This window comes from Duncaniella muris (assembly GCF_003024805.1).
In the GTDB taxonomy this organism is placed as follows: Bacteria; Bacteroidota; Bacteroidia; order Bacteroidales; family Muribaculaceae; genus Duncaniella; species Duncaniella muris.
Genome location: NZ_PUEC01000015.1, coordinates 1 through 57,671, shown reverse-complemented (window position 1 = coordinate 57,671; position 57,671 = coordinate 1). Strand labels below are relative to the sequence as shown.

The window sequence follows — 57,671 nt, the reverse complement described above, 5'->3', positions numbered from 1 at the left end:
TGGGGCAGCGCGCATTATCTGCTCAAGACATACCGCAGGAGCGGGCGGAGTTTCAGCCGCATAGTGATTGTGGGATGCCGTCCGACTGCCGAGAGGCTTCTGACGGAGATGCGCCTCGATCCGGGTTTCGGCTATCTATGCCAGGGATTTTTCGATATATACTGTCCGCCAGATTTCCGCTATAAGAATCTGTATGCGGGAAATTTAGCTGATCTGGAGGAGTTTGTGATCCGTGAGGCTACTGATGAGATTTTCTATACGCTTTCGGGCGAGAACAGTGAGGCGGTGCAGCTGGTTTCGGGTCTGTGCGAGAAGCTGATGATCAAGTTTCATTATGTGCCGCAGATCTCGCCTTATCTGACCCGCCGTTTCCGCCTTGACGCCATAGGGCAGATGCCTGTGCTTGAGGTGCGCCACAATCCGCTTGAGCGCGGGGTGAACCGGGTGATGAAGCGGACTTTCGATATTGTTTTCTCCGGGCTTTTCCTGCTGTTCTCGCCTTTGATTTTCATTCCGGTGGCCGTTGCGGTGAAGCTGAGTTCGCCGGGTCCTGTGTTTTTCAAGCAGGTGCGCACGGGCTACCGAGGGCGTGATTTTCTGTGCTGGAAGTTCCGCACGATGCATGTCAATAATGACGCGGATACGGTGCAGGCTACCAGAAATGATCCGCGTAAGACGCGCCTTGGGGAGTTTCTGAGGCGCACGAGCATTGATGAGCTTCCGCAGTTTATCAATGTGTTCAAGGGTGATATGTCGATTGTCGGTCCGCGTCCGCATATGCTGAAGCATACGGAGGATTACCGCCGTCTGATAGATCAGTATATGGTGCGTCATCTGATCAAGCCTGGGATCACCGGCTGGGCGCAGGTGCGCGGTTTCCGCGGTCAGACCGAGGAGCTGTGGCAGATGGAGAAGAGGGTGGAGAATGATATCTGGTATATAGAGCACTGGACTTTTATGCTTGACATGAAGATAATTGTGCGCACTGTGATCAATGCTCTGCGCGGCGAGGACGGTGCGTTCTGACAAGACTGATACACACATATACATACAGAAGGATTTTACAGAGTTCCAATGGATAACAGAGAGGAGATCAGGGAGAGGGCCGAGGCTCTGCTGAGAAGATTTTACGGTTACAGCAGTTTCCGTCCGCTGCAGCTTGACATTATCAGTTCGGCTGTGGAGGGGCGCGACAGTGTGGTGCTTATGCCTACGGGCGGCGGTAAGTCGATCTGCTATCAGATTCCGGCTCTGATGTCGGAGGGTGGTATCACGATTGTTGTGTCGCCGCTGATCGCGCTGATGAAGGATCAGGTGACGGCTCTGAGATCAAACGGGATTCCGGCTGCGGCTGTCAATTCGATGCAGACCGATGAGGAGAACCGCCACATTCTGGAGCAGCTTTTCAGCGGGCGCATCAAGATCGTCTATATTTCGCCTGAGCGTCTGCTGATGGAGATCGACCGCTGGTCGAGGGATCTGCCTGTGAGTCTGATCGCTATCGATGAGGCTCACTGCATTTCGCAGTGGGGCCATGATTTCCGTCCGGACTATACGCGGCTGTCGCGGATCAAGGAGCTTTTTCCGCATGTGCCTGTGATGGCGCTGACTGCGACTGCTGACCGCCTGACGCGCGACGATATCGCCACGCAGCTTGCGCTGAGGAATCCGCAGCTGTTCTTAGGGTCGTTTGACAGGCCGAATATTTCGCTGCGCGTGAGGAACAATCCGGGGAAGAAGGAGCGGATTCGCTATATCTCGACTCTCATAGAGCGTTACCGCCATGACGCGGGTATTGTCTATTGCATCAGCCGTAAGGCGGCGGAGTCGATGAACGATGATCTGCGGGCTCTGGGCTACCGTTCGGTGGTCTATCATGCGGGTCTGCCTGTGGCGGAGCGCAATCTGGCTCAGGAGAAGTTTATCAACGGCGATGTGCAGGTGGTGTGTGCCACGGTGGCTTTCGGTATGGGTATCGACAAGAGTAATATCCGCTGGGTGGTTCACAACAATATGCCGCGCAACATTGAGAGCTATTATCAGGAGATCGGGCGTGCGGGCCGCGACGGGGTGAAGGCTGAGGCTGTGATGTTTTATTCCTATTCGGACATAATCACGCTGCAGTCGTTCGTCGACGAGAGCGGGCAGCAGAGCATCAATGCGGAGAAGCTTAAGCGGATGCGTGAGTTTGCGGAGGCTTCGCTGTGCCGGCGCAGGATTCTGCTGAGCTATTTCAACGAGACGATGGATCATGACTGCGGCAATTGCGATGTGTGTCTGAATCCGCCGGAGCGGATGGACGGGACTGTTATTGCCCAGAAGGCTATGAGCGCTATTATCCGGACGGAGGGGCAGGCGGGTTTTTCGATGCTTATCGATATTCTCCGCGGGGCTGCGCGCCAGGATCTGATGCTGCGCGGTTTTCATTTGATAAAGACTTACGGTGCGGGGCGCGATCTGTCATATGCGGAGTGGAACTGTTATCTTTCGCAGCTGATTCAGTTAGGACTGGTGGATATTGCCTATAATGAGAGTAATCATCTGAAGGTGACGCAATATGGCGCTGAGGTGCTGCGGGAGCGGCGTGAGGTGACTCTTGCGCGGTATAAGGAGCCTGAACGGCTCAAGGGCGGCCGCAGGCGTGTGGCTGTGGAGGAGGAGTTTACGGAGCTGAAGCCTGCGGAGCGTCTGCTTGCTCAGCTGAAGGAGGTTAGGCAGAAGCTGGCGCGGAAGGAGCAGGTGCCGCCTTATATTGTGCTGTCAGACAAGGTGCTGCTTGAGCTGGTGCGTGTGGAGCCTACGGATATGGAGGCTTTCTCGAAGGTGGAGGGTGTAGGCGAGAAGAAAACAATCCGCTATTGGAAGCCGTTTGTTACTGCGATAAGGAAGTTCAAGGGTGTTGCGGAGCCGCTTGGCACTGGGCTTTCGCATGAGGAGACTCTGCTGCTGCTGAATGCGGGCTATGATGTGGGTGAGATCGCGGCGACGAAGGGGATCAAGGAGCGGACGGTCTATGGCCATATCGCGGGTCTGATCCGTGACGGGAAGCTGTCGGATTTTTCGTCAGTGATCACCCGCGAGCAGTATCTGCGTGTGATGGCTGTGGCTAAGGAGAATCCGGAGGAGATGTATACGATTCTTGCTGACGAGATGCCTCCTGGGCTTCCGGGTGTGGCTCTGGCGATCAGCGATTATCTGCTGAGGCAGAAGGATAAGTGATTTATAAATATATAATATATACGATTATGGATTGTAAGAGTAATGATGATTCAATGAAGTGGGAGGTGCTTGAGAGTGAGTATCTCCACCGCCGGCCGTGGCTTACGGTGAGACGCGATAAGGTGCGTCTGCCTGACGGGACTGTGCATCCGGAGTATTATGTGCTTGAGTATCCTACGTGGGTTAATGTGATTGCGCTGACTCCTGAGGGTAAGTTTGTGATGGTGAAGCAGTATCGCCACGGTCTTGGGATTGTGGCTACGGAGCTTTGCGCGGGTGTGGCTGAGGAGGGTGAGGTGCCTCTGGAGGCTGCGCGGCGTGAGCTTCTGGAGGAGACGGGTTTCGGTGGCGGTGAGTGGGAGCTGTTGTCGGTGCTTTGTGCGAATCCGGGGAGCCAGAATAATCTGAGCTATAGTTTTGTGGCCCGTGGTGTGGTGCGGGTTGCGGAGCAGCATCTGGATGAGACGGAGGATGTGAGGGTTGAGATTCTCGATGAGGAGCAGGTGTGGGATATGCTTGTTAATGATGATCTTAAGCAGGCGCTTATGGCGGCGCCGCTCTGGAGGTTTTTTGCGCTTAAGGGGCGGGGATGATATAGGGGCCATGCGGGTTGGTAAATCGGTGTCCTTTGTCGGACACCATTTTTAGGGAAATTTTTTACCCCCGACACCTTTGCGCTGCGCGCTTCGGTGTCGGGGGCTATGAGTAAACCGATGTCCTGACGGACATCACGGGCGGGGTGCGCGCGGGGGATGTTTTGCGGACATCTGCGGTGTGGGGTTTCGGCGGGGTGCCGGTGTGTGGCGGGGTCAGGTTTCGGGGTATTGGTCTTCGTCGTCGTATTTCTGGAAGAGGAAGTCGTTGTAGGGGAAGCGGGTGAGGTGTATTTCTTTTGCGCGCTGGTAGAGCATGTTTTTGAGTTCGTCGATGTTGGCTCCGGTGCGTGCTGAGATGAAGACGCAGTCGTGGGGCAGACGTGACATCCACATGCGTTTGAGCTCGTCGAGTGAGATGTTTTCGCGTGTCTGCGGTGTGAGGTCGTTTTCGTCTTTGGGTGTGTAGGTGAATGCGTCGATTTTGTTGAATACCATTATCATGGGTTTGTCGGCTCCGTTGCAGACTTCGCGGAGTGTTTTGTCGACAACTTCGATCTGTTCTTCGAAGTTTGGGTGTGAGATGTCTACTACGTGGACGAGGAGGTCGGCTTCGCGGACTTCGTCGAGGGTTGATTTGAATGAGTCGACCAGGTGTGTGGGGAGTTTGCGGATGAATCCTACGGTGTCTGTGAGGAGGAAGGGGAGGTTGTCGATGATTACTTTGCGTACGGTTGTGTCAAGTGTGGCGAAGAGTTTGTTTTCGGCAAATACGTCGCTTTTGCTGAGGAGGTTCATGAGGGTTGATTTGCCGGCGTTGGTGTAGCCTACGAGTGCTACGCGTGTTAGTTTTCCTCGGTTTTTGCGCTGTACGGCTTTCTGTTTGTCGATGTTGCGGAGTTCTTCTTTGAGGAGTGAGATTTTGGTGAGGATGATGCGTCGGTCGGTTTCGATCTGTGTTTCGCCGGGTCCGCGCATACCGATGCCGCCTCGCTGGCGTTCGAGGTGGGTCCACATTCGGGTGAGGCGTGGGAGGAGGTATTGGTATTGTGCGAGTTCTACCTGGGTTTTGGCGTTGGCTGTGCGGGCGCGTTTTGCGAAGATGTCGAGGATGAGGCTTGTGCGGTCGAGGATTTTTACTTTGAGTTCGCGCTCGATGTTGAGGACTTGTTTTGATGAGAGGTCGTCGTCGAAGATGGCCATGCTGATGTCGTTGTCTTCGATGAATGCGCGGATTTCTTCGAGTTTGCCTTTTCCTACGAATGTCCGTGGGTTGGGGTATGGGAGGCGCTGCATGAATGTGTGGACTGTCTCGGCTCCTGCGGTGTCGGCGAGGAAGGCGAGTTCGTCGAGGTATTCGCGCGATTTTGCTTCGTTCTGCTGTTCGGTGATGAGGCCTACCAGCACTGCGCGTTCGTTGATCTGCTCATTGAGTATGTTGTCGATCATGAGATTCGGGGTGTTATGTGTCTTTGTGGAACTGATGATTCCACAAAGATAACAATTTTGCTCTGAAAAAGGGTAATGGCGCGGGCTGGAATAATGTGGCGGCGGGGTGCGGGTGGTGTCTGTGGGGCCGGTTCAGGCGGTGACGTTGCGTTTTTTGATGAGTCTGGAGAGATAGATGTTCGAGAGTCCCCAGAGGAGTATGTCGAGGATGATGATGATGTTTATGTTGACGCTGAGGAGGCTTGACAGCGTTACGTTAATGACGGTGAACATGAGCGATACGCTTACGATGGTTATCATTGCTGCACGGGGTTTCATTCCGGCGGCAAGGATTTTGTGGTGGATGTGGTTTTTGTCGGGGAGGAAAGGGCTGTGGTGCTGGCGGATGCGCAGCATATAGACGCGGATTACGTCGAAGCAGGGTACGATCAGGGGTGAGAAGGCGAGGATGGGTGTGCTGATGGATATTTTGGCTGAGTCGGGGTGGATGAAGAGGATGGTGCCGAGGACGGCGAGGATCAGTCCGATGGTGAGCGATCCGGTGTCGCCCATGAATATTTTTTTGTGTTTGTTTGCGTCGCCGAATACGTTGTAATAGTAGAAGGGTACGAGGACTCCGAGTGTGGCGAAGCTGATGACTGAGAGTGCGTAGTCGCCGAGGAGGTAGAATGAGAATCCGTAGATGACGCATGCTATTGAGCTGAGGCCTGATGCGAGGCCGTCGATGCCGTCGATGAGGTTGATGGCGTTGATTAGGAAGACGATTACGATGAGGGTGAAGGGGTAGCCGAACCAGGGTGATACGCTTTCGATTCCGAGGACTCCGGCGAGGTCTGAGAACCAGACTCCGCTGCTTATCAGGAAGGCTGCGCAGATGATCTGGACTACGAATTTTGCGCGGTATTTGATGCCGATGAGGTCGTCGGCCATTCCGACGAGGTAGAGGAGTTCGAGTGCGATGAAGGTTGAGATGAAGGGGAGTACTGAGTCGGCGAAGGCTTGGGAGATGTTGTCAAATCCGAGCTGGATGTTTGTGACAAGGGCTACTGCGATGGAGGTGAAGATTACGGGCACAAAGGCGATGCCGCCGAGGCGGGGGACGAGTCCTTTGTGGATCTTGCGTTCGTTGACTTCGTCAAAGAGATTGCGGCGGAAGGCAATCAGGAGTATCTGCGGTATAAGAAAACCTGCAAGGAGTACGCACAAAATGAATATGCACAACAAGTTAATTGGCCAATATCCCATAATTCCGGAGCTTGATAAAGAGTATTAAAAGATAAAAGAATGTAGACGATTGAAAAAAGTGAATTTATTTCTATGAATCAGCAATATTTATGACGGGCAACGAGTCTGGTTTCTGGAGGAAATAGAGATGTATGCCTATTCAAACGCAAATTTACATTATTTTTATTTATTTACAAAATAAATGTTCGGTTGTCTGTCGGGCCGGGAGGGGTAGTTTGCTGATATGTGGTGTGTTGGTGGCTGTGATTATGTCCGGGCTGCGAGTGACGGGGCTGAAAATTTGTGGTTTTTTGTGTTTTTGTGTATTTTTGTGGCGACCAACACACACACATCTGCTTATGACCAGCTTTTTTGGAAAATTGAAAGGGCTGCTGCTTTCTTATCCCGACAAAGAGTATATTGACTGGCAGATGTCGGGTCTGAAGCAGTCAGTCAAAGAAAATCATATTGCGCCTCTTCTGATTCAGAATCTTCTTTACCGTTCTGATCCTGGGGTTACTTCGGAGCGTTGCTGCGGAGAGGAGCTTGTCGTGTCGCTTTCGACTTTCGGGCAGCGTATCCACGGTGTGGCTCTTACGGTGGAGTCTATTATGGAGCAGACGGTGAGGCCTAACCGTATTGTGCTCTATCTTGGGCATGAGTTCGAGGGGCCGGGCCGGATTCCGGGTTCGCTGAGGTTGCTTGAGCGGAGGGGGCTTGAAATCAGGTTTGTGCGTGATATCGGGCCTTATACGAAGCTGCTGCCTGCGTTGCGTGATTTTCCGGGGGCTACGGTGATTACGGTGGATGATGATATTCTGTATGATTTCGATTTTGTTTCGACTCTTGTGAACGGGCATCTTGTTTGTCCGGGTGCGGTTGTGGCTCCGCGTTGCCGTGTGATGGAGGTTGCTGCTGATGGTGGTCTGAGGTTGCCGTTTGTGGACTGGGGGCTGGCTGAGAATGGGTGTGAGCCTTCGATGTGGCTTCAGCCTGAGGGTGTGAGGGGTGTGCTTTATCCGCCTGAGTCGCTTGACGGGCGGGTGTTTGATGAGGAGGTTTTTATGGCGCTTTGCCCTACTACGGATGATTTCTGGTTTAAGGCTATGAGTCTGCTGCGGGGTACTCCGGTGACGAAGTGTTATGGCGGTGGCAATAGGGCGAGTCTTGTGAATTCGCGGTCTGATGTGAGCCGTACGCTTCATGAGGTCAATAGCGGGTCTGACGGTTATGACTGTCAGTGGAGGGCGCTTTTCAAGTATTTTGATCTTGGGCGGTTTCTTGGGTGATTGTCGGTCTGTCTTTCCGGTGTGTGCGGGGTCTTTCTGTGTGTGGGCCTTGCGTGATGGTAAATCGGTGTCCTCGCCAGACACCATTTTTAGGGAAATGTTTTATCCCCCCGACACCTTTGCGCTGCGCGCTTTGGTGTCGGGGCTATGAGTAAACCGATGTCCTGGCGGACATCAGCCGTGCGGGATGTTGGCGGACATCACTGGGGCGGGTGTGTGCGGGGGCCTTTCAGTATGAATGCCGTGCGGGGCGGGGTTAGTTTTCTTCGGTCCATTTGGGGAGGGTGAAGATGAATTCGAGGCCTCCGGTGGAGCGGTTGTGGACTGAGATTGTGCCTCCGAGGGAGATTATGGTGCTTTTGACGATGGGGAGGCCGAGACCTGTTCCGCCCATTTTGCGGGAGCGTCCGGTGTCGACCCGGTAGAAGCGTTCGAAGAGGTGGGGGATGTGTTCGGAGCTGACTCCGTTGCCGTTGTCGTAGAAGGAGAATACGTAGAAGCGTTTGTTTTCGGATATCATGCGGAGTCCTATCTCTGTGCCTCCGGAGTGGAGTGCGGCGTTGCGTATGAGTCCGCATATCATGCCTTGGATGAGGTTGTAGTTTCCGGAGACGTTGCATTCGAAGGGTATGTCGAAGGAGAATTCGAGGTTTCCGGAGAGGTTGTTGGCCGGGAGGTCGCTTTCGATCTGGTAGACGAGGTCGTGCATGTCGATTTTTTCGACGGCTATCATGTCGGCTCCGTTTTCGAGGCGTGTCATTGTTGAAACGTCGTTGAGCAGGTCGGTGAGGCGCTCGACGTTCATGAGCATTCTGTCGAGGAAGCGGTTGCGGGTTGCGGTGTCCATTTCGGGATCGGCTATGATTGATTCGAGGTAGCCTCGGATGATGCCGACCGGGGTTTTGATTTCGTGGTTGATGTTGTTGGTGAGCTGGCGTGTGATTTTGACTTTTTCCTCTATGGCGTTGATGGCTATCTTGCGTTCTTTTTTGATGAGTTCCATTGCTTTGAGGCGTTCGCGGTAGAGCTTGATGATTTCGCGTGAGATTTCGCCGAGTTCGTTGCGGGGAAATTTGTCTTCGCCTGAGAAGCGTCCGCCGGTCGTGGCGCGGTAGGCGAAGTCTTTGAGCAGGACTACGTTGCGCGAGAGGATGCTGGTGAAGTAGTAGGTTACGAGGAGGGTGGTCAGTAGGCAGCCGATTATGACGAGCCATACTGTGGTGTCGACGTCGATTGCGTCATGGACGTTGTCGCTGTATGGCATGGCTGTGCGGACGGTTACGCGCCCGTCTGAGCTTTTTGTCTTTGAGAAGAGATAGCAGTTTCCGTCTTCGTCGCTTCCGACGGTGCGTCCGGCTATGATTTTGCGTTCGCTTCCTTCGGTTGGGCTGTTGTCGAGCCCGTAGCCCCTGAGAGTCAGGCCGTCGTTGTCGATGGGGATGGGTGTTCCGAGAGAGTATTGGAGCTGCCCGTCGAAGTAGACGCTGACTCTGACGCCTTCAAAGACTGATCCTTTGAAGAATTTCTGGATGAAGTTGAGGAAGGTGCGGAGGTTTACGTCTTCATCGTAGGCGTTGAGGATGCGGTTGTCGATCATTTCCAGTTCGGAGCCGAATATCTGTGCGCGGTAGTCGGCCTCGCGTTTGTATTGGTAGTATATTATGAGGCCGAATACTATGCAGAGTATGGTTGCGAGCGGCAGAAATAGTCGCCATTGATAACTGAGCTGGTGTTTCATAACAACTGTGAGGCCGGGGGGTGGGTATTGTTGTGAAACGCTCTTTAGTCTTTTTCTTTAAAGCCGTAGCCGAATCCGAGTCTGGTTTCGATGTTGTTGCCGTAGCGGCCGATTTTTTTTCTAAGACGTGTGATGTTTGTGTCGATGGTTCGGTTTGTGACTACGACGTCGTCGGCCCAGACGTGGCGTATGATTTCTTCGCGTGAGTAGATGCGGTTGCGGTGGGTGAGGAAGAAGGCGAGGATCTCAAGTTCGGTTTTTGTAAGGGCTATTTTTTCGCCGTCGAGGCTGCAGATTTTGTCGTTGGGGTCGATGCGCAGGCCCTGGTAGGCGATCTGCGGTTCGAGCGCGCTGTCGCCGGCTATGGTGGCGGCTGCGGCTTCGCGTGCGCGGCGTGCTATCTGGGTGCGGCGGAGGACGGCGTTGACTCTAGCTGTCATTTCGCTGATCTTGAAGGGCTTGGTGATGTAGTCGTCGGCTCCGATGTTGAGGCCCATGACGGTGTCGTCTTCTCCGTTGAGGGCTGAGCAGAAGATGATTGGGGTTTCTTCTGTTGCCGATGAGTTGCGCAGGCGTTTGGCGAAGTCGAATCCGCTCAGCCGCTCCATCATGATGTCGACAATGAAGAGATCGTAGGGCGTGAGGTCCATTTCGAGCGCTTCTTCGGCGCTGAATGCCATGTCGACATGATAGCCTCCTTTCTCAAGGTTATATTTCAGGATTTCGCAGATTGATTCTTCGTCGTCGATTACTAAAAGGCGTGTACTCATTGTCTATGGTCAGGGTCTATGGCGGTTAGTGTAATATATGTATGCGGATGCGGGGCTTGAGGAGGGGGTGGGCCCGCTTTTCAAGATGCTAAGGTACGACATTTTCGGGGAGTGTGGTGTTAATAAGTGTTAAATACAGAGGGTGTGTGAACTTTCCTCCAGCACGGCGGTTATAAAGACATAGTTACTATATTTGCACTGTGTTTTCATGGTATTAGATTTAAGGTTAAAGAGCAAAGAGGCTGTCGTGATGACAGCCTTTTGTTTTTTTGGGGGTGTTACGGTGCCGAGGATGAAAGACATTCAGACAAATTTGCTGCTTAACAAAATCTAAATAGGGTTAAATGCGGAAACTATCGGCGGGGCGGGGGCGTTTTGATTCTGTCAGAAGACGGAGTTTTACTATAGATAATAATAATTAAACACACACCTGACTATGGAATTTCTTAAACATGACCATCCGGAAGAACGTGCGAAATGTCGCCGTCGCCACATCGTCCATTGTATTATTCATGCGACTCTGCAGGTTGCCACTCTTGCTGTGGCTGCCGCAGCTCTCTGTGAGATCGAGAAGTTGCGTGAATCGGTCGGCCATCTGAAGCGTGCCAGGTAGGCCGGGCCGAGAAGATGAAAAAAGCAGCTCCGATACCTGACCTGGTACCGGAGCTGCTTTTTAGTGACTCCTACAGGATTCAAACCTGTAACCTTCTGATCCGTAGTCAGATGCTCTATTCAGTTGAGCTAAGGAGCCGTTTTGTGAGTGCAAAATTAGGCCTTTTATTTTAAACCACCAAATTTTTTCCGAAAAAATATTGAAAAAGTTTTCAACACAGTTATTAACATAGTTGTCAACAAGTTTTGAACACAGCTGTGAATAATGTTGAAAACCTGAGGGGGAGGATATAAAGCAATCGGGCTATCCGTCTGATATGCCGTTGGTTGTCGGCGTGGTGGCGGATGGCCCGATGTTAATAACTGATGTTGATAAGTCAGTGGGGCGGGTGTTATTTGCCCATGAGTTCCTTGACTTTGTCGGCGCCGGCCTGGGCGGCGTCGGCGGTTTTTTCTTTGGCGCTTTCAACTGCGGAGGCTGCTTTTTCCTTGGTCTGTTCGGCTGCGTCGCTGATGGCTTCTTTAGCTGAGCTGACTTTGTCGCTTACGGCTTTTGAGGTGGAGTCGGCGAGTTCTTTGGCTGATTCTTTGGTTGCTTCGAATGTGGAATCTGCTTTGGCCTTGAGGTCAAGAGCTGTGAGGCCCAGCACTGCTGATGGATCTTTGGCCTTTACAGCTGGGGTCACATCGCTGAGGAAGGTTTCGGCGGCTGAGTCTTTGCCGTCTTTGATGAGTTTGTCGGCATAGTCTTTGGCCTGCTGGACGTAGATCTTGAGGCTGTCAGGATCGGTGCAGTTCTCGATTTTTGCCTTCAGGGCTTCACCCTTGTCCTGGGCTTTCTTTTCGGCACTGCAGCTGACCATCATGACTGTGGCTACGAGTGCGGCTGATAGAAATAGCTTTTTCATAATCTGGTAAAGTATGAGTTTTACCTTGTTATAAAACCTGAGAGGGGTAAAATGTTCATCGGTCGGATCAGAGCGGGGCTACGGCGATGCGTTTGGTCATTGTGGATGACTGTCCGCCGGTGGTGACGGTGGTCTTGTAGAGGTAGATGCCGCGGGTTACTTTCGATCCGGCGCGGTCGGTGAGGTTCCAGGTGACGGGGGCTGAGGCATACATGTCGGCTCGGCCTGTGGTCTGGGAGTCCCAGAGGAGTTTGCCGTTGAGGTCGTAGACCTCGATGCGGACTGTGAGTGTGGCGTCTGGGCGGTTGTGGGTCACGTAGAAGTTTGCCTGGGTGAGGGCTGGGTTGGCGTCGGAGTAGATGTCGAAGATCCTGGGGGCAAGGTCGGGGTTTACAAAGAAGTCGATCGAGGCTGAGGCTGAGTTTCCGGCTGTGTCCCAGATGCGGAGGGTGGCGGTGTGGTTTCCGGCGCTGAGTTCGGGGAGGCGGTAGAAGATGGAGCCTGTGGGAGAGCCGTCGATGTCAGGGGTGTAGCCGTTTGAAATGTCAGTGAGGTTCAGGTCGTTGTCGATGCGTAGGCTCATCTGATGGCCTATGCCGAGGTTTGACATGTTGAGGGCTACGTCGTCTCTGACGCGGGCTATCAGTACGGGGTTGGCGCCTACGACGTCAGACGGGCGGAAGCTTTCGTGGTCGAGGTAGAGCGATTCGATTACGGGGGGCACGTTGTCGGTCTCGGCGTCGTAGTCAAATCCGTAGACGTAGAGGTTGCGGCTCACTCCGGTGGCTTCGGTGCCGTCATCGGCGGCGGCAAAGAGGGTCATGGTGGCGGGGCGGTAGTTTTCGGCTACTTCGGAGGGCATGGGTATGGTTATCTCGAAGAGTCCGTCGGTGACTGAGGTGCGGCCTGAGAAGAGGCGTTCGCCTTTTTCGTCGAATGTGACTGACTCGCCGTCATTGCCGCGTCCTTCGGTGGTCTGGCTGTGTTCGGCATCGAAGAGTGTCAGTGATAGCCAGCCGTTGAAGCTGTCGATGCGTTTGCCGGAGGGGTCGCAGATCTCACCTTTGACCACGGGGCGGCCGAGGGCTTTGAGCTCAGGTCGGGATTCGTCGCTGACCTCCGTGCCGTCGACCGAGAGGAGGCGCACGGTGTTGACGGGGGTGGCGAGCCTCAGGGCCGGGTCGCCGAAGAAGACGTAGCGGCGGATGTTTTCATCGACTGTCATGTTTTTGGCCTGGCGTACCACTTCTCCCATAGGTATGAAGCGCCCGTCGGAGTCGCGGGTGAGGGCTACTTTGCCGAAGTTGTCGGAGAGTACGCCGTTGCGGGCTATGTAGACGGGGCGCACGGCGCAGAGGCCGCCGATGATGCCGCCGTTGTCAGTGAGCAGCAGTGATTCCATGCCGCAGGTGGCCGATCCGTCAAATTGGGCGAAGGTGCAGGTGGCGGCGTAGAAGAAGGGTGGCTGGCGGAGGTAGAGGCTGTTGAGGTTGGCGGTGGTGAATATGCCGTCGCCTGAGAGGGAGTTGATTGATCCGTGGCCTATGTATGACCATAGTATCACGCCGTCGTCGAGCAGCGAGAAGATGCGGTCAGAGGCTTCTTTGGAGGTGCCGTCGGTGAGCCGGTAGGCGTCGATGAATACTTTGTTGAATGTGAAGCCGCTGCCTGATTCGGTGGATAGCATCCGGGCTTCCATTGTTTTGGTCTGGGTCATGTGGTCGCCGCCGTTGCCGTCGTCGGCAAACATCATGATGCGGTTGCGCCATTCGCTTTGGGCGGGTGACGTGACGTATTTTTCAAGCCGCCGCACAAATATTTCGGCCGATTGGGCAGATCGGGCGGGTATGCGGCCCACGGCTATGCTGTTTGTGGCGTTGACAAGGCTTAGACCTGAGTTGTCTTCGAGGAAGGTGAGAATGTCGTCGGAGCAGAAAGAGTTGCTTTCGTTGACGCAGTGTTCCGACTGCCAGATGGGGAGGGTGAGAGCCGGGCTTGATGACATGGCTGGCGTGAGGCGGCGGTGGTCATGGGTGGCGCCGCCCATGAGCAGGACGTATCTGAGAGTAGTGGCGGAGGGAGTGGCTTTTCCGCGGTCGTAGAACATTTTGAGCATGCGGCGCATGGCGTTGACGTCGGCGCAGCCTGAACCGAACTCGTTGAAGACCTGTTCGTCAGTGACTATGAGTACTTTCATGTTGTCAGGAGCGGCGGTGTGGATGGCGGCTATGCGGTTGCTTTGGCCGAGGAGCTGGGGCGGAGTGATGATGACCATGTCAGGCGTCTCGGCGGCATGGATATCCTGGTTGTCGAGATGGCGGACGAGGCGCGGCTGGGGCAAAGAGGAGGTGGAGGTCCAGGCGCAGTAGGTGCGCAGGCCGTTGTAGTCGTTGGTCCAGCCGGAGGTTTTGCCGTCGGCTGTAGCGCGCATGGCTATGGGGCGGCGAGGGTCTGTGACGTCCCAGATGCGTGTCTCGGCCGAGGTGCCTTCGAGGCGGAGCGAGCGGCTGTCAGAGGTGAACACGAGATGGCCTGAGGCTGGGAGGGCCAGGCGGCGGGTGTAGGTGAGGTTGATTTTGTCGAGGTTGGCTATGCGCAGGGCGCCGCTGATGCTGATGCCGATGCCTAAGGAAAGGGAGGTGCCGTTGATGGTGAAGCGTTTGCGCACGCGGCATGTGTCGCCCCAGTTGTCGTTGCTTACGCCTGAGACCTTGTCGCCGGCGGCTTTCGGGAGGGTCTGGCCGTTGGCGGTGAAGGTAAGGTTGATGGGGGTGCTGACAGATTTTCCGTAGAACTCGCATTGCATCCAGATGTCGGTGTTCTCTACTCGGCCCGGAAGCTGGAAGCTGAAGGTGCGCGATGGGGTGAAGCGGAAGTCTTCGCCTAAGAGCTGGTGGCCGCTTTCGGCGGGTGTTGTGCGGTCGAGTTCGTGGTAGAGGCGTTCGGTGAAGGTTGTGGCGGCGTCAGGCTGCGGGGCTGAGCCTTCGGTGGGGATTGAGGGGTCGTCCTGCGGGCGTGAGTCGCTCAGGAAGTAGTAGCCGAGGGTGGAGTAGGGGTTGAGGGAGTGGGTGAAGATGTCGTCGCGCTCGCGGGTCCATGTGACGGGGCCTTCGGCGTAGAACACTATGCCGGCTGAGGTGAGTTCGCTGCGCACGAGCGGGAGGTCATCAATGTAGTTGTCGATGCTGAGGAGGTCGGGGATGCGTTGGCCGCCGTAGCCGTAGACGCGCACGTTTTCAGGGTTGGTGAAGCCTAAGGTGCGCAGTGTTGATGTGGTTATGAGGTGCGGACCAGAGGTCTCGACGCTCATCTTGACCCAGCGGCCCGACGAGAGGACGGACGATGTCGTGTAGGTGTCGGTGCTGAATCCGAGAATCCGGGCCGGAAAGGCACAGAGGAATGTGATGGCGGTAAGTATGCTGAGTAACCGGAGTTTCATCTGCGGGGTTATCTGATTGGTCTATGGGATATCTTTATATAAACGTGGCTGTTAGCCTATTATTGTGTGTCGGCTGCTGCCGATGTCATGCATCCGGAGGCAAACACAGCCCAGTCGGTGCGCGAGCCTTTGAAGGCGTTGATGTCGACCGGGGCGTTGATTCCGTTGATCCAGCCGTTGTGTGTTCCCTGCCAGAGGTGCCATTTCATGTCTTTTGGTTCGTCGACGAGCGAGCAGATCCATAGCGGGTAGCCTTCGAGACGGCCTTTGATGAAGCGGGCGAAGCCGTTTTTGTTGGTGTAGATCATCACGCGGTAGCCGTGGCTTTCAAGATGATCTATCATCTCGGATAGGCGGTTGAGCACCATCGCTGTTGGCTGGCTGTTTGGGTTTGCCCACTCTTCGAGGTCGATGACGAGGGGGAGGTCGAGCTGGCGTCCGCGCACGGAGTTGAGGAAATTGAGCCCTTGCATGTAGCCCGGAGTGTCGAAGCGGAAGAAGTGATATGCGCCTGTTTTCAGCCCTGCTTCGCGGGCAAGCCTGATGTTGTCAATGAATTTCTTGTCTTTGAAAGTGCCTCCTTCGGTGGCTTTTATGATTGCGAAGTCTATGCCTTCGGCTGCCACCTTGCGGAAGTCGATGTCGCCGTTGTGGGCGCTGATGTCGATCCCGATGACCTCGAAGCGGTCACGGTCGGGATAGATTTTGGTCGATCTCCTGCCGTAGCCGCAGCCTGTCAGCAGGACTGCGCCAAGGAGCAGCAAGGCGACGAGCGGCGAAAGTAATACTGATTTCTTCATGGCGGCGGATTTGTCAGCAGATACAAATATAGCGCTTTTTTCGTGAAAATACCGAAAACAATCTCTAAATTTGCACTTTCAGAAAGCCGGAGGGTGAAAATCGGCTCTCCTGTCACACCCTCTTATATAGTTTTAACCGGACCATGAAATTGACCAAGAGATCATTTGTAGTTTTTGCAGTAGCGGCAGCCGGATGCCTTATGAGCCGGGCCGCAGTATATAATATAGTGGATTACGGTGCTGTGAGTGACACCACCCGTCTGAGCACTCAGGCCATCCAGCGAGCCATAGACAGTTGCACGGAGGCCGGTGGCGGAACGGTGCTTGTGCCGGCCGGATCGTTTAAGACCGGAAGCATTTTTCTGCGTGACAATGTGACGCTCAATCTTGAAAACGGCGCCACGCTCTATGGCAGTACCGACATAAAGGATTACACACCGGTGACCACCGGCTATGTCTCGCTTCGCACCGTCACTCCAACAATCCAGCTGATCTATGCCGACGGGGTGTCACACGTGGCTGTCACCGGCCAGGGCACCATCGACGGCCGCGGAAGCGCTTTCCCGAAACTGTCGTGGAACGACGAGGGAATCACACGCCCCCATCTGCTGCGTTTCATCTGCTGCTCTGATGTGAGCGTTGAGGGGGTGACACTCAGAAACTCAGGCTGCTGGATGCAGCACTATCTGGCCTGCGACAGGGTGAGGATCGACGGCATCACGGTGTTCAACCGCAACAATTACAACAATGACGCTCTTGACCTCGACGGTTGCCACAATGTGACCGTCAGCAACATGATAGCCGACTCAGACGATGACGGGATCACTCTCAAAAGCACCTCGCCGCGCCTCTGTGAAGACATCACGATCAGCAACTGTGTGATTTCAAGCCACTGCAATGCCATAAAACTCGGCACCGAGACCAATGGCGGTTTCCGCAATATCATAGTCCGGGGCATCACGGTGAAACCGTCGGCCGACCAGTCATCGCAGTTCTTCGGCTTTCCCGGAGGTCACGGCCATTCGGCCATCTCGCTTGAGATTGTAGACGGCGGCACGATGAGCAATGTGGATATAGCCGACATAACCATCCGCGGCACCGAGTCGCCGATCTTCATACGTCTGGCCGACCGCCGCCGTCCCTATTCCAAGGATGTGCCTGTTGAAAATGTAGGTTCGATCAGCGGAGTGCGTCTCCACGACATTCTGATCGACGAGGCCGGTCCCGGCGGAAGCTCGATTACCGGAGTGGAGGGCCATCCGGTCAGAGACATTGAGCTGCGCAACATCACCATACGCCACAAGGGAGGCCAGAAGGCTGTAGCGGCTCCGTCTGACGAGAAAATAGCGGAATATCCGGAGTCGACCATGTGGGGCATCCTTCCGGCCCAGGGCTTCTGGCTCAACCACACGCGCGGAGTGATCTTTGACAACGTACGCATCGAAGCCATCACCCCCGATGCCCGCCCGCTCTTCGTCGCCACAGACTCCGAAGGCTTCGTCACCAAGGAGTGAAAGCCGGGGTGATTACCTTCGGTTACGTCTATGGCGTACCTTCGCAGGACTATCTCCATTCGGTTTCCGTAAACTTCATCCATTATCCGGATCTCGGCTGGATTGTCAGCAGTCTTGAAAAATAAGATGACGTTAAGAGGGTGTCTCTGACGTTCTCTGAACGCGATAAAACAACCGCTCCATCCGCAGTGCCGAAGGTGCACAGCGCGGATGGAGCGGTTGTTTTATCGGGAGGGTAGTGAAACACCACTCGCCATCTATGCTATAAACTGTGACTTATTTGAGCTTGTAGACTTCGGTTCCGGCCAGAAGGAAGCAGCCGGTACCGTAGTCGTCGAAGTCGGGCTTGGAGTCATAGGCCACGGGCTGACCGTCTTTTGGCTCTTTGCCGGTGCCCTGCACATAGCCGAGGTAGCCGTTGGGGTGAACGGCTTCATTGACCATCGCATTCCAGGCTTTGGTGATGACGGGGAGATATTTGGCGCGGTCGAGGATGCCGTTGTTGACACCCCATGCCATGCCGTAGACAAAGAGAGCGGTTCCGGTCAGCTCCTTGCCGCCGAAGTTGCTTTCGTCATGGAGGCTCACGTTCCAGAATCCGTCTTTGCGCTGACATTTCACGGCTGCCTCACACATGGCCTTGAGGTCGGCGATGTAGGCTGCACGGTGGGGATCGTCGGCAGGAATCTCGTCAAGCACACGCACGAGAGCGGCCACAACCCAGCCGTTGCCACGTGACCAGTAGCAGTTCTTGCCGTTGGGTTCCTTGTAGGGGGGCACGAAGTCTTTGTCGCGCCACCAGAGACCTTCTTTTTCGTTGAAAAGACCGCCGGCGAGAGTGTTGCGGCTCCAGCAGTACATGTCCCAGGCTTTTTCGTTGTAGCGCTGGTCGCCGGTCAGTTTGCTCATCTTGGCCAGTACGGGCATACCCATCTGGATAGCGTCGATCCAGGTCCAGTCGTCTACCTGGGGAGTGTTGACGAGCATGTTCATGCAGGCTTTGGTCTTGGTGAGCATACGGGGTTCGGGGGTCAGATTATAGAGGTCGATGTAGGTCTGTGCGGCGCAGTAGTTGTCGGCGTTGCGGGTGGTGGTGTCGTCGCGGCGCATGCCCCAGTCGAAACCGTCGGCCCAATTGTAGGCGTAGTCGTAGTAACGGTTGTCGGGGTAGATCGAATGGAGAGCCATCAGGCCTTCGAAGTAGACGGCGCGGGTCCAGATGTTGGCCTCGTAGACTTTCTTGCGCGAGTAGTAGGGGATTCCGAGCAACGGATCGGGATGTTTTTTGAGATAGTGGTCGTTGACCTTTATGAGGGTCTTGAGGGTCTGTTCGCGGGGAGGAAGCTGTTCGGCCGCCATGCAGGGGAGTCCGAGCAGGATTGCAAGTGCGATGATGATGGATTTCTTCATGGAATTGCAGTGATTGGATTGTTATTGTTTAATTGTTGATTTTTACGGGTATGAGACTCACTGTGGAGTTGAGTCCGGCGGGGACTTCCTCCCAGTCGCCGAACGAGAATGTCTTGGCATTGGTCACCGAGGCGATGTTGGCATCTTTGAAGATGCGCCACTTGATGCCGCGGCGCTCAAAGTCGGCTATGCGGTTGGCCTGGTTGTTGGTCACGCGGACTTCGAGGCGGTTCAGCCCAGGCTTGAGCAGACGGCCCACGCTGAGGGTGAAGGGGGCTGACCAGACTTTGCCTGCGTCCTGGCCGTTGACGGTGACTTCGGCGCTGTGGCGCACGTCGCCGAGGTCGAGTATCCAGTCAGAGGCTTCAGCCGGATTGTCGAGGCTGAACTCTACGCTGTAGACAGCGGTACCGAAGTTTACTTTGGCTTCCTCTGGGGGCAGATCGGTCCATGCGGTGAGGGTGTCAGTGGCGAAGGTGCCGCTGATGGCCGGCTGGCTGTTTTCAAAGACTATGCTCCAGCCGCGGTCGATATTGACTGGCTTGCCGGCAGGCTCGATGTAGCCCCAGGGAGCCATTTCGGGCTTCACGGCGAAGGTTTTCAGCATTATCGACTGACCGGGACGTAGCTGCAGGCGCAGGCTTGTGGTGCCGGGCTCAGACTCATAGGTTTGAGCCAGTCCTGACTCTCCGGTGAGCGGATCAAAGATGCCTACGGCGGCAGCGGAAGTGGCCAGGGTGACTTTTCCGTCGATGGCGTCGCCTTTGAGGTTGGCGAGGAAGTAGTTGAAACCTCCTGCCTCGTTGCGGCGGCGTATCATGGAGATGTTACGGTCGGAGCGGAGGGTTTCGGGGCGCAGTCCGGAGAGTTTCAGTCCGGAGGCTATGTCAGGAGCGGTGATTATGCGGCCCTTGCCTTCGGAGTGGACGCATGGCACGGAGCCTATTTCAGGAGCGGCCTGCAGAAGGGTCCGGAGTGAGTCGAGGCGCTGGTCGTAGCGGCTGAGACCGGGCACATCAGCGGGCAGAGAGCCGGTGACAATGACCGTGGCTCCTTCCTGAGCGAGTGACAGCAGCTTTTTCAGTGTGGCCGGGTGCATGAAGCGCACGGCGGGCACTATGATAGCGCCGTAGGTGGCATCGCCTGTGCCTTTCAGACGTCCGTCTGTGCTGACGGTGAGAGTCTCGGTCAGGGCGTCGGAAATGTAGTCGGGGTCGTAACCGGCGGCCATGATTTCGGTGACGTGCTGCTTGATGTCTGGCATGCGCTGCTGCATCTTGTGGATGTCAAACATCAGATATGGATTGCCTCCCTGACGGTGCCAGACATCTTCAAGCGGGAAGTAGAGAAGCACGTCATTGTCGGGAGTTCCGGCTGAAAGGAAAGCCTGGCAGCGGGCTATGTAGGCGAACAGTGCGTCGGCATCGCGCCAGATGCTGTTGGTCGGCGACATGTTGATCGAGGCGTAAAACATCCATCCGGGGAAGGCAGCGCCTTTGGGCGAATAGGGGGCGCCGTGGAAATAGACGTGGTTCACGCCTGAACAGAACATCTGGTCAAGTTCGGGCTTGCAGCGGGCCAGAGTGGTGCGGAAATGTTCGGTGAGCCAGGTGAGAGTCTCGGCCGAAGTGAGTTTCTTGCCGGTGACATGGGCTGCCGAGGATGCGAATTTCAGCACGGCGGGGTCGGAATCGCTCGGACGCGAGGGGCCGTCCTGCACCAGACCGGGTATAGAGAAGTCGGTCTGTCCGAAGGATTCGCATTCAGGGATGTCGACCGCGGCGTAGAGGTCGATGATATTGGCCGGTGATCCATGACTCTGGTTGCGCACCCGTGCGCCGTGGCGGTGGGAGCGGGCCATCCACACGTCGGTGAAGTTCTCGCGGAGCATTCGGGCGAGGGTGGCGCGGTAGTCGCGCACCACTCGGCTGCGGAGGCTGTCGTGGTTCTCCTGGTCGAGGAATTCGGGCAGGTAGAGTTCGAGCTTGTAGCCGTGGTCGCGTTCGAATTCCTCGAAGATGTTGTCGGCCCAGTCGGAGCCGTAGACTTCATAGGAGTCGTTGAAGAAGCTGTCGGGGTATGGAATGCCTGATGAGGCAAACGCGCGGTCGAAGCGGTCGAGATAGCTGTTGACCGCGATGCTGTCATAGTGGTTCACCACCAGGCCTTCGCCTCCGGGGGCGGCGCGTTTCACTTTCTGGAAGGTGCGTCCGCTGAAAATGGCATAGACTTTCCAGTCGCTTTTGGCCTTGGGGGCTTTCCAGTCGAGCAGGGAGTCACGGCGCAGGCGCGAGGTGATGTCGATTCGGCGGTCGCCGTTGACTGCTATGATGCGCTGGAGGGTGGCCACTCCCTGCTGCTTTCGGTCAGAGGGGCGGACGGTTATTTTGAGCTTCTTGCCTGGGCTTACGGTCCAGCTTTCGGCCACACGCTTGCGCGCGCTTTGGGCGGCGGTGACTTCCGGGCCTCCGAAGGGCCAGCCGGTGCCGTTGTTCATGTCGATCTGCAGGCCGAGGCGCTTGCCTTCGGCTATGGTATGGCCGAGCATGTTCATCCACTTCGGCGACAGATAGGATATATCATTGGCTTCGTTGCCCTTGACTCCGTAGATTGGGGTGATCTCGACTCCTCCAAGGCCCTGGCGGGCAAACTCTTCGAGGTTGTAGGTGAGACCTTCGGGGTCAACGGCGCTTCCGAGCCACCACCAGCGCACAAAGGGGCGGTTTTCGGTGGTGACCGGATACCAGTCGGTCACTTCTGTTGCGCTAAGGCATCCGGTGCCTGCGCCGAGCAGAAGGCCGAGTGTAAGGAGGGTTTTATTTTTCAGATTCATGTGCGGTCTGTTTAGAGAATCAGGGGCGCTGGAGGGTTATGCCCATAAGGCCTATGACTACGTCGCCTGAGAGGGTTTCGATTTCCAGTGATTCGAGTTTGCGTTTCGGATCTGCGGGGATGTCAAGCACCACGGCGGCTCCGCCGGGAATTGTGCCTACGATGTCGCCGTCGGCTCCGGTGCTTTCAAGCTCCTGGCGTTTGCCAACCTCGCGGGCGAGATCGCGGGCCACGTGGCCGGTCTGCAGATGCATGCGGTAGAGCGGTTTGGTTCCGGGAGCGAGGGCGAAAGCGTGGTTGTCGTTATAGAAATCCTGTTCGATCGGGGCCCAGTTGTGAGGATTGACCAAAGGGGTGACGCTTTCGCTGCCGTCTTTGTAGCGGATGCGGATTTTTCCGTTCTCGATGCCTGACTGCATGTGGTTTGTCGAGCCGGCCATAACGAGATAGAGATGTGAGGCTTTGCCGCTGAGTTTCACGGAGGCGCGGTCGGGATAGTTGTCCCATAGAGAGGTGTAGATCACGTTTGAGCCTTTGGCCGGTAGGGCGAAGGGGATGCCGAGTTCGGTGACGAGGCGTCCTTTCTCCCGGTCCAGGCGGCTGCGGAGTCCGGAGTCATCGATCTCGGCGGTGAGTTTCGGGTGACACCATTCGCCGATGCCCTGCGCGGGGATCTGGAGGGTGGTCACCTGCGGACGCGGCGAGAGGTAGCGGTTGCGGAAGATGTCGGTGACAGAGGCGTTGTAGGCCTTGCGCAGATCTACGGTCTCGCAGCGGGTGGGGTTGATATCGTCGAATCCGGGTGCGGCTACGGCGGTGAATGGCCTGTGGGCTGAGATTTCGGCGGTCCACCATTTCAGCACGCCGTCAGCCATCTCGGTGAATTTCACCGGGCCTTCCTCGCGCACGCGGCCGGTAGGGATGGCGGTCAGCTCGCCGGCGGTCTCGATGACCACTTCAAGCTGCGGTTCATTGCCGGCGTTGATGCGCAGACGCGGGGTGCCTATCGAGCTGTCGACATTTTCCCAGGCTACGGTGCGGCCGTTGACTTTGACTGAGCGCACGCCGTGGACCGGCACTGTGAGCAGCACCTGAGGCGCGAGGCGGTAGCGGTTGTCGATGGTGTAGACCAGGCGGTCGCCGTCGCGGCGGAAGCTGTAGGCTATGTCTGGGAGATTTATTGAGGCTGAGTTCCAGTCGGAGGGGAAACCGGGAATGATCTCTACACGGGGAGTGGCGGCTGTCATGTCAGGGCGGATGCCGAAGAGGCCTTCGGTGAGGGCGCGGCTCCAGACTCCGATGGGGTCGGCGAAGTCGCGGTAAGACTCGCCGCGCACGGCGTCATAGTGGCTGATCTGGCCGAAGTTGAGGGGCGATGCGCCGAGATACATGTTGTCCATCACCACGGCTTTCATCAGCCGGCAGGCTTCCTCGCTGCGTCCGGCCTGCCAGTAGGCGAGGGCGGTGTGCATCACTTCGGCGATGGCCACGTTGTTGATGCTCCAGGAGTAGGGTTTCCAGTTGGTGGTGGAGATGGTGTAGATGTTGTCGACTCCGCTGTCTGAGAGCACGGGGATGTGGGGGATTACGCTGTCGACATAGCAGGTGGCTGCGTAGGCCTGGAAGGGGTCGGCGATCTCGGAGTCGATGGCATGGTAGATGGTCCAGACTGCTGCCGAGGGGTGGAGACGCTGTTTGCCTCCGGCATCCTTGAATTCGGCCCAGTGGCCGCGTTCGGGCATCCAGAGGGTGGCGTCGATGGCTTTGCCGATGGCTTCGGCTTCATCGAGATAGGGGGTCGGGTCTTCGCCGATGATCTGTGACACGCGGGCGGCCATGAGGTTGGCGAAGCGGTTGTAGGCCGAGGAGTGGGTGACGGCGCCGCCACTGTAGTAGAGAGCGTCACTGGCCCAGATGCAGCAGTAGGCGTCATAGAGGTGGTCGCCGTCAGGGTCGAAGTTGAGTTTTTCCCAGGCGAGATGGCGTTTGATCACCGGGAAGAAGCGGCGCATGGCTGCGGTGTCGCCTGTGTGGCGGAAGTGGCGCATGAGGGCATCGATGTAGACGAGATTCATGTCGTAGTGCGACATTTCGCCTTTCTTTCCCGGTCGGCGGCAGATGTAGCCGTTGCTGTACATGGGTGTTCCCCAGCGTTTTTCAGCCCGCGCGAGGTTGAGGGTGCTGTCCTGGCAGGGATGCTGGAGTGTGGCGGGGATGTCGGTAACCTGATTGTCGGCATAGGTGGCGAAATGGGTGAGGGCGCGGTCGTGGCGGCCTATGGCGTTGCCTACGTAGGCACCGCGCCATCCGAGGTGGGGCGTGCGCCATCCAATCGAGCCGTGGAGCCATGCCTGTCCGCTCCAGATGCCGTCAGCGGCCACTGACATGGCGCTGCCTATGGGGTTGAGCCAGGGATCTGGGGTTGAGATGGAGACTGCCGATGCCAGAGCGGCTCTTTCGCTCTCGGCCTGCTTCATCATGGCGGGGATGGAGAAGCCGGCGGGGATCACGGGCGAGGGGATCAGGGTTATGTATTTGCTTTCGCCGGGGGCGAGGACTATCTCGCCTTCGTAGACCGGGAGTTCGCTGATGTGTGAGCCGGCGGCAGGTATGAGCAGCGAGAGTTGTGCGCGCTGTTTGTTGCCGTATTCCACTCTGACGGTGTCGCCGTTAACGGTGAAGATGTTGCCCTTGCAGTATTCGGGCTTGAGGTCGAAGCATGTGGGGTCGTCGACACCGAGGTCACCCTCGCGGAAGAATTTCTTGTCGGCCACGCCTCCGAAGCGCACGGGCACTGTGACGGCCGAAGCCGTTGTATTGGTCAGGCGCCAGAGAGCCATGTCGGTGCTGCGCATAACCTGCGCCTCAACCTCGATGCCGCCCTGGGAGTAGTCCATGCGGCCGGGGGTGTAGCGCGCGGTGCATGAGCCCTGTGGGAGTGTCAGACGGAGGTTGCCGCCCATGCGGGGCAGGTAGATGCCGAATTTTGGCATGTCGCTGCACTCCATGCGGAAACCTGAGTGTGCGCCGTAGAGGGCTCGGTTGAATTTGGTCTGTCCGTCGGTGCAGACAGCCGAGATTCCATCGGGGCGGTAGTGGGTCTTGCGGATCTGTGTATTAGATGCCGCGCCTGCCCTGAGAGGGGCAAGCGTGGCTGTGAGGGCCATGCACAGCATGGCGGCTTTTGTGAACTTCATTTACAAAAGTGATGGTTTTGAAGGGTGCCGTCAGAGAGGCACCCTCCGATTGTGGATTCAAGATAATTCCTTATTGGGCGGGGCGGGGCGCTTTCACGCGCTTGATCCGGCTTAGGGGAGGGGCTTGATGCCTTCCCAGCGCACGTCCCAGGTGCCGTCTTTCGGGAAGCCGGGATTTTCGGTCTCGCAGCCGTCCCAGCCGGCACACATGAGGGCCACTGCGGTGAGCAGGCCGCCGTTGCCGGGCAGATAGCAGCGCAGACGGTTGTCCTGATAGTTGTGGCCGTTGGGGAGATAGGTGTTGGTGCGCTTGTCCATGAGCAGGGCGTTGACAGCCTTTTCGGGATGGCCGAGGCGCACGGCGTTCATTGCTGTGGTGGGGTAGTCCCAGCCCCAGGTCTTGTCCCAGTTCCAGTTGTCATATACCCAGTCAAAGGTGTTGTCCATGATGTCGGCTTTCACCAGGGGTGAGTTGGGGAGGATGCCTACGGCGGCGAGCACGGCCATGTGGTCGGAGGTCAGACGGATATCGCTGTAGGTCTCAGGAGCTGTCTCGGCGGCGAGATAGAGGCTGTCTTTTGCGGCGAGGGGCGAGAGCGATGCTATGATTTCGTCCCATTTCTCTACGCGAGGTTCACCCTTGCGCTCGCGCCACTGCTGGGCGGTGTTGAGGGCGAAGTGCCAGTAGGCCAGTTCGAAGGGGGGATTGACGGTTTCGGCTGCGCGGAGGGTTTCCTGTGCGGGGATGATGCCGCGGAGTATGTAGCGGCCGGTCGAATCCTGTTCGGCGAAGTCGGCCATGAATTCGGCTGTGCCCTGGATGAGGGGATAGTAGCGGTTGACCATCGCGCTGTCGGGGTTGGCGCGGTAGAGGAGTTCGGCCAGATAGATCAGGTGGGGCTGCTGCCAGATGAGGAAAGATCCCACCTTCGAGGGGGCTTCCATGCCTGAGGGATCGGTCATCTTCATCCAGCGGAGACCTTTGAAGCCTTGGCGCTCGGCTATCTCGCGGGCTACTCCCTGGGAGCTTTCATACCAGGGGAGGGTACGGTTGAGCAGGTCTTCGTGGCCGTAGAGGGCAAACTGTGCCTGGTGCCACCAGATCATTTCCATGTGGAATTTTCCGAACCATGAGTTGTAGGTGAGGCCGGTTTCCTGGGGAGGGGTGGAGCCTGCACACTGGATGGCGAGGAGGTATTGCGAGAGCACCACGCGGCGTTCGAGTTCCTTGGCGCGCGGGTCGGTGCAGTGGCTGAAGTCAACCACTCCGCCCTTGGTCCAGAAGTCTTTCCAGTAGGTCGAGGATGCATCGCGGGTCTGGGCTACGGTTGGGGCTGCGTCCTGCGGCACGTCGGGGAGGAAGGTGGCGGTAACGGTCCACTCGTTGTCGGCCGGGGTGAGCGTGAGCTGGTTGCGGCCGTCCTGACGGAGTGAAGCGTTGCCGCTCCAGGCGAGGTCTATATAATAGGTGGTGGAGTCGAGGCTGTGGCGCAGGAGGGCGCTGTTGGCGTCGGCGCGGACAATGTCTGTGGTGTGGAGCGAGTCGGCGGTCCAGTTGCAGGCATCGTCACAGTGTCCGCCGGTCGGATAGGGGAGGCGGATTGCCAGGGGCAGATGCTTTTCGTCTTTGATCGAGGCGGCGAGCATGTCTTTTTCGGGGTGGACGTAGGTGCGGACAGCCACGGGAGAGCCATCGACCTTGAAGTCAGAACGGATTTCGCCGGTCCACATGTCGAGGGTCTGGTCGATGTCGGTGATCCGGTCGGGCTGAAGTCCGGCAAAGCCTATTGCTCCGAGGTGGAGGCGGTGGGGGTTGACGCGATACCAGTTTGCGGCATCGTGGGGGCGTCCGGCTTCCTTGAACTGCACTGCGTAGGGTTCTTTGCGGCCGCGTCCGAAGTCATAGTCCTTAAGGGCTTCTTCGGGACGGAGGTTGTCAGGGTTGGCGAAACTGTGCCATCCCCACTGTGCCTGAGTGCCGAGGGGCACACCCTTACTGTAGAGTTCGGGGAATGTCTGGAGGCCGGTGACGTCGACGGTCACGGCGAATTCTCCGTTGCCCACAGAGAGCGAGGCGAGGGTGTCGATGGCGGTGATGTGGGGGTTGTTTCTTTCCACTAAAGCCTGACGGTCAATGGCTGAGGCAGATCCGCAGGAGTAAAGAGCCGAAAGCGGCAACGTGAGAGCCGCTGCATAGAATAAGTTTTTGAAAGTCATCGGTTCCGATACTGTTATGGTAAATTTTAAGGTATTTGGCACAAAGTTACGAATTTACCCGCAGACTGCAAAATTTGGCTTCAGGGTGGGTTTGGGAGATTTGGGAGTTTTGGAAGGTTTGGGGACTTTGGGAGATTTGGGGTTGGCCTGATTAGCCTGATTAGAAGGCCTCAGGGTTCTCAAGAGAAAAAAGTCAGCCCCGCCATAACCGGTCGGTCGGGGCGGGGCTTGGGTCAGGTATGGTTGCTGTTTGTCTGTATTGTTGTCAGATTAGCGGACCATTTTTTGTCCGGTTGCCGAGATTGTCTCAGCGGGCAAGCTGATTATAATTCAATTCGGCGAAATTTCTTCGCTGAATCTGGACTTATCTTAAAGGGGATATTTGCAGCTTTGCGCTTAATAGTTCTTGCTGCGGCTTTTGCTGCATCTGTAGAGGCTGCATCTTCGGCGCTGTAAATGCGGAGGAGAGATGGATTAATCATAATCTCAAGGTTGCCTTGTGCGGTATCATCGCTCAGCTCTGAGTTAGAAGAAAAACATCCGATGCCATAGCCGATAAGATTTAATCTGTTGGTGGATACGCTTGCGAACTGGCCGATCAAGCCTTCTGTTCCATCGCTTGAAACTGTAGAAACAAAGGCTGCGTTCATTTTCTGGTCGCGTGTGTAATACAAGGCAATATCATCACTTCCCATTGTTACCGGCGAGAGGAAGCAATAGTAGTTCTGGAACATGCCGATAGAAGTTGATCCACTTGAAATTGTGACTGACAGAGTTTCGTCATTGTATTCAACCGGGATGGTCAAAACCGGTTGTCCAGTAAAATAAATGTCAGTGACGGTCAAGGTATAATTTTTTCCGTTGCGTGAGAGTTTGGCCGGGAGTATAGTAAGCTCCATTTCGTTAAAATAATCGTAGAAAGTGAGGTGGAAATCACCTGCTATCTCTTTGTCAAATTCGGCCTGCACTATAACTAATGATCCTGCTTCACCGGCTATTTCATAGTTGAGTGTCGCGTTACGGATGCGACCTGTGGTATTGGCTTCTGTAGCGATTGAAACTGTGTTATTGGCAAAATCAGCCTGAACCCAGTCTGCTTCAGTCGTAAATTTGACAGGGATATCAGCTTTAAACTCATAAGTTTTGGTGCTTTGCGAGTCATTGACGCGAAGAGTCTGTATTTTGAAGAGCGGAAATTTCAGTTCTTCCTGTTCAACCGGAATGGAGTATTCCAAATCACCGCATTTTACAGTTATGGTTGCGCTGCGGGGGATCAAAGTCATATTGGCTTCAATTGCGATGGTGATTTTGTTATCAGCAATCGAAGTGTTAATCCAGTCAGCATCATCAGATACCTCGATGGGTACTGTCGCATCTGCGTTATAAGACTGGGTCCAAGCATCAGAGTTGATGCTGATCGGCTCGATTTTATCATATTTGAAAATGATGCCTGACTGGATAATCGAGATGTTGTCAGTAGCGTTGCCGCATTTGACTGTGATTGATCCGCTTCGGCCTGAGAAGGCGTTGTTCTGGTCAACGGCGATGTCAATGCGGTTGCCATCAACAGAGGCTGTGATCCATTCATTGTTGGCGGTTACTGTCACCGGGCCTTTGGCCTCGAAGGTGATCGAGCCGGTAGAAGCCGAGGCGGGGAAAGATGTCTCATGGCCTGTGATCGAGATGGCCGATTCGGTTGTGATGTCCGGCGCTTCATAATCGCTGCACGCGGTGAAACCCGCGGCAGCAATTATAGCGAACAATACTGATTTATATATCTTTTTCATAAGTGTTCAGTTGTTTTAGAGCTTTACCAAAGAATTGAGATATGGTAGCTGAGTACTGCCATTTATCATCCAGTTAGGGTCAGAGAGTTGACCTGTTGAAGAGCCGGAAAGATCTGTAGTCCATAAAATGAATGAGTCAGTTGCTAATGATCCATTATTAGGTGTAATGGTGAATGTCCCAGGTCTGTCAGGATCCTTAATAACGAATACACCATAAGATGAATCCCATGCAAGGCTACCTCCTCCTCCAAGGCTCCAGGCTGCAAGCCAGACAGCTTCGTTGCCATTGATGCCCAAAAGCTGAGCATTGATTTCAAGACAGCCATTGGCTTTGTTGTAAGAAGCTGCGACTGTGTATCTATCGTTGAAGCCGGTCAAAGTATATTCACCTATCATCTTGTCTCCATCAATCTTAACATTGATACTTCTCAGTCCAGAATAATATCTGAAAGAGAAATTACCGATATAATCATCAAAGAAAGCATAGGTTTCAGGCAGAACACCGGTTAGAGAAATCTGATTGCCGTTAGAATCTTCTCCGGTAAATGTGCCGGATTTATTAGAATCGTCATATGCATAATTCAATTCTGAGATTGTTGCTCCTTCTATTGTTATGGGGTTTTTAAACCGAATTCCGGTAGAAGTTGACAGATAGTACTCACCTGAGGATTGACTATTGTCTTCACCCCAGAAAAATTCCATGTAGTGAGTATTAATGTCATTCTTGCAAGTAAGAGCAATAGCGCCTACAGCACCATTAGCCGATGGGACAACATTGGTGTCATATATTTTACCTGCGGCATGAATAAAGGCATCAGGGGCTTCGTTGAGACGGTGGAGATACATGGTGTTGCCGGTGCGGTTTCCACGGAGTGTGATGCGATCTTCGGTCACGTCCATGATCATGAACTCGAAATCACCGTCTTTAGCTTCATATTCACCGCTTGAAGGAGTGGCGAAGAAGTGCATGAGGGTGTTGTAGGAGTCGAACGAGAGTACAGGGCCGTTGTTGGTATTGAGCTTGTAGAAGCTGGTTTCCTCCATGTCTGGTGAGAGTTCGCAACGGACAGATACTTTTTTGTCATCGAACTTCAGAGCATAGATGATTCCGCCGTATGAAAGGTTGCGGTCAGGATAGTAGTCGAAGATCCATCCGTTGTCAGAGCTTGTGAGTACGGCCTTGGTGTTTTCAAGGACAGCCTGCATACGTTCTGACGATGATTCGTCAAAGAAATCTTCCTGATCTTTCAGACAGGACTGGAAGGCCAGTGTCGAGAATGCAAGCAGAGTTGCTATGAATAATTTATTGAGTCGCATAGTTTGATTCATTTAGAAGATGGATTATTTTACAGTGAGATCCTGCAGGTCAACGAGACCTGAAACAACTTCATTCTGACGGCGCTGCACTACTTCGCGGAGCTCATCGAGATCGATACCGAAGTTAGATAGCATGTAATCACGCACGATGTCGAGTTTCTGCTGGATGAGGCCTGATCCGGTTGCTCCGGCCTGGGTCATCCAATTGTCCCAGGTAGCGCTGTCGTTTGTGATGTAGACAGACATTACTTCTGCAAAGTCTTCAATGTAAGAGTGCTGCGAGTAATCGGAGATGAATCCGCGCGGGAGCCAGTTGGGGGTCTCATTCCACATGTCGGCTACATAACCGGTAGGGGTTATTGTCTGGAAATCAGAGGGAATAGTCCTTGTCTGGTTGAGGATGTGGGTGAACTCGTGGTGGATTGTCTTGATGTAGTAGTAATTCAGGGTAGCTGCGCTCTGCATATAGGTCGGCAGATAGTTGAGACCGGTAAGGAAGATTTTCAGACCTCCTTCGGCAGTGCCGAGAATGATGGTACCGTTGTTCTGGTATTCCCATTCGCCTACGGTGTAGAACATCTTTGGGAAGTACTGGCGGGTGAAGTCAACGCCGGCTACTTCGTTGTAGGTTTCAACGCAGAGATGCTTGACAAGGTGGGCCATTGTGTTGGCATCTTCGTAGCGAGCCGGTACGAGGTAGTAGTTGAAGTCACCTTCGATATCTTCGTAACGGTATTTGAAGTCGATGTTGTATGGCTTCCGGTAGTTGGCTTCAATCCAGAGGTCGAGATCATTTTTTTCGGTCACTCCGGGTTCGATCACCGAGTAGCTTGTATCGGGATCGTCAGAGGAGCAGGCCGTGAAGCCTAAAGTTACGGCGGAAAGCAGTAAAAGGCTTAATATTCTGGTTTTCATCATTGTGATCTTTTAGAAATGATTAGTTTGTTTTTGGGGGAACTGTTACTGAAAGACCGCTTAGCGGGGATTGGCTTCGAGGCCTGCATCGCGTACTTCAAGCGGAAGCTGGAATGCACGGCGCTTGTCGTCTTTGGCAAGGAAGTCGGTCTGAACCGAAGGAAGACCACTGGCATTGAGAGTGCGTCGGGGAATCTCTATTCCGTAGCGCTTGATGTCGAACCAGCGGAAACCGAAGTGGAGGGTTTCGATGCGGCGGAATGCGAGCATGCACTGGAGCATGGCTTCCTGGGTCGATCCTTCGGCATCGATGGCGAATGCCGGATTCAGGTGCTTCTTGATTGTTCCCTCAATAGGATTGTCGGCTGAATAGCTATAGGATGCGGAGTTATAGAGATTGGTTATGTTCTCAGGAGTGAGGGTTGGGCAACCTGTGGTTATGTTCTGGGCCCAGAGTGTAAGGTCGGCTGCGGCTTCTGTGTAGCGGTTGAGCATGATGTAGGCCTCGGCGCGATTAAGAAGGGTCTCGTCAATGGTCAATACGGGCACCACAGTGTGGTAGAAGCCGTTTCCGGCAACAATGTCGGTGTATTCGAACAGACAGGGCACCTTTCGGAGGAGGGCTTTGTCGATGTTGGTGCCGCGATACATCCCGTAGACACGCTTCATTGAGCCGAAAGGATGACGGGCACGGAAGGTCTCGGTTTCGGCTATGTGGGAATTGTGATTGTAGCGTGATCCGGAGTATGCGCGGTTGAATACTACACCGAGTGTTGAATAGGCGGTTGTGAACATCAGGTTGCACGAGTTGGTGATTTTGATGTATTCCACAGCCTGAGGCTCGTTAAGGATGTTGTTGCCGTCAACGGGGAGAGCTGCCTGGGTGTCATAGTCGCGCAGAAGTGATCTGGGCGATGAGCCTACGCATTTTGTGGCCCAATCGGCTGCATCCTGCCATTTCTCCACAGCAAGATAGAATTTAGTTGCGAAAGCATAGGCTGCTTTCTGGTTGAAGTGATATTTGGGGACGTCAAGGTGAGAGTCGGTCACATATTTGAGCCCTTCTGTGAGGTCAGCTTCGATCTTTTCATAGAAGTCGGCGAGATTGCCTCGTTCATATTCCGGACGGAGTTCGGTTTCAGGATGTTCCATGTATGGGAGACCGAGTTCCTGGGCTGCGTTCTGAGTCCAGGGCATGCAGAAGAGCTGCGCGAGCATGAAGTGGTTGTAGGCACGGCAGAGAAGAGCTTCCGAATAGAGACCCTGAAGAGAAGTGGTCTCTGGACCTCCAAGGCGTTTGATGCCCTCAAGAGCTTCATTGGCTGATGCGATGCAATTGTATGAGTCTTCCCAGTAACGAGACAGAGATTCATTGAAGTTTTCGACTTCATCTTTCCAGGCAAAGGCGTCGTCCCAGTAACGTTCTGTATAGGGGTTGTTGGGGCCGGCATCGTCGCAGTTGTCTGATGACATTTCGCAGACAAGACTGAATTCATGAGTGGGATAGGCCGACACGAGGAGGCTCTTGATCTTGTCTTCGCTGTTGATGGTGGCGCGGTTGTCGGGCATGGTGTCGAGGTAGTCGTCGCATGATGACAGGGCTACGGTCGGCAGAGCAAGCGCGAATGCGTATTTTATATATTTGTTCATTTTACTGATTCTTTAGAGTGGATTAGAAACCGAGGTTGACTGTCAGAGTGAACTGCTTGGGGGTCGGGGCAGCCACACCGCCGGTGTTGAAGAACTCAGGGTCCTGACCGTTGAGTTTTTTATCGGCGTAGATAAGGAAGAGGTTGGTTGCCTGGAGCTTCAACATGGCGTTGGAGAGACGCAGCGCGTTTGTCACCTTGGCGGGCACCTGATAGGCCAGCGAGATTTCCTTCATGCGGATGAAGTCGCCCTTGGCGATACGTGCATCCGAGTAGTTGTAGGCGTTGTAGGCGTAGTCCAGGTGAGAATCATTCTTGTTCTGGCGCATTGAGGCGATCACAGGGATGTTGGTGCGGTTTTCGTCGCCGGGCACTGTCCAGCGGTTGTTGAATTCCTTCGGAGTGGCGGTCAGGTCGGTGTATTCGTCAGAGAAGACGGGATCGAGACGGATGACGTTGCCGAAAGAATAGGTGATGTAGACGTTGAGGGTGAAATCCTTGTAACGGAAGATGTTGCCGAACGAACCGAGATCAGTGGGGTCGATGCTGCCGGAATACTTCAGGAATTTGAGCTTTTCGGGGTCTGAGGTCTGGAAGTAGATGCCGGTGGTCGAGATGTTGCCGTCCTGGTCAAGGAAAGTGGGGAGACCTTCTTCGTTAAGTCCCATGAAGGGAATTGAGAAGAGCGAGCGCACGGGGTAGCCTTCCTGGGCGAAACCGCTGCCCGAAACGAGCTGCATCACATTCTTTGTGGTCTTGAGGTCAGTGACCTTGTTTTTGTTGTAAGAATAGATGAAGTTGGTGGTCCAGGAGAAGTCCTTGGTCACGATGTTCTTGGTGGTGAGTGAGAGCTCGACACCGTGAGAGCGCATAGAGGCAACGTTGCCGAACTTCTGGATCTCACCGCCGATGCCCTGGGTGTTGGTGACACCGATGAGGTCGAAGTTGTTGCGGCGATACCAGTCGAATTCTACATTGATGCGGTTGTCGATGAAACCGGTTGAGAGACCGAGGTTGAGCTCGTGTTTCTTTTCATATGTGAGTTCGCTGTTGGCGAGAGATGATACGTAGAGTGAGCTTTCGTTTGCACCTGTAGAGGGGCGCCAGGGATTCTTGGATTTGATTATGGCGTAGGCGTTGCTGACAGAGGGACGGTCGCCGGTCAGAGAGTAAGAAGCCTTGAGAGTGAGGTGGCTCCATGTGGGGTTGAAGTTGTGGAACCATTCTTCTTCATGGGCGTTCCATGATCCTGACACGTTCCAGGTGGGGAGCCAGCGGGAAGAGCGGCTCTTGCCGAGTGAGTTGGTGCCTTCGTAGCGGAGGGTGCCGTTGAGGTTGTATTTTCCCTTATAAGAATAGGTGGCGTTGCCGAAGAAGGCTACCGAGCGTTCGCTGGTGTTGGTCAGGGTGTAGTAGTCGGTGTTTTCTTCCTGGCCGCGTTTGAATACCTGATAGGCATAGTTGGGGATTTCACCCATGCTGTACTGCATGCCCCAGCCGCGGAACCAGGTAGAGTGGCGGTCAACGGAGTTGGTCTCCATACCGGCGTAGAGGTTGACGATGTGGTCTTCAGCGAATACGTCGTTGTAGCGGGCTGCGGCGCGCATGTCCCACTTGAACATGCTGCGGTCAGCGCGTTCGTAGATACCGCCGTTGGGGAGGATTGAAACGGGGAATGCGTAGGGATCGTCAGGATTTGTGTAAAGAAGCGGGTTTCTATCGCGGATAGCGGCAGTAGGCATCCAGCGGTATGCCAGGGCCTGGTTGGAGTCATCGAGGATGAAGTGTTCCTGCGAGGTAGAGGTGTTCTGCATGCCGCCGAGGAGCGAGAGCTCTACTTTACGGATGGGCTTGTAGGTGAGCACACCGGTAAGGCGGAAGTCACTAACACCGAGCTTCATGTAGTTGTTCTTGAGCTCGTGGAGAATGTTGAATGGAGCGTATGAACGGGTGTAGAATTCGTTGACATCGAGTGTGCGCGAGGTGTTCATCGAGTATGAGTAGGGGTTGATGTCGAAGTCGCGCTTCACTTCGCCAGACACGGCATCGATCTCGCTGCCGAGTGTGCCGGGAGCTTTCTGCTTACGGTAAGAGGCGTTGGAGATGAGGTTGAAAGAAACCTTGTCAGAGATATTGAAGTTGGAGTTGAGGTTGGCAGTGTAGCGCTGTACGTCGCTCTGCTTGTACCATCCCGGATCATACATTACTGATGCCGACACATAGTGCTGGGCCTTCTCAGTACCTGAAGAGAGGCTGATGGAGTGGGTTGACATCACAGAGTTTGAGAAGAGCTGGTCAAACCAGTCGGTGTTGCGGTATTCGGCAGCGCGGAGATAGTTTGCCTTGGCCTCGTCGGTGTTTTCAAGACCGAAGCGGCCGGTGGCGGGATCGTACTGGTTGATGAGCTGATACATCTTGCCGTAGACACCGCTTGACGATGCGTTGGCGATTTCAGCATAGTTGAGGTAGCCTTTCTGGGCGAGTTCCTGGTAGACGCTCATCTGGTCCTGCGAGTTCATGATGTTGAAGTCGCGGTAGTTGGGCTTGAGGCGCATGGTGAATTCGCCGGTGTAGTTGATGGAGTTGCGACCGGCTTTACCTTTCTTGGTAGTCACAACGATCACGCCAGCCATAGCGCGCGCACCGTAGATAGAGGTTGCGGAGCCGTCCTTGAGGATGTCGAAGCTTTCAATGTCGTCGGCGTTGAGGCCTGCGATAGCTGAAGAGATGAGGGTTTCGGCGTTACCTGAGGAGAGGTCGTCGGCAGAAACATTCATCACGTCTTCCATGATCACACCGTCGACCACCCAGAGGGGCTTGGAGCTACCGTAGATAGATGTGGCACCGCGGACGCGGATCTTGGGGGCGGTACCGAAAGTACCGGATACGTTCTGGACAGAGACACCTGCAGCGCGGCCTTCGAGGCTTCGGCTGATGTCGGCCATACCGCTGATGCGTGCATCCTGGGCGTCAATCTTAGTGGCCGCACCGGTGAAGAGGCGTTTGTCCATCTTCTGCATACCGGTCACCACTACTTCCTGGAGCTGCTCGGCGTCAGATTCGAGAGAGATTTTCATTTCGGTGCCTTTGACAATGGGCACCTGCTTTGTTTTCATGCCGATGTAGCTCACCACGAGCGTTTTTGCACCGGCCGGGAGCTTCCCGATTGTGAACTTTCCGTCGATGTCGGTCGAGGTTCCAACTTTGGTGCCCTTGACCATGACGCTTGCGCCCACAACGGGCTCATCGTCATCCGCAGAGATGACAATGCCCGTAACCCCCCCTATACCAGAGGTTTGCGCGTTTGTCAGCCCGAATCCAACAAGGATCATGACTAACAGCATTAATAGACTTTTCCTCATAATAAGACAGATATAAATGATAATGATAGATTATATGGGGTAGTGATAGATTGTGCAGGATTTGCAGATGTTCGCGATTAGAACACTTTTTAACTAATCGCCTTGATTTGGCTTTGGAGTTGCAAAAATATGAAATTGAAATTTAATAAACAAATTTTATGTCAATTTTTGTTTAAAATGGGTTTGTAAATGGAAAAAGTAAGAAAAAATGGCTCAAAAACATCGAAAAAGTGACCGGTAAAATGACAAACTGTTAAAATATGGAGATGGAATTAGCCTAAATATAGTTAAAATTAGCCCTCGTTGACAGCCCGCAGGACCCCTGCGAACCCGTCTGTGCACCCATCTGTGAGCCCATGCAGCCCCATTCCCGCATCTGCTCCTCCCTCCAATTTGATAAACCGACACCGAAAGTCCAGCCCGATCAGAAGCGCGCGGTTTAGTTTTGACTAAACTTTTAATGACTATTTTTTGTTTTTCAGACGAAAACAGATTATATTTGCAGGTGAAAACAATTGAGCAGCCATGTGTTGATAAAAATATAATAAATTAATGTGTGGCGGCAATATAACCGGACCACAGTCCGGGAATCTATCAATTAAAAAAAATAATTATGACGAATTAATGGACGAATATCATCTGTGTCCTTTGGATGACATAGGCAACCCGAAGTATGAATTTTATTTTCTGTATAAGAACGGCCGCTGTTTCTGTAAGGAATTCATAGATTCGCTACAGCAAAAGAGCGATATTGACGAACTTGCGGAACTTCTTGCCATAATGGGCAAGGTCGATAACAACAATCTGCCGCAGAGCAAATACAGGCATATCACCGGCGGAAAGCGCGACAGGAAGGATGTCTATGAGTTCAAGACCAAACATCTGAGGCTTTATGCCATAAAGAAGGAGCCTGACAATTATCTGGTGGTTGCCGGGTATAAGAAGGGACAGGATAAGGACATAGCAAAAGTGTTCAGGCATTTTAATTATATTCCTGACAGGATTGCAATCAAGGATGAAAGTGATGAAGTTGAAGCCGGAAAAGATTCCGGTAGTGATGATGTTAAGTAATCATTGATTAAAATGAAATTACTGAATAAGAATAAATATGAGTCATCGGCTTACTGGACACAGCTTGTGCAGCTGATGATATTTGATAATATTAAGCGTTATCTTGATGAAAACCATCTGACTCGGACCGAGTTTGCCGCCCGCCTCGGGGTCTCGAAAGGCTATGTGTCGCAGATTCTCAACGGAGATTTCGACCATAAGCTGTCGAAACTTGTGGAGCTTGCGCTCGCATGCGATATGGTGCCGCGGATCGAGCTTATGCCGAAGGCCTATGCCGAGCAGGTGGTAGAGAATACTTATCTGCAGCCGAAAGACTGGACGCAGAGCAGCGTTTATTTCAGGACAATACCTTTTGTAAAGCCCGAAGCCAAGGCCCCGGCTTCGGCTCAAAGTGTGAAAGTGCTGCCCGTGGTCGGCAAATCGTCAGTCAGAATCGGAAGCTGCGACTGGGGTGTTGCCGAAAATCGAAAATCAACAAATAAGATTGCGTGATGGTACGTTTTAATATGTCAAGGATTGCCGTCAGCCAGTTTGCAATCCTTTCGGAGAGCCTGCCGCAGGGCGAAATGAATATGTTGACTGAAATTTCGTTTCAGTATTCTTCGGAGAGCCGGCAGATAGCATGTGAGGCCGGTTTCAGGTTTACGCATGAGGACAATACGATTCTTGTACTCAAAGTGCTGTGTGAGTTCCGGATCCATGAATCGGATTGGGTCGGTTTTGTCAGGAAAGACGGAGTCGGGATACCGAAATCGGTGCTTGAAATTCTTGCAGTGCACACGGTCGGAACCTCGCGCGGGATTCTGTTCTGCAAGACGGAGGGTACGGCGTTCAATAGTCTGATGATCCCGCCTCTGAATGTGGCCCGTATGATGGAAGATGAGGCCGCGGTGGTTAAAAGCAAGTGACAGGCTGCTTGAATTTTCCTGAAAATAGGCTAACTTTGCGGTGTGTTTTACTGCGGAACCAGAAAATCAATCAAATCATACCTAAATTATCATGAAACTTATTTCATCACTGTTTATCGCATTAGCTCTTCCGGTGCTTGCCTGGGCGCAGGCTCCGTCTGACACTATCACAGTGTTTATGATCGGTGACTCGACAATGGCCAACAAGCCTCTCGACAAGGAAAACCAGGAACGCGGCTGGGGCCAGATGCTGCCTATCTATCTCGAAGGTGCCATCAAGGTCGACAACCACGCCGTCAACGGCCGCAGCTCGAAGAGCTTCATCGACGAAGGCCGCTGGGACAAGGTGCGCGAGAAGATCCGCCCCGGTGACTATGTGATCATCCAGTTCGGCCACAATGACGAGAAGGCCAAGAGCCTCGACCGCTACACTGTGCCCGGCGGAAGCTTCGATGCCAATCTTAAGAAATTTGTGAGCGAGGCCCGCGAGAAGGGTGCCACACCGATTCTTATGAACTCGATAGTGCGCCGCAATTTCCCGGCCAACGGTATTGCCGCTGCTCAGACCGACGACCGCCAGAAGACCTGGAAGAAGGGTCTGGAGAACTATCCCGCCGAGGGCGACACGCTGGTTGACACTCATGGCGACTACCGCATAGCTCCGCGCAATGTGGCCGAGGAGATGGGCGTGGTGTTCATCGACATGAATTCTCTGACCCATGAGCTCGTGCAGGGCCTCGGCCGCGACAATTCACGCTCGCTGTTCATGTGGATGCCCGTGGGCGGCTATGAGTTCGCTCCTGACGGACGTATCGACAACACTCACCTGAATGTGCTCGGCGGTATCATCGTGTCGCGTCTCGCTGTCAACGCCATTGCCGAGAAAGTGCCCGCGCTCAAGCCCTACATCCGTCGCACGGTCTATAACCTCAACAAGTAATCTCCTCCAGGCCGACAGATTCTTATCTGACACTACCGCCACATTATAATATATAAGAGCGCCGTAGGGGCGAAACTTCAAGTTTCCACCTACGGCGCTCTTACATGTTTATCTATGATATATTATAATGTGGCGGTAGTGTCAGATGCGTTCGAGGACGGTGGCCACGAGATCCTGCACGGCTGTCTTGTAGTTTGGGTTGGCATCGTTGTTCATGCGGTTGGCTATGATGGAGCAGACGGTCATTGCTCTGTGGCCCATGAGGCGTCCGAGGCCCTGGAGAGGAGCCGATTCCATTTCATAGTTGGTCACCTTGCGGCCGTTGTGGCGGAATTCCTCTATGCGGCGGTTGAGATCGGGGTTGGCCAGAGGCAGACGGAGCTCGCGACCCTGCGGACCGTAGAATCCGACAGCCGAGATGGTGTTGCCGCGGACCATGTCGTCACGGCCTATCTGGTTGACAAGCTCTTCATCGGCATTGACCACGTAGGGTTTCGCCCAAAGCGGATTCCAGCCCACTGATTCGCAGAAGGCGTGTTCGAAATCGAGATCTGCCACTTCATTGCGTCCGGCATAGTAGTTGAGCACACCGTCAAAACCGATGGCTTTTTCGGCAATAACCGGGGTGCCGAGCTTGAGCTCGGGCTGGAGGGCTCCTGAAGTGCCGATGCGCACCAGTGTCAGACGGCGTTTTTCGTCTTTGACCTCGCGGGTCTTGAAGTCTACGTTGGCGAGGGCGTCGAGTTCATTGATTACAATGTCGATGTTGTCGGGGCCGATGCCGTGTGAGAGGCACATGATGGGCTTGCCGTTGTAAGTGCCGCCTATAGTGTGGAATTCGCGAGAGGAGACTTCAAAGTCTGTGGTGTCAAAGAACGAAGCTACCATATTGACGCGGGCGGGGTCGCCTACGAGAATTACACGGTCGGTCAGCTGTTCTGGACGCAGGTGCAGGTGAAACACTGAGCCGTCGGGGTTGATGATCAGCTCTGAAGGGGCTATGATTTTCTTTTCCATGATAGATGAAGTTGTTTTTAGGTGTGGGGAAAGAGGTGGTTGATGATTATAAGGTATAAACGTTTGCCGGGCAGGAGTGGTTTGGTCAGCGGAGACGGTAGCGTCCGCCGGGGATGGCCAGGATGAGCGATCTGAATTCGAGGTCTATCAGCATGGCCATGAGTCTTGGGGTCGGGATGTCGATGCGGGCCGTCAGATCATTGAGAGTGGCCTCGCCGCGGTCGGTCAGCAGGTCGATGACAGCTTGCTCTTCAGGGGCGAGTTCCTGAAAGAGCGATGGCTGTATGGGCACGGTTTCGGCTGTGGGCCATCGCATCTGCGATGCGAAGTCTGCGGCGGAGCTTACGAGTCCGGCTACATGATCGGCTATAAGGGCGTTGCAGCCTGCCGAATAGCGGTCGGAGGTGCGGCCCGGAAGGGCGAAGACATCGCGGTTGTAGCCGGCGGCAAGCCGGGCTGTCACCAGTGCGCCTCCTTTTGAGGCCGATTCTGCCACCACGAGGGCGTCGGCCAGACCCGCCACAATGCGGTTGCGGGCAAGGAAGTTTCCTTTGTGGATTGAGGCCGACGAGGGGTAGTCGGTCAGCATTCCGCCACCGCTGCGTATCATCTCTACAGCTGTCGGCCTATGTGCCGGAGGATAGACCGTGTTGAGTCCGTGGGCCACTACGGCTATGGTCGGCAGTCCGGCTTTCAGGGCCGCGCGGTGGGCCGCAATGTCTATCCCGTAGGCCAGACCGCTCACAATCACGGGCTTTTCAGCCATGATATCGGAGAGCTCTCTGACGAAGCGCTCGGTGAAATCGCAGCCGTAGGCCGTGGCGTGGCGGGTGCCGACTATCGAGACCACACGTCGGCTGTTGAGGTCGCAGTCGCCCAGCATGTAGAGCATCAGCGGGGCGTCGTCGCACTGGAGAAGGCGATGCGGATAGTCAGGATTGCGGAAATAGATGGCGCGGATGGAGTTTGACTCTACAAAATCAGCTTCGCTACGGGCTTTTTCAAGAGCTTCGTCTCTGACTTTTTGGCTGAAGAGGCGGTTGGCGAACCCCATGACAGCCGATAGCTGCGACTCAGACAGACGGAAGAATGCTTCTTCCGAGCCTGTGCGGTCGAGTATCGCGTCAGCGAGTTCCGGCGAGAGCGAGCGCAGAGACGAGAATGCTATTTGGCTTACAAGAGGTTCCATCGGGTGAGAAATGTGAGTGAGGGGTGAGAGATTCAGGCTTTGCGGAGCGGAGCCGGTGCGATTTTATGCGAGATATTCGCGGAAAGCCTCGGCGAGAAGATCGCCGCGCGAGAGGCGCCCGTTTTCAAGGCAGACAATTGTCACGAGCGCATGGACTACATGGGAGCTGTTGGTTGCGTTGTAGATGTCCTGCGTGAATACAAACCTGGCGCCCTTACGCTCCATGCTCAGGCGCGATATCATAGTCTCGCCAAGGGTGAGCGACGAGAGATATTCGATTTCGATTTTTCTGACCACCGGGTCGAGACCCTGTTCCTGCATGGCGCGGAAGGTCGTGCCTGCGTGTTCGCAGAAATCGTGGCGTGTTATTTCGAGATAGTGCAGATAGTTGGCATTGTTGACTATGCCCTGCGAGTCTACTTCGTAGTCGCGGACTTTTATGATCTGTTCGTAACTCTTCATGATTGGTTCTTTGGGTCGGGCGCCGGTCTACGCGTTATAGAGATAGCGCTTTATGGATCGTTTGGGAGTTTTTTCGAATTCGTTGGCTATCAGCTGTATGCGGTCTATCCTTTCGTATGGGGCCACTATGCGGTTCAGGTCGGTTCTGACCTGCTCCATGAGAGCCGGCAGCTGTTCGTTGTGAACTTTGTCGCGGTCCATAGCCTCATAGTCGGGATAGACGAGGGCCACGAGGTGTTTGCCGCGCTCCACGATAAGGCTTTCCGACACGTAGGGCATGTTGTTTAGCTTGGCCTCGATCTCTTCAGGATAGATGTTCTGCCCGCTGGCTCCGAGGATCATGGTTTTGTAGCGCCCGCGTATGAAGATGATGCCCCGGTCAGAGATTGTGCCCATGTCGCCGGTGTGTAGCCAGCCTTCTGCATCGATCACGGCCTCGGTAGCTTCCGGATTCTTGTAGTAGCCCTTCATCACGTTTTCGCCACGCACGCAGATTTCGCCCGGCTCGGTTTCCTGATTCCGGCTGCCTGCTATCTTGCTCTCCATAGAGGGCAGTGTACGGCCCGATGATGAGACAATGAAATTGCGCCAGGGGGTATAGCTGATGAGCGGGCCGCATTCGGTCATGCCGTAGCCCACGGTGAATGGGAATTTTATTTTGTGGAGAAAGGCTTCTACTTCATGGTTGAGAGGAGCACCGCCTACTATCACTTCCTCGAACTCACCGCCGAGAGCCTCGACAAGGCTGTTGCGGATCTTGCGGTAGACGAGAGTCTTGAGCCCCGGCAGTTTCAGCGCGCGGCGCACCGAGGGCTTCTCGATGATCGGGCGCAGTTTGTTGCGGTAGATCTTTTCGAGAATGAGCGGGACGCAGATGATCAGATTGGGCCTTACCTCTGCAAAGGCTTTGAGCAGAAGTTTGGGAGTGGGAAGTTTGCCCAGAATGGTGATGTGGGTGCCGACGGCAAGAGGGGTCAGCATGTCGAAGGCACATCCGTAGGCATGGGCGAGAGGTAGAAACGACAGGGCTCTCGATCCGCGGTAGTGCAGTCGGGATGCCACCCCGAAGCGGACGTTGCCCCCAAGGTTGCCGAGAGTGAGCATCACGCCTTTGGAGAAGCCTGTGGTTCCTGAGGTGTAGTTGATTTCGGCAAGGGTGCTCTCGTCGATTTCGGGATAATCAACATCGGCCGTGGTGAAGCCGTGTGGATAGCGTCTGCGCATTTTCTGTGGCAGGCGGGCGAGGAATTTCTCTACCGCATGGTTTGTGACCGGGTGTTCGGCGAGCACGGCGCGGCGGTCGAGCGAGAGGACGGCTTTCACGGCAGGAATCTTTTCAAATTCCATTGAGTCGAAGATGCTTTCATTGATGAAAAGCATGACGCTCTCGGAGTGGTTGATGATATGCTGCGCATCCTGGACGTTGAAATCATGCAACACGGGCACAATGACGGCTCCGTAGGTGAGAGTGGCCATGTAGACCACCACCCAGGCAAACGAGTTCTTACCCATGACGGCAATCTTGTCGCCGCGCTTGATGCCTGCCTCTTCATAGAGCAGATGCAGGGCGGCAATGCGCCTTGCCATGTCGGCATAGGTCATTGTCTGGTCAGAACCGAATTCCGTAAGAGCCGGCAGTTCCCAGTTTTTACGGAAACCGGAGGCGTATATCTGTAAAAGATTCTCCTTGTTCATAAATAAGTTGGCTGTGAAAGGGATGTCAATCATATAACGCTGACAGACAGTCCTTTGTTTTTCCCATTTTGCGCCCTTTGGATATTCCGGCGTGCGGATGCGGGACAATCTATTCACAAAGTAACTAAAAATCACCCGAATATGCAAATCGTGGCCAAAGCTGAATCCGGAGTGGAGCCGGCCCTCCGCCGCGTATGCTTCTCAGATGTTCTGCCCGATGTCCGCAGGCAGGAAAAAGGCGCATAGAGCACGCAGGCCCCGCAGGACCGGTGTACGCTATGCGCCTTATGCTTTTTTCGGAGTCAGTCCGGATTACATCTTGTTGAGATATTCGCGGAGAGCTTCGTTTTCGGGGTCGATTTCAAGGAATTTTTCGAAGTAAGCGCGAGCCTGTTCCTTGTCGCCGGCCTTCAGATAGTAGTTGGCGAGATTGTTGTAGGCGCTCTTGTAAGCGTCGCGGTATTTTTCCTTGTTTTCGGGGTTTTCGTCGTAGGCGGCGAGCATCTGCTGATAGGTCTCGACCAGGGCGGGAGTGATCTCGGCGCCGTCACGGACCATCATGAGAGTGGCTTTGTTGCGGTAGAGCGGGCCTTTGTTGGCGGCTGACTCGATGGCCATGTCGACATACTTGATGCCGTTGTTGGCGGCTTCGATACGTTCGGGAGAGCCTTCGGGAAGCGATACGCCGAGGTTCTTGTAGCGGTTCGAGAGGATGAAGTAGTCGTTGAGAGAGGCGTCGCCTGCGTCAACGAATTTCTGCATGTATTCAGCGGCCTTCTGATAGTCTTCGAGGTCGGTGTACATTGACGAGATGTTGGCGAGGATCTGTTTGTTCTTCTCAGGATTGAGCTCATAGGCCTTGGTGTAGGCGGCTACAGCATCTTCAGGACGCTTGAGTTCGCCGAGGATGTCACCGTAGGTGGTGTAGTCAGTGGCTGTGAACTTGGCATCGGCGTGAGAGAAGAGTTTCTTAGCGGCTTCTTCAGCACCGGTGAAGTCTTTGAGGGCAGCCTTGTTGAGCATAACCATGCGCTGCATGTATTCGTTGTTGGGGTCTTTTGCAAGCACCTGGTTTGCCACGTCGAGAGATTCCTGATACTTCTTACCGAAGTAGAGGAGACCTGAGTAGCGCTGTTCGTCACCCTGGAAGTGGTTGGGGTTCTGGATGTATTTGCCATACTGTTCGGCAGCTTTTGTGAACTGGTTGCCGTCATAGTATTTTTCAGCGAGCTCGCTCTGGGCAAGAGCCGAGTTGGGGAGCTTTTCGTTGAGCTCGACGAGCTTGGCGATAGCGAAGTCAGGGTTTACCTTATTGTAGAGGTTGGCATACTTGACATAGGCTTCGGGGTTGATGTTGCCTGCTTCTTCGTCATAGACCATAGCCTGTTCGTAGCGGCCGGCTGCGGCACCTACGTCAGTGGTCTTGAGCATGTCGCCCTGGAGAACGTAGATCTGAGCTTCCTTGTTTTTGGAAACTTTCATTGCCTTGTCGATCTGCTTGTCGATTTCCTTGGCGTAGAGAGTGGGGTCTACATTAAAATATGCGCGGGCCACGGCTGCCATGAGCGAGGCGTCTTTCTTGTTGGTCTCAAGAGCTTTCTTGAAGAGGTCAGAGGCTTCTGATTTGTTGCCGTTCTTGAGGGCGATTTCGCCGAGACCTACATAGTTGTAGCCATAGTTGGGGTTTGCTTCCTTGCCTTTGTTGAAGTTGGCGGCCGCAGCGGCGGTGTTGCCTTCACGCATGTCAAGTGAGCCGAGATAGAAGTATGACACGGCTTTGTCTGTAGAAGGATCATTGAGGGTTTTCTCAAGGATGGTCTTTGCCTTCTCGAAACGGTCGGCGTTGTAGTAGTCAACGCCATCCTGATAGCCGCCCTGGGCGAATGCCGTGAGGGCAAACCCTCCAAGAACGAGGGAAAAGATAGTACGGAATTTCATTTTCTGGTTTACTATAGATATTTAATTTTTTTTGATTGATGTTCGTTGTTGTTTACATCCGGTTCCTGCAGACTGGATAATGATTTTTCAGCCTGAAAGACCGTCAGGCGGGTTCGGTGTGTGTGATGTCATTGATAGACTAACGCAGAAGCCACCTTATTATTGTTTTATTCGAGAGCAACCATGCGCGGGCGCACTGTGGCGGGCAGAATGCCGGTCATCTGTATGAGCTTCTGGCCCTGGAATCCGGTGACGAAGCTGAAGAATCGGTGGGTTATGGTGCCGCCGGGGGCTGTGCTGATCATGTAGACCGAGCGGTAGAGCGGGTAGGAGCCATCGAAAATATAGGCCTGATAGGGCTTGTAGGCTGCCACCACGTCATTTCCGCGTATTTTCAGCACCTTTACTTCGGAGTTGAAATCGAGCTGGGTGGTGTCGCTTTTCTCTACTGCCTGGGCGAGTTCATCGACTGATTTTTCGCGTCCCTGCATGTCGCTCGAAACCCAGCTGACGCCGATGACGCCCATAGCGTTCTTGTTTTCGGCCACGGCTTTGAACACATCGGGGTTTGTCTTCACTGCTGATACATTCTGGCCGAATGCTTTGCCGTTGAGAATCGAGTCGCGCATGAACTTGACGGTTGACGATCCCTGATGGTCGAAGATTACGTCGATCTCGCCGAGCTTGCAGGGTTCTACCTGATCCCAGCGGCTGACCTCGCCTGAAAGGATCTCTGCGATTTCCTTTTTAGATAGGATCTCCACAGGGTTTTCCGGGTTTACGATTATGGCGAGGGCGTCAACGGCGATCTTTTTCTGGTTGACAATTTTTTTATTGCTGCGGAGGAAGCTGACTTCCTTTTCGGTCAGAGGACGGGTTGTGACGGCGCATTTCACACCCTGCATGGCCATGATGGAGTCGATGCAGGCGTTTTCAGGGAGGTAGTAGGCGAGCACATCTTCTTTAGGGTAGATGTATTCGTAGACGTTGATCTCCTGTTCGAGTATGTTTTCGAATGACTCGTCACATGCAACCTTGGCCATAGGGTCAGGCTGCATGGATGCTTTCTTGCCGCATCCGCTGAAAGCGGCGAGAAGACTCAGGGCCGCAAGGGCGGCCATGCATTTGCTTGATTTGATCATAGGCTGACAAACAGTTTTTATTGATCGTCACGGTCGTTGCCGTAGCCTGGGTCTATGCCCTTGAACTGGCGGTAGGCACGCCACAGACCGTAGACGGTGAACAGGGCGCCGCCGACCCAGCGAACCCATTTCCATGTTGGGAAGAGAATGTCGAAATAGCCGCAGAAGAAGAGAACACCTACGCCTACGTAGATGATAATCATTATGATACCGAAGATGTTGCGCATAGCGGCAGGAGTTCCGGTCGGAGTTCGTTGAGCACTCATAGCTTTATAGTTTTAACGTTAATTCATTCGGTGTCCGGCATTCAGAGATGCGGCCGGATATTAAATTAACAATTGTTGTGTGTGAAAGTTCGAGTGACCCGAAGCGGCGTTGCATGGGTGTCGGTGTGGGACGGCTGCAAACTCACGGTGTAAAATTAATGAAAAAATATTAATTCGCATAGGCTGAGAGGGAATTTTAAAACCTTTAACATTATTATAATAGGTGTAGGCGGGTAGCGGATGCTGGTGGAGATTGCGATATATGGCGGATTATTATTAATTTTGCATTATCATGAACCAGCCACTTGCCGAGCGCCTGCGTCCGCGCTCATTAGATGATTATATAGGTCAGCTCCACCTCGTTGGCGAGGGAGGGGTGGTCCGCCGCATGATTGAATCGGGCAAAGTCTCGTCGTTTATTCTTTGGGGACCTCCCGGAGTGGGCAAGACCACGCTTGCGAGAATTATTGCCAACTCTGTCAATGTGCCTTTCTATACGCTGTCGGCCGTCAGTGCCGGTGTCAAGGAGGTGCGTGAGGTGATAGAGCGCTGTAAGGGCGATGCCATGAACATGTTTGCCGGCGGGCGTCCGATTCTGTTCATTGATGAAATCCACCGTTTCAGCAAGGCGCAGCAGGACAGTCTGCTGGGGGCTGTGGAGAGCGGGGTGGTGACTCTGATCGGGGCCACTACGGAAAATCCGTCGTTTGAGGTGATCAGGCCTCTTCTGTCACGCGCGCAGGTCTACACTCTGCGTCCGCTGGAGGAGGCGGATCTGCGTCATCTGCTTGACCGGGCTGTGGCGGGTGACAGTGCCCTGCAGCTCCACGGTGTGAGCATTGAGGAAACTACGGCTCTGTTCCGTTTTGCCGGAGGCGATGCCCGCAAGCTGCTCAATATAATAGATCTGCTCGAACAGTCGACTCCGCAGGGAGAGCCGGTGGTGATCAATGACAAGGTGGTGACTGAAAGGCTCCAGGAAAATCCGTCGGCCTATGACAAGAACGGAGAAATGCACTATGATATCATCTCGGCCTTTATCAAGAGTATCCGCGGTTCTGACCCGGATGCCGCTCTCTACTGGCTCGCCCGCATGATCAGAGGCGGGGAGGACCCGGAGTTCATAGCGCGCCGGCTGCTGATTCTTGCCGCAGAGGATATAAGCCTGGCCAATCCGAACGCGCTTCTGCTGGCCAATGCTACGTTTGAGGCTGTTCATAAGCTCGGTTTTCCCGAAGGGCAGATTCCGCTGGCCGAGTGTACGGTCTATCTGGCGCTGTCGGCCAAGAGTAATTCCACATATACAGGGCTTCACAATGCCATGAAACTCGTAGAGGAGACCGGAGATCTGCCGGTGCCGCTGCATCTGCGCAATGCGCCGACTTCTCTGATGAAGGATATGGGCTACGGACGCGACTACAAGTATGCCCATAACTATCCGGGCAACTTTGTGGTGCAGCAGTTCATGCCTGACGAGCTTGGCCACAGGCCTTTGTGGCAGCCTTGCGACAATCCGGCCGAGATGCGGTCAGCTGCTTTGCAGAATCAGCGCTGGCAACAGGGTGCCGGCGCTGATCAGGAAGTGAAGCAGTGACAGTGTGCTCCGTATCTGGTGTGTGTTTCTTTTCGCGGGTTCAGATAGCGGCTGAGTCATCGGTGGACCATCCGCCTCCGAGTACTTTATAGAGATTTATGAGCGCGAGATATTCATCGCGGATGGCGTTGCTTACGCCTATCTGTGCGTCGAAGTAGCGGCGCTGTGCGTCAAGCACGTCGATATAGTTGAGTGTGCCGCCGCGATATTGCAGATGTGCGAGCTGGACGTATTTGACCGCCGCGTCGCGGAGCTCGACTTTGAGTGTGCGGGCCTGCTGCACGTGGTGGTAGGTGGCCAGTGCGGTGTTGACTTCTGTGAATGCCTGGATTACGGCTTTTTCATAATCGTAGCGTGACTGGTCATAGACGGCTATGGCTGCCTGGTATTTGCGCTTTTTGCGCCCGAAGTCAAAAATGGAGCCGGTGATGGAGCCTACGGTGTAGGTGAATGGCGATTTGAAGAAGTCTGAGAGGCTTTCGTTTTCGAAACCTGGTGTGAATCCGAGGCGCAGGCGCGGGAAGCGGTCGGCGTAGCTGACGCCGACATCGGCCATAGCCGCTTTCAGTCTCTGCTCTGCGGCGCGCAGGTCAGGACGGCGCTGAAGCAGTGTGGATGGCACTCCGGCAGGAAGTTTTTCGGGGAGAGAGACATTGAGTGCCAGGTCGCCGCGCTCGGAGATCTCACGCGGATATTCGCCTAAAAGGAGTGTGAGCGCATTGCGGGCCACTGCTACCTGGCGTTCGAGGTTCGGGACGAGGGAGGCGGCTGTGGAGTATTCCACTTTGGCCTGCTGATAGACGGTTTCGGAGGTTAGACCGCCATCGAAACGTATTTTGGCCTGTTCGAGTGACTGTTTGCGGGTTGCCATTGTCTGGCGCACGATGGAGAGTTCGTTGTCAAGGGCTATGAGCCTGTAATAGGCCATAGCGACATCGGCAATGATGGTCATGCTCATTGCGCGGTAGTCTTCCACCGAAGCTTTGAAGCGGGCGGCTCCGGCGCGTTTGGCCTGCGAGAGTGAGCCCCAGAGGTTGATTTCCCAGCTGACGGGCAGTTTCAGGTCATATTCGGGATCTTTGGTGGTGCCGGCTCCGTTGTAGTTGTTTGTTTCATAGCTTGCGCCGGCCATGCCTCCTATTTCGGGGTAGAAGTTGGCTTTGTCTATGCCGTAGAGCTGGCGCATCTGTTCAACGCGGGCTGCGGCTTTGAGCAGGTCGCGGTTGTTGTCAAGCGCGAGGCGCATCAGGCGGGTCAGGGTGGAGTCTGCATAGAATTCCCACCAGGTCAGATCGGCAATGGATGCGGTGTCTGATTCGAGGCCCGGCATGTAGGCCTCCGGCATGTCGACGTCGGCCGGTACGAGGTTTTTGGTCCCTGAGCAGCTTGCCAGGGCGAGGATGGAGAGTATTATAGGGATCAGTCGTTTCATTTTTTGAGGGAGCGTTTGCGGTTTGTGAATTTGTTGATGGCAACAAAGAAGAACGGAACGAAGACAATGCCGACTGTGATGGCCACAAGCATTCCGAAGAATACTCCGGTGCCGATGTCGCGTCTGGCAGCCGAGCCTGGACCTGAGGCGAACAGGAGCGGGAGCAGGCCGAGCATGAAGGCGAGAGAGGTCATGACGATCGGGCGGAAGCGAAGTCTGGCGGCTGTGAGTGCGGCGTGGACTGCATCGACACCTTTGTCGACTTCCTCTTTGGCGAATTCGACGATGAGGATGGCGTTTTTGGCCACGAGGCCTACAAGCATTACCAGTCCGATCTGGAAATAGATGTTGTTTTCCAGTCCGCAGATCCAGATTCCCAGATAGGCTCCCACTCCGGCTATCGGGAGGGAGAGTATGACGGCGAGCGGAACAGACCATCTTTCATATTGGGCGGCAAGGAAGAGGAAGACGAAGAGCAGGGCGAGTCCGAGCACAAGGCCTGTGTTGCCGCTTTCGTGGCGTTCCTGATATGAGAGGCCGCTCCATTCCACTCCGATGTTGTCAGGAAGCTTCTCTCTGACTATTTTTTCGAGAGCGTCCATAGCCTCTCCGGTGCTGTAGCCGTGGGCCGCTTCGCCTGAGATGGTGGCGGAGTTGAACATGTTGAAGCGCCCGATGGTGCCTGGGCCGGTGGTGAAGTGCGAGGTTCCGAGCGATGAAATGGGCACCATTGTATTGTCGGCGCTCTTCACGAAGAAGAGATTCATGTTGTCGCGGCGTGAGCGGTAGGGAGCCTCGGCCTGGATATAGACACGGTAGATGCGGTTAAACATGTTGAAGTCGTTGACATATATCGAGCCGGTGAAGGCTTTCATTGTGGAGAAAATGTCGCTGACGGGGATGCCCTGCATCTTGGCGCGGTCACGGTCTACGTCGAAATAGAGCTGCGGGATGTCGGCTTGCATTGATGTGGATAGGTCGGCAATGGCCGGAGACATGGCGGCGTAGTGGCGGAGGGTGTCGACGGCATGTTGCAGGTCGGTGTATGTGGCGTCGCCTCTGGCTTCAAGCACCATCTCGAAACCGCCTGAACTACCCAGACCGGGTATGATCGAGGGTGAGAAGATGTAGACTTTGCTTTCGGGATATTGCGAGAGGCGCTCGTGGATGCGGCTGCGGACTTCGGCTATGTCAGATGACGAACGTTCGCCCCAGGGCTTAAGGATTACTGTGAGCTGCGAATGGGCCGGGTTGGTGCCTACACGTGGCGATGATCCGGTCACGTTGAGCACATACTGCACGTCGGGGTCTTGCATCAGATAGTCCATAGCTCTTTCAGTTACTTCGCGGCTGCGCTCTATGGTGGAGCCTTCTGGGAGTTCCAGCTCGACGGTGAAGTAGCCCTGGTCTTCCTGCGACATGAAGCTTCGGGGCATAAGTGCATTCATCATGTAGATGAACACGAGCGCGAGGCCGAAGGCGGCATACATGCGTTTGGGGTGGGAGAGCACACGGGTGATGGTGCGGCCATATGATTTGTTGCCACGGTTCAGCCAGATGTTTATAAGGCGGAATATCCTTGCCTTGCGTCGGCGGGTATCTGTGGGCTTGAGCAGTTTGGCGCACATCACGGGCGAAAGGGTGAGCGCCACGATGGTCGAGATGATCACCGAGACGGCGATCGTGATGGTGAACTGGCGGTAGAGCTGGCCTGTGATGCCGGGCAGGAAGCTGACGGGGACGAAGACGGCGCAGAGCACGAGCGACATGGCTATCAGTGCGCCTCCGAGGTTGCTCATGGCTTTGGCCGTGGCCTCATAGGGCGACAGGCGCTCGGTGTTCATGATGCGGTCAACGTTTTCAACTACTACAATCGCGTCGTCGACCACGATGCCGATGGCGAGGATCAGGCCCAGGAGGGTCAGCATGTTGAGCGAGAAGCCGAACATCAGCATCACTCCGAATGTGCCGACAAGTGAGATCGGGACGGCAATGACCGGAATGAGTGTGGTACGCCAGTTCTGCAGCGAGAGGAACACCACAAGGATCACCAGCACCAGCGCTTCGAAGAATGTGCGGTAGACATGATGGATGGATTCCTTTATATATGTGGTCATGTCAAACGGAATGTCGTAGCTGATGCCTTCCGGAAAGTTTTTGGATATGATTTCCATTTCTTTCTTTACGGCCTCGGCCACTTCCATTGCGTTGGAGCCGGGGAGCATGTTGATGTTGAGCACGGCGGCGTTTCCGCCGTTGATTCCGCTCTCGGTCGAGTAGCTTGAGGCTTCGAGCGAAACGCGGGCCACGTCTTTGAGTCTGATCAGCGAGCCGTTGGCTCCGGCGCGCAGAACGATGTCTTCAAATTCCGAGACCGACGAGAGGCGTCCGCGGGCTATGATAGGCATTGTGATGTCTATGTCGGTTGCCGGAGCTTGTCCAAGAGCGCCGGCGGCTGATTCGCGGTTCTGGTCTTTCAAGGCGTTCTGGATGTCCTTGACGGTTAGTCCGAGGTCGGCGAGCTTGTCAGGCGCTACCCAGATCTGCATGGCGTAGTAGCGGCTGCCCACGTTGCTGACACTACCTACTCCGGGTATTCGGCGCAGGGGGTCGAGGATGTTGAGGGTGGTGTAGTTGCTGAGGTAGATTTCGTCGAATTTAGGGTCGTCAGACTGGATGGTTATGGTCATCAGTCGGCTTGCGGTCTCTTTGGAGACGGAGATGCCGTTCTGGACCACTTCGGCCGGCAGGCGTGACTCGGCTTTCTTTACGCGGTTCTGTATGTCGACAGCGGCGAGTTCGGGGTCGGTGTCGATGTCAAATGTCACCAGGGCGGTGAAGCCTCCGGAATTGGAGCTTGACGATGACATGTAGATCATGCCCGGAGTTCCGTTGAGTTCCTGCTCGATAGGGGTTGCCACGGCCTGGGTCACAGTCTGGGCGTCGGCGCCGGGATAGGATGCTGTGATTTTCACCACCGGAGGGACTATCTGCGGGTATTGGTCGACAGGGAGCAGGGTGAGGCCGATGGCTCCCACGATGAAAATGACGATCGAGATTACGATCGAGAAGACCGGGTGGTCGAGGAAGAAATTCTTTTTCATCGGCTTACTCCTCCTTTCCTGCTGCTATGGTTTCTGATTTTTTGTCGGTTGTTTCGTTTTTGTCTTTTTCATCCGGCGGAACAGCTACGGGATTTACTTTGGTGTTGTGGGTGAGTTTGTGATAACCTTCCACCACGATTTTCTCACCCTTGGCCAGGCCGCGTTCCACTATGGTGTTGTTGCCCACTTCCGGACCGGTCTCGATGAAGCGTTTCTCGGCTACACTGTCGGGGCGGACCACATATACATAAGCTCCGCCTTTCTCGATGATGAGGGCCTTGGAGGGGATTTCTATGGCTTCCTCGCGCACATCGAGGAGCACACGCACTTTGGTGAATTCGCCCGGCAGGAGGCTGTGGTCGGGGTTTGGCATCTCGGCGCGGACCGAGAAGGTGCCTGTCTTGGGGTCGACCTGTGGGTCGGCGAAGTCAACGAGGCCTTTGTGGGGATATTCCGAACCGTCGGCAAGGGTGATGGTCACGAAGGAGTTCCATTTGCGGGTGGAGTCGGACACTCCGAGATTTACGTTGCGGTCTTTGCTGCGGAGATAGTCGAGCGCGGTCATTGAGAAGTCGACTCTTACTGTGTCGCTCTTTACCACTGTGGCCAGAAGCGATTTGCCTCCTGAAGGGCCGACCCAGGTACCTATGTCGGCCACACGTTCGGAAATGTAGCCTGAGATGGGTGACGATACACGGGTGTAGCCCAGCGTCAGTTCGGCTTGGGTGAGGTCGGCTTCGCTGACGGTGACTTCGGCGTTGGCGCTTTCATAGGCGGCTGTGGCGTTGTCGAGGTCGAGCTGTGAGGCGGCGTTCTGGGCGTAGAGCGGTTTGATTCGCTCATAGTCGCGTTTGGCCTTCTGGGCCTGTGCGCGGGCTTTGTTGAGCTGTGCGCGGGCTTTATTGGCATTGGCCCGGTAGAGACGCGGGTCGATTATGAACAGAGTCTGTCCCTTTTCTATATAGGATCCTTCTTTGAAAAGCATGCTTTCGAGGTAGCCTTCCACGCGGGCGTGGATCTCGACGAACTGCTGGGCGCGGATGCGGCCTACGTATTCGCCGTAGATATTTACGTTGCCGGTCTTGACGGTCTCAACTTCAACTATGGGTAGAGGTGACGCCTGATGCTTCGGGCGCATGATAAAGTAGAGTCCTGCGGCTACTATGAGGACTATCAGGGCTATGACAAGCCAGGCTTTCTTGCTGTGGGGGCTGTGTCTTTTGGCTGATTTGAATCCGGTGTTTATTTTCGAACCGATTGATTCGCCGATGTGATGGAGATTCATTTTACCTACTCTGTGTTGAATTAAAATTGCACTGGATGAAAACTAAAACAATGTATTAACATTCGTGCCTTAAAAAAGTTCGAAGTGTTAAAAATCAGAGCCTATGTTTTTTTCGTATCGGGCTGATGTTAGTAAAATTAGTCAATCTCCGGCAGACTGCAAACAGAGTGTTAATAAACGGCATGAATATGTTAATGGACGGCATCCGGCGCTGACCGGATAGCAGGCGGAGCGATTTGAAATTCTGTTAAGAGGTTGTTTAAAACCAGGAGTTAAAATCTGAGTGGAGTATGTTTTAGATAAATCGTTGCAAAAGAGGATGGGGTATGGCAAGCTATACCCCTTAGGCTCAGAACCATATCTACCTCAAAACTTTCGCTCAGATTTTAACTATTGTTATGAAACACCCTCTTAAATCGGGCAGGGAGAGCCAAAAGTGGAGTAATTGCGGAAAAATTTCTATATTTTCATGCTCTTAATGTTTGGAGGATTGAAAAATTCACTATATTTGCGGGGTCTAAGTCTGTGAGCGCGCAGCATAGACATCACCAATCACGCCAACTTTCATTTAATCCCCCCACTTTTTTCAGTTATGAAGAAGCATAATTTCTCCGCAGGCCCCTCTATTCTGAGTGAATACACTATCAAGAATACTGCCGATGCGATTCTCAACTTTGCCAATACCGGTCTTTCACTCCTTGAAGTGTCACATCGCGGCAAGGAATTCGTTGCTGTGATGGATGAAGCCCAGCAGCTTGTCAAGGAGCTCCTTGATGTTCCTGAAGGCTATCATGTCCTTTATCTCGGCGGTGGTGCCAGCCTGCAGTTCTGTATGGCTCCGTATAACTTACTGCGCTCAAAGGCCGGCTATCTTGACACCGGCACATGGGCTGCCAATGCCATCAAAGAGGCCCGTCTTTTCGGCGAGGTAGAAGTGCTCGCTTCTTCAAAAGAGGCAAACTACACCTATTATCCCAAAGGCTATGAAGTGCCTGAGGATCTGGATTATTTCCATATCACCACAAACAATACCATCTATGGCACCGAGCTGCGCACTGATCCCGATGTGAAAGTGCCTCTGATCGCCGATATGTCATCGGATATTTTCTCCCGTCCGGTAGACGTGTCCAAATATGATCTAATCTATGCAGGCGCGCAGAAAAACCTCGGCCCCGCCGGCGCTACTCTCGTGATTGTCAAGGAAGACGCTCTCGGCAAGGTAGACCGTCAGATCCCGACCATGCTTGACTATCGCACCCATATCAAGAAGGGGTCGATGTTCAACACTCCTCCGGTGCTTCCTGTCTTCTCTTCACTCCAGACTCTCCGCTACTACAAAGAGCTCGGCGGCGTGAAGGAAATGGAAAAACGCGACCTCGCAAAGGCTGCGCTCCTTTATGATGCCATCGACTCAAGCAAGATGTTTGTAGGCACTGTGACTGATCCGGATTCGCGCTCGATCATGAACGTAACCTTCGTGATGACTCCCGAATACAAGGAACTCGAAAAAGATTTTGTTGACTTCTGTGCCGCCCGTGGCATTGTCGGCATCAAGGGCCACCGCTCAGTCGGCGGATTCCGCGCTTCGCTCTACAATGCTCTTCCCATCGAAAGCGTGCAGGCTCTCGTCGATGCTATGAAAGAATTTGAAAAGGCTCACTGATCCCCCCCCTGCTTCAGACTATGAAAGTTCTTATCGCAACTGAGAAGCCCTTTGCAGCAGTGGCTGTAGACGGCATGAGAAAAGTTATCGAAGAGGCCGGTGCGGAACTGGTGCTCCTTGAGAAATATACCTCCAAGCAAGAATTGCTTGACGCGGTGGCTACCGCTGAGGCTCTGATTATCCGCAGTGACAAAGTGGATGCCGAGGTGCTTGCAGCCGCTCCCGCGCTTAAAGTTGTGGTCCGTGCAGGTGCAGGGTATGACAATGTCGACCTTGAGGCGGCTACAGCCCGTGGAGTGTGTGTGCAGAACACCCCCGGCCAGAATTCAAATGCCGTGGCTGAACTCGTGTTCGGACTGGCCGTCATGATGAGCCGCAATATGTTCAACGGCACATCAGGCACTGAGCTTAAGGACAAAACTCTCGGTATCCAGGCCTTCGGTCAGGTAGGACGCAATGTGGCCCGTATAGCCCGCGGATTCGAGATGAATGTCTCGGCTCTTGATCCGTATTGCCCTGACAATGTCATGGAAGATGCCGGAGTGGCTCCCGTCCATTCGGTCGAGGAGCTCTATCGCCTGAATAAGGTAGTCTCGATCCATATTCCCGCTACTCCTGAAACCCGCAAGTCGATCGGCTATGATCTGATTGCGGCAATGCCTAAGGGTGGGCTTCTGATCAACACAGCCCGTAAGGAGGTGATTGACGAGGAAGGCCTTATCCGAGCCCTTGACGAACGTGCCGATCTCAAATATGCAGCCGACGTGGCTCCCGAACGCGCTGTCGAGATCAAGGAGCGCTTTGGCGACCGTGTGTTCTTCACTCCGAAAAAAATGGGAGCGCAGACCTCCGAAGCCAATATTAACGCCGGTATCGCGGCCGCCCGTCAGGTGATCAGTTTCCTGACCACCGGCGAAGAGCGTTTCCGCGTGAATAAATAAGCACCCGATAAATAAAAATTAGAAATTCCCTTGATGCAGTTTGTCATCCGGCCGACTGCTTCAAGGGAATTTTTTTTACGAGTCCTCATTTTTTTTAGATCGGCTCTTGAACTTTTTTTGAACTGAGCCGGATTCGCCGTGAGGCATGGCGGACATGACGGGGAGTGACGTTTTGCCCTTATTATATATATAAAATAGGTGTAAAACCGCTTGTAGAAGACTGAAATGGTTGTAACTGTTAAAATTCTGTTAAAATACCATGAAAAATTTGGAGGGAATTAGGGAAATGTCTACCTTTGCACTCGCTTTTGAGAAGCAAGGCCTGCAGCGGCAGACTGATAGAAGATATAACGCTGGAAATGGTAGATCGGTTCGCCGGTCAAATCTTAAGAAAGGTTAAAATCTTCAGAAAAATTTGCGAGATTCAAATAAAGGTTGTACCTTTGCAAAGTTTTCCACTGACCGCCACGGCGATCGAGAAAGCAACGAGAGAACATTGAAATATTTGCAACATAACGAAGTAGTACAAGAGTCAAATCTTCTACACGATAGAAGAAGCGATCTCTGTCAATTTCCAAGATCCGGCGTTTAGACCGATAGTCAGTCAAGGACAGCGGGGAGCGATCCCTGCGATCTCTGAGGTTTCTGTGAAAGCAAAAAGAAATAACAGAACAAACGGTCTGTATTTTAGCTTTGCTTTTTTTAATAAAGAAGAAAAGAAAAATATATAGACAACAACGAAGAGTTTGATCCTGGCTCAGGATGAACGCTAGCGACAGGCTT

Annotated in this window: 40 protein-coding genes and 1 tRNA gene (1 of these 41 running past the window's edge); 13 read left to right on the top strand and 28 right to left on the bottom strand. The window is 54.2% G+C overall.

The window, feature by feature from the left end:
* The 3 genes in view from C5O23_RS07645 to C5O23_RS07635 are tightly spaced (at most 48 nt apart) and all read left to right on the top strand, a layout consistent with a single transcriptional unit that may run on beyond the window.
* A protein-coding gene (locus C5O23_RS07645; RefSeq protein ID WP_107032355.1) for an undecaprenyl-phosphate glucose phosphotransferase crosses the window boundary here: on the top strand, window positions 1–1,026 show its 3' portion. The gene continues 384 nt to the left of window position 1, outside the view; 1,026 of the gene's 1,410 nt are visible here — the last part of the coding sequence; the start codon falls outside the window, past its left edge; the stop codon is at window positions 1,024–1,026.
* Window positions 1,027–1,074: 48 nt separating this feature from the next.
* Entirely contained in the window at window positions 1,075–3,219 is a 2,145-nt protein-coding gene (gene recQ / locus C5O23_RS07640; protein ID WP_107032354.1) for a DNA helicase RecQ, read from the top strand.
* 26 nt (window positions 3,220–3,245) lie between these two features.
* A complete protein-coding gene (locus tag C5O23_RS07635; RefSeq protein ID WP_240597734.1) occupies window positions 3,246–3,812 on the top strand; it encodes an NUDIX hydrolase in 567 nt (188 codons plus the stop codon).
* Between the two features lie 216 nt (window positions 3,813–4,028).
* On the opposite strand, the gene hflX is transcribed toward C5O23_RS07635, so the two are convergent.
* Window positions 4,029–5,261: a GTPase HflX gene (gene hflX / locus C5O23_RS07630; RefSeq protein WP_107032353.1), complete on the bottom strand. Its 1,233-nt coding sequence runs from the start codon at window positions 5,259–5,261 to the stop codon at window positions 4,029–4,031.
* Window positions 5,262–5,393: 132 nt separating this feature from the next.
* Entirely contained in the window at window positions 5,394–6,467 is a 1,074-nt protein-coding gene (locus tag C5O23_RS07625) for an MraY family glycosyltransferase (protein WP_240597733.1), read from the bottom strand.
* A 377-nt stretch (window positions 6,468–6,844) separates the two neighbouring features.
* On the opposite strand from C5O23_RS07625, the gene C5O23_RS07620 reads away from it, so the two are divergent.
* Window positions 6,845–7,774 (top strand): hypothetical protein, encoded by a 930-nt coding sequence (locus C5O23_RS07620; RefSeq protein ID WP_107032351.1) that lies wholly within the window; start codon window positions 6,845–6,847, stop codon window positions 7,772–7,774.
* 256 nt (window positions 7,775–8,030) lie between these two features.
* Here the strand turns inward: C5O23_RS07620 and C5O23_RS07615 are convergent, their stop codons facing one another.
* On the bottom strand, window positions 8,031–9,512 hold the full coding sequence (locus C5O23_RS07615) for a sensor histidine kinase (protein ID WP_107032350.1): 1,482 nt from the start codon (window positions 9,510–9,512) through the stop codon (window positions 8,031–8,033).
* Between the two features lie 44 nt (window positions 9,513–9,556).
* Window positions 9,557–10,282, bottom strand: a complete 726-nt coding sequence (locus C5O23_RS07610) for a response regulator transcription factor (RefSeq protein ID WP_107032349.1) — start codon at window positions 10,280–10,282, stop codon at window positions 9,557–9,559.
* A gap of 436 nt (window positions 10,283–10,718) precedes the next feature.
* Between C5O23_RS07610 and C5O23_RS14295 the strand changes: the two genes are divergently transcribed.
* Complete coding sequence (locus C5O23_RS14295; protein ID WP_160630155.1) at window positions 10,719–10,895, top strand: hypothetical protein; 177 nt, start codon at window positions 10,719–10,721, stop codon at window positions 10,893–10,895.
* Window positions 10,896–10,959: 64 nt separating this feature from the next.
* Here the strand turns inward: C5O23_RS14295 and C5O23_RS07605 are convergent.
* The 4 genes from C5O23_RS07605 to C5O23_RS07590 form a co-directional block, all read right to left on the bottom strand.
* Window positions 10,960–11,033 (bottom strand) — tRNA-Arg (locus tag C5O23_RS07605).
* A gap of 253 nt (window positions 11,034–11,286) precedes the next feature.
* Complete coding sequence (locus C5O23_RS07600) at window positions 11,287–11,802, bottom strand: hypothetical protein (protein ID WP_107032348.1); 516 nt, start codon at window positions 11,800–11,802, stop codon at window positions 11,287–11,289.
* A gap of 67 nt (window positions 11,803–11,869) precedes the next feature.
* Window positions 11,870–15,241, bottom strand: a complete 3,372-nt coding sequence (porU, locus tag C5O23_RS07595; protein ID WP_107032347.1) for a type IX secretion system sortase PorU — start codon at window positions 15,239–15,241, stop codon at window positions 11,870–11,872.
* Window positions 15,242–15,300: 59 nt separating this feature from the next.
* Window positions 15,301–16,041, bottom strand: coding sequence for a glycoside hydrolase family 25 protein (locus C5O23_RS07590; protein WP_107032346.1), 741 nt, complete (start codon window positions 16,039–16,041; stop codon window positions 15,301–15,303).
* 143 nt (window positions 16,042–16,184) lie between these two features.
* Between C5O23_RS07590 and C5O23_RS07585 the strand changes: the two genes are divergently transcribed.
* Window positions 16,185–17,555 (top strand): glycoside hydrolase family 28 protein, encoded by a 1,371-nt coding sequence (locus C5O23_RS07585; protein ID WP_107032345.1) that lies wholly within the window; start codon window positions 16,185–16,187, stop codon window positions 17,553–17,555.
* Between the two features lie 276 nt (window positions 17,556–17,831).
* On the opposite strand, the gene C5O23_RS07580 is transcribed toward C5O23_RS07585, so the two are convergent.
* The 9 genes from C5O23_RS07580 to C5O23_RS07540 form a co-directional block, all read right to left on the bottom strand.
* On the bottom strand, window positions 17,832–18,965 hold the full coding sequence (locus tag C5O23_RS07580; protein ID WP_107032344.1) for a glycoside hydrolase family 88/105 protein: 1,134 nt from the start codon (window positions 18,963–18,965) through the stop codon (window positions 17,832–17,834).
* A gap of 28 nt (window positions 18,966–18,993) precedes the next feature.
* Window positions 18,994–21,798 carry a glycosyl hydrolase gene (locus C5O23_RS07575; RefSeq protein WP_240597732.1) on the bottom strand — a complete coding sequence of 935 codons (2,805 nt, stop codon included), beginning with the start codon at window positions 21,796–21,798 and terminating at the stop codon, window positions 18,994–18,996.
* Between the two features lie 19 nt (window positions 21,799–21,817).
* The gene (locus C5O23_RS07570; protein ID WP_107032343.1) at window positions 21,818–24,994 is read right to left on the bottom strand and encodes a DUF4450 domain-containing protein; all 3,177 of its coding nucleotides are present in this window, start codon (window positions 24,992–24,994) and stop codon (window positions 21,818–21,820) included.
* Window positions 24,995–25,105: 111 nt separating this feature from the next.
* On the bottom strand, window positions 25,106–27,211 hold the full coding sequence (locus C5O23_RS07565) for a hypothetical protein (protein WP_107032342.1): 2,106 nt from the start codon (window positions 27,209–27,211) through the stop codon (window positions 25,106–25,108).
* Window positions 27,212–27,534: 323 nt separating this feature from the next.
* Entirely contained in the window at window positions 27,535–28,998 is a 1,464-nt protein-coding gene (locus tag C5O23_RS07560) for a BACON domain-containing protein (protein WP_107032341.1), read from the bottom strand.
* Window positions 28,999–29,013: 15 nt separating this feature from the next.
* Window positions 29,014–30,315, bottom strand: coding sequence for a DUF4302 domain-containing protein (locus C5O23_RS07555; RefSeq protein ID WP_161553571.1), 1,302 nt, complete (start codon window positions 30,313–30,315; stop codon window positions 29,014–29,016).
* Between the two features lie 24 nt (window positions 30,316–30,339).
* Window positions 30,340–31,233: a zinc-binding metallopeptidase gene (locus C5O23_RS07550; protein ID WP_107032339.1), complete on the bottom strand. Its 894-nt coding sequence runs from the start codon at window positions 31,231–31,233 to the stop codon at window positions 30,340–30,342.
* A gap of 57 nt (window positions 31,234–31,290) precedes the next feature.
* Window positions 31,291–32,880, bottom strand: a complete 1,590-nt coding sequence (locus C5O23_RS07545) for a RagB/SusD family nutrient uptake outer membrane protein (protein ID WP_107032338.1) — start codon at window positions 32,878–32,880, stop codon at window positions 31,291–31,293.
* Between the two features lie 22 nt (window positions 32,881–32,902).
* Window positions 32,903–36,241, bottom strand: a complete 3,339-nt coding sequence (locus C5O23_RS07540) for a SusC/RagA family TonB-linked outer membrane protein (protein ID WP_107032337.1) — start codon at window positions 36,239–36,241, stop codon at window positions 32,903–32,905.
* Between the two features lie 624 nt (window positions 36,242–36,865).
* Between C5O23_RS07540 and C5O23_RS07535 the strand changes: the two genes are divergently transcribed.
* The 4 genes from C5O23_RS07535 to C5O23_RS07520 all read left to right on the top strand — a co-directional run bounded on the left by C5O23_RS07535 (window position 36,866) and on the right by C5O23_RS07520 (window position 39,160).
* Window positions 36,866–37,312, top strand: coding sequence for a hypothetical protein (locus C5O23_RS07535; RefSeq protein ID WP_107032336.1), 447 nt, complete (start codon window positions 36,866–36,868; stop codon window positions 37,310–37,312).
* Window positions 37,313–37,324: 12 nt separating this feature from the next.
* Window positions 37,325–37,804, top strand: a complete 480-nt coding sequence (locus tag C5O23_RS07530; RefSeq protein WP_133166523.1) for a helix-turn-helix domain-containing protein — start codon at window positions 37,325–37,327, stop codon at window positions 37,802–37,804.
* Complete coding sequence (locus C5O23_RS07525; RefSeq protein ID WP_107032334.1) at window positions 37,804–38,220, top strand: hypothetical protein; 417 nt, start codon at window positions 37,804–37,806, stop codon at window positions 38,218–38,220. The genes C5O23_RS07530 and C5O23_RS07525 overlap by 1 nt, the downstream gene beginning before the upstream one ends.
* A gap of 91 nt (window positions 38,221–38,311) precedes the next feature.
* Window positions 38,312–39,160 carry a rhamnogalacturonan acetylesterase gene (locus tag C5O23_RS07520; protein WP_107032333.1) on the top strand — a complete coding sequence of 283 codons (849 nt, stop codon included), beginning with the start codon at window positions 38,312–38,314 and terminating at the stop codon, window positions 39,158–39,160.
* Between the two features lie 141 nt (window positions 39,161–39,301).
* Here C5O23_RS07520 and C5O23_RS07515 read toward each other — a convergent pair whose 3' ends face one another.
* From C5O23_RS07515 to C5O23_RS07485, 7 genes are all read right to left on the bottom strand, one after another.
* On the bottom strand, window positions 39,302–40,177 hold the full coding sequence (locus C5O23_RS07515) for a nucleoside phosphorylase (protein ID WP_107032332.1): 876 nt from the start codon (window positions 40,175–40,177) through the stop codon (window positions 39,302–39,304).
* An 85-nt stretch (window positions 40,178–40,262) separates the two neighbouring features.
* Entirely contained in the window at window positions 40,263–41,366 is a 1,104-nt protein-coding gene (gene dprA, locus C5O23_RS07510; protein ID WP_107032331.1) for a DNA-processing protein DprA, read from the bottom strand.
* A 63-nt stretch (window positions 41,367–41,429) separates the two neighbouring features.
* The gene (locus C5O23_RS07505) at window positions 41,430–41,828 is read right to left on the bottom strand and encodes an acyl-CoA thioesterase (protein ID WP_107032330.1); all 399 of its coding nucleotides are present in this window, start codon (window positions 41,826–41,828) and stop codon (window positions 41,430–41,432) included.
* 27 nt (window positions 41,829–41,855) lie between these two features.
* Entirely contained in the window at window positions 41,856–43,523 is a 1,668-nt protein-coding gene (locus C5O23_RS07500; RefSeq protein WP_107032376.1) for an AMP-binding protein, read from the bottom strand.
* 312 nt (window positions 43,524–43,835) lie between these two features.
* Window positions 43,836–45,461 (bottom strand): tetratricopeptide repeat protein, encoded by a 1,626-nt coding sequence (locus tag C5O23_RS07495; RefSeq protein WP_107032329.1) that lies wholly within the window; start codon window positions 45,459–45,461, stop codon window positions 43,836–43,838.
* A gap of 167 nt (window positions 45,462–45,628) precedes the next feature.
* Window positions 45,629–46,603 (bottom strand): PstS family phosphate ABC transporter substrate-binding protein, encoded by a 975-nt coding sequence (locus C5O23_RS07490; protein ID WP_107032328.1) that lies wholly within the window; start codon window positions 46,601–46,603, stop codon window positions 45,629–45,631.
* Between the two features lie 17 nt (window positions 46,604–46,620).
* The gene (locus tag C5O23_RS07485; RefSeq protein WP_133166522.1) at window positions 46,621–46,869 is read right to left on the bottom strand and encodes a hypothetical protein; all 249 of its coding nucleotides are present in this window, start codon (window positions 46,867–46,869) and stop codon (window positions 46,621–46,623) included.
* Window positions 46,870–47,161: 292 nt separating this feature from the next.
* Between C5O23_RS07485 and C5O23_RS07480 the strand changes: the two genes are divergently transcribed.
* A complete protein-coding gene (locus C5O23_RS07480) occupies window positions 47,162–48,463 on the top strand; it encodes a replication-associated recombination protein A (RefSeq protein ID WP_107032326.1) in 1,302 nt (433 codons plus the stop codon).
* A 40-nt stretch (window positions 48,464–48,503) separates the two neighbouring features.
* Here C5O23_RS07480 and C5O23_RS07475 read toward each other — a convergent pair whose 3' ends face one another.
* From C5O23_RS07475 to C5O23_RS07465, 3 genes are read right to left on the bottom strand one after another with little or no spacing between them, the layout of a single operon-like run.
* The gene (locus tag C5O23_RS07475) at window positions 48,504–49,895 is read right to left on the bottom strand and encodes a TolC family protein (RefSeq protein ID WP_107032325.1); all 1,392 of its coding nucleotides are present in this window, start codon (window positions 49,893–49,895) and stop codon (window positions 48,504–48,506) included.
* Window positions 49,892–52,999 (bottom strand): efflux RND transporter permease subunit, encoded by a 3,108-nt coding sequence (locus C5O23_RS07470; protein WP_107032324.1) that lies wholly within the window; start codon window positions 52,997–52,999, stop codon window positions 49,892–49,894. Before C5O23_RS07470 ends, C5O23_RS07475 begins: the two co-directional genes overlap by 4 nt.
* Before the next feature lie 4 nt (window positions 53,000–53,003).
* Entirely contained in the window at window positions 53,004–54,284 is a 1,281-nt protein-coding gene (locus tag C5O23_RS07465) for an efflux RND transporter periplasmic adaptor subunit (RefSeq protein ID WP_107032323.1), read from the bottom strand.
* Between the two features lie 592 nt (window positions 54,285–54,876).
* On the opposite strand from C5O23_RS07465, the gene serC reads away from it, so the two are divergent.
* Window positions 54,877–55,947: a 3-phosphoserine/phosphohydroxythreonine transaminase gene (serC, locus tag C5O23_RS07460; RefSeq protein WP_107032322.1), complete on the top strand. Its 1,071-nt coding sequence runs from the start codon at window positions 54,877–54,879 to the stop codon at window positions 55,945–55,947.
* Between the two features lie 20 nt (window positions 55,948–55,967).
* Window positions 55,968–56,888: an NAD(P)-dependent oxidoreductase gene (locus C5O23_RS07455; protein WP_107032321.1), complete on the top strand. Its 921-nt coding sequence runs from the start codon at window positions 55,968–55,970 to the stop codon at window positions 56,886–56,888.
* 386 nt (window positions 56,889–57,274) lie between these two features.
* Here the strand turns inward: C5O23_RS07455 and C5O23_RS14455 are convergent.
* Window positions 57,275–57,671, bottom strand: a 397-nt coding sequence (locus tag C5O23_RS14455; RefSeq protein ID WP_205743435.1) for a hypothetical protein, incomplete at its 5' end; no start/stop codon positions are given.

What these genes read in the sequence shown, in the direction of transcription:
- recQ (WP_107032354.1), top strand. Translation starts at nt 1,075, where the DNA reads ATGGATAACAGAGAGGAGATCAGGGAGAGGGCCGAGGCTCTGCTGAGA.
- C5O23_RS07615 (WP_107032350.1), bottom strand. Translation starts at nt 9,512, where the DNA reads ATGAAACACCAGCTCAGTTATCAATGGCGACTATTTCTGCCGCTCGCA.
- C5O23_RS07490 (WP_107032328.1), bottom strand. Translation starts at nt 46,603, where the DNA reads ATGATCAAATCAAGCAAATGCATGGCCGCCCTTGCGGCCCTGAGTCTT.
- C5O23_RS07580 (WP_107032344.1), bottom strand. Translation starts at nt 18,965, where the DNA reads ATGAAGAAATCCATCATCATCGCACTTGCAATCCTGCTCGGACTCCCC.
- C5O23_RS07540 (WP_107032337.1), bottom strand. Translation starts at nt 36,241, where the DNA reads ATGAGGAAAAGTCTATTAATGCTGTTAGTCATGATCCTTGTTGGATTC.
- C5O23_RS07600 (WP_107032348.1), bottom strand. Translation starts at nt 11,802, where the DNA reads ATGAAAAAGCTATTTCTATCAGCCGCACTCGTAGCCACAGTCATGATG.
- C5O23_RS07560 (WP_107032341.1), bottom strand. Translation starts at nt 28,998, where the DNA reads ATGAAAAAGATATATAAATCAGTATTGTTCGCTATAATTGCTGCCGCG.
- C5O23_RS07495 (WP_107032329.1), bottom strand. Translation starts at nt 45,461, where the DNA reads ATGAAATTCCGTACTATCTTTTCCCTCGTTCTTGGAGGGTTTGCCCTC.
- C5O23_RS07550 (WP_107032339.1), bottom strand. Translation starts at nt 31,233, where the DNA reads ATGATGAAAACCAGAATATTAAGCCTTTTACTGCTTTCCGCCGTAACT.
- C5O23_RS07585 (WP_107032345.1), top strand. Translation starts at nt 16,185, where the DNA reads ATGAAATTGACCAAGAGATCATTTGTAGTTTTTGCAGTAGCGGCAGCC.
- C5O23_RS07590 (WP_107032346.1), bottom strand. Translation starts at nt 16,041, where the DNA reads ATGAAGAAATCAGTATTACTTTCGCCGCTCGTCGCCTTGCTGCTCCTT.
- C5O23_RS07635 (WP_240597734.1), top strand. Translation starts at nt 3,246, where the DNA reads ATGGATTGTAAGAGTAATGATGATTCAATGAAGTGGGAGGTGCTTGAG.
- C5O23_RS07610 (WP_107032349.1), bottom strand. Translation starts at nt 10,282, where the DNA reads ATGAGTACACGCCTTTTAGTAATCGACGACGAAGAATCAATCTGCGAA.
- C5O23_RS07570 (WP_107032343.1), bottom strand. Translation starts at nt 24,994, where the DNA reads ATGAAGTTCACAAAAGCCGCCATGCTGTGCATGGCCCTCACAGCCACG.
- C5O23_RS07505 (WP_107032330.1), bottom strand. Translation starts at nt 41,828, where the DNA reads ATGAAGAGTTACGAACAGATCATAAAAGTCCGCGACTACGAAGTAGAC.
- C5O23_RS07520 (WP_107032333.1), top strand. Translation starts at nt 38,312, where the DNA reads ATGAAACTTATTTCATCACTGTTTATCGCATTAGCTCTTCCGGTGCTT.
- C5O23_RS07455 (WP_107032321.1), top strand. Translation starts at nt 55,968, where the DNA reads ATGAAAGTTCTTATCGCAACTGAGAAGCCCTTTGCAGCAGTGGCTGTA.
- C5O23_RS07500 (WP_107032376.1), bottom strand. Translation starts at nt 43,523, where the DNA reads ATGAACAAGGAGAATCTTTTACAGATATACGCCTCCGGTTTCCGTAAA.
- C5O23_RS07480 (WP_107032326.1), top strand. Translation starts at nt 47,162, where the DNA reads ATGAACCAGCCACTTGCCGAGCGCCTGCGTCCGCGCTCATTAGATGAT.
- C5O23_RS14295 (WP_160630155.1), top strand. Translation starts at nt 10,719, where the DNA reads ATGGAATTTCTTAAACATGACCATCCGGAAGAACGTGCGAAATGTCGC.
- C5O23_RS07565 (WP_107032342.1), bottom strand. Translation starts at nt 27,211, where the DNA reads ATGACTTTCAAAAACTTATTCTATGCAGCGGCTCTCACGTTGCCGCTT.
- C5O23_RS07485 (WP_133166522.1), bottom strand. Translation starts at nt 46,869, where the DNA reads ATGAGTGCTCAACGAACTCCGACCGGAACTCCTGCCGCTATGCGCAAC.
- C5O23_RS07545 (WP_107032338.1), bottom strand. Translation starts at nt 32,880, where the DNA reads ATGAACAAATATATAAAATACGCATTCGCGCTTGCTCTGCCGACCGTA.
- C5O23_RS07530 (WP_133166523.1), top strand. Translation starts at nt 37,325, where the DNA reads ATGAAATTACTGAATAAGAATAAATATGAGTCATCGGCTTACTGGACA.
- porU (WP_107032347.1), bottom strand. Translation starts at nt 15,241, where the DNA reads ATGAAACTCCGGTTACTCAGCATACTTACCGCCATCACATTCCTCTGT.
- dprA (WP_107032331.1), bottom strand. Translation starts at nt 41,366, where the DNA reads ATGGAACCTCTTGTAAGCCAAATAGCATTCTCGTCTCTGCGCTCGCTC.
- hflX (WP_107032353.1), bottom strand. Translation starts at nt 5,261, where the DNA reads ATGATCGACAACATACTCAATGAGCAGATCAACGAACGCGCAGTGCTG.
- C5O23_RS07475 (WP_107032325.1), bottom strand. Translation starts at nt 49,895, where the DNA reads ATGAAACGACTGATCCCTATAATACTCTCCATCCTCGCCCTGGCAAGC.
- C5O23_RS07620 (WP_107032351.1), top strand. Translation starts at nt 6,845, where the DNA reads ATGACCAGCTTTTTTGGAAAATTGAAAGGGCTGCTGCTTTCTTATCCC.
- C5O23_RS07465 (WP_107032323.1), bottom strand. Translation starts at nt 54,284, where the DNA reads ATGAATCTCCATCACATCGGCGAATCAATCGGTTCGAAAATAAACACC.
- C5O23_RS07555 (WP_161553571.1), bottom strand. Translation starts at nt 30,315, where the DNA reads ATGCGACTCAATAAATTATTCATAGCAACTCTGCTTGCATTCTCGACA.
- C5O23_RS07575 (WP_240597732.1), bottom strand. Translation starts at nt 21,798, where the DNA reads ATGAATCTGAAAAATAAAACCCTCCTTACACTCGGCCTTCTGCTCGGC.
- C5O23_RS07470 (WP_107032324.1), bottom strand. Translation starts at nt 52,999, where the DNA reads ATGAAAAAGAATTTCTTCCTCGACCACCCGGTCTTCTCGATCGTAATC.
- serC (WP_107032322.1), top strand. Translation starts at nt 54,877, where the DNA reads ATGAAGAAGCATAATTTCTCCGCAGGCCCCTCTATTCTGAGTGAATAC.
- C5O23_RS07515 (WP_107032332.1), bottom strand. Translation starts at nt 40,177, where the DNA reads ATGGAAAAGAAAATCATAGCCCCTTCAGAGCTGATCATCAACCCCGAC.
- C5O23_RS07525 (WP_107032334.1), top strand. Translation starts at nt 37,804, where the DNA reads ATGGTACGTTTTAATATGTCAAGGATTGCCGTCAGCCAGTTTGCAATC.
- C5O23_RS07535 (WP_107032336.1), top strand. Translation starts at nt 36,866, where the DNA reads ATGGACGAATATCATCTGTGTCCTTTGGATGACATAGGCAACCCGAAG.